The organism is Exiguobacterium alkaliphilum 12/1 (assembly GCF_000714435.1).
GTDB lineage: Bacteria > Bacillota > Bacilli > Exiguobacteriales > Exiguobacteriaceae > Exiguobacterium > Exiguobacterium alkaliphilum.
In genome coordinates this window covers 1-57,671 of record NZ_JJMW01000063.1, presented here as the reverse complement: position 1 = coordinate 57,671, position 57,671 = coordinate 1, and the positions used below count along the sequence as shown (strand labels likewise).

Annotated in this window: 43 protein-coding genes and 2 pseudogenes (1 of these 45 running past the window's edge); 13 read left to right on the top strand and 32 right to left on the bottom strand. The window is 50.0% G+C overall.

Going from position 1 to position 57,671, the window contains the following annotated elements:
- The 3 genes from RT52_RS12960 to RT52_RS12950 form a co-directional block, all read left to right on the top strand.
- A protein-coding gene (locus RT52_RS12960; RefSeq protein WP_245175552.1) for an exo-beta-N-acetylmuramidase NamZ family protein crosses the window boundary here: on the top strand, window positions 1-795 show its 3' portion. The gene continues 384 nt to the left of window position 1, outside the view; 795 of the gene's 1,179 nt are visible here — the last part of the coding sequence; its start codon lies beyond the left edge, outside the window; its stop codon occupies window positions 793-795.
- Window positions 796-1,130: 335 nt separating this feature from the next.
- Complete coding sequence (locus RT52_RS12955) at window positions 1,131-1,925, top strand: hypothetical protein (RefSeq protein ID WP_209325642.1); 795 nt, start codon at window positions 1,131-1,133, stop codon at window positions 1,923-1,925.
- 135 nt (window positions 1,926-2,060) lie between these two features.
- On the top strand, window positions 2,061-2,987 hold the full coding sequence (locus RT52_RS12950) for a CAP domain-containing protein (RefSeq protein ID WP_034817864.1): 927 nt from the start codon (window positions 2,061-2,063) through the stop codon (window positions 2,985-2,987).
- A gap of 28 nt (window positions 2,988-3,015) precedes the next feature.
- Here RT52_RS12950 and RT52_RS12945 read toward each other — a convergent pair whose 3' ends face one another.
- Together RT52_RS12945 and RT52_RS12940 are read right to left on the bottom strand one after the other, a co-directional pair.
- Window positions 3,016-3,216: a CsbD family protein gene (locus RT52_RS12945; protein ID WP_034804601.1), complete on the bottom strand. Its 201-nt coding sequence runs from the start codon at window positions 3,214-3,216 to the stop codon at window positions 3,016-3,018.
- A 56-nt stretch (window positions 3,217-3,272) separates the two neighbouring features.
- Window positions 3,273-3,671 (bottom strand): hypothetical protein, encoded by a 399-nt coding sequence (locus RT52_RS12940; protein ID WP_034817863.1) that lies wholly within the window; start codon window positions 3,669-3,671, stop codon window positions 3,273-3,275.
- A 136-nt stretch (window positions 3,672-3,807) separates the two neighbouring features.
- Here RT52_RS12940 and RT52_RS12935 point away from each other — a divergent pair, with 136 nt between their 5' ends.
- From RT52_RS12935 to RT52_RS12925, 3 genes are read left to right on the top strand one after another with little or no spacing between them, the layout of a single operon-like run.
- A complete protein-coding gene (locus RT52_RS12935) occupies window positions 3,808-4,740 on the top strand; it encodes an ABC transporter ATP-binding protein (protein ID WP_034804606.1) in 933 nt (310 codons plus the stop codon).
- A gap of 5 nt (window positions 4,741-4,745) precedes the next feature.
- Complete coding sequence (locus RT52_RS12930; protein WP_245175549.1) at window positions 4,746-5,885, top strand: ABC transporter permease; 1,140 nt, start codon at window positions 4,746-4,748, stop codon at window positions 5,883-5,885.
- The gene (locus RT52_RS12925) at window positions 5,872-6,975 is read left to right on the top strand and encodes an ABC transporter permease (RefSeq protein WP_034817861.1); all 1,104 of its coding nucleotides are present in this window, start codon (window positions 5,872-5,874) and stop codon (window positions 6,973-6,975) included. The genes RT52_RS12930 and RT52_RS12925 overlap by 14 nt, the downstream gene beginning before the upstream one ends.
- A gap of 35 nt (window positions 6,976-7,010) precedes the next feature.
- Here the strand turns inward: RT52_RS12925 and RT52_RS16055 are convergent, their stop codons facing one another.
- Complete coding sequence (locus RT52_RS16055) at window positions 7,011-9,695, bottom strand: HD domain-containing phosphohydrolase (RefSeq protein ID WP_156028824.1); 2,685 nt, start codon at window positions 9,693-9,695, stop codon at window positions 7,011-7,013.
- A gap of 205 nt (window positions 9,696-9,900) precedes the next feature.
- On the opposite strand from RT52_RS16055, the gene RT52_RS12915 reads away from it, so the two are divergent.
- The 3 genes from RT52_RS12915 to RT52_RS12905 all read left to right on the top strand — a co-directional run bounded on the left by RT52_RS12915 (window position 9,901) and on the right by RT52_RS12905 (window position 13,325).
- The gene (locus RT52_RS12915; protein WP_034817860.1) at window positions 9,901-10,209 is read left to right on the top strand and encodes a PadR family transcriptional regulator; all 309 of its coding nucleotides are present in this window, start codon (window positions 9,901-9,903) and stop codon (window positions 10,207-10,209) included.
- A 6-nt stretch (window positions 10,210-10,215) separates the two neighbouring features.
- Window positions 10,216-11,400: a chromate efflux transporter gene (gene chrA / locus RT52_RS12910; RefSeq protein WP_034817859.1), complete on the top strand. Its 1,185-nt coding sequence runs from the start codon at window positions 10,216-10,218 to the stop codon at window positions 11,398-11,400.
- A gap of 158 nt (window positions 11,401-11,558) precedes the next feature.
- Window positions 11,559-13,325 carry an acyltransferase family protein gene (locus RT52_RS12905; protein WP_034817858.1) on the top strand — a complete coding sequence of 589 codons (1,767 nt, stop codon included), beginning with the start codon at window positions 11,559-11,561 and terminating at the stop codon, window positions 13,323-13,325.
- Between the two features lie 24 nt (window positions 13,326-13,349).
- Here the strand turns inward: RT52_RS12905 and RT52_RS12900 are convergent, their stop codons facing one another.
- The 14 genes and pseudogenes from RT52_RS12900 to RT52_RS12835 form a co-directional block, all read right to left on the bottom strand.
- Window positions 13,350-13,850, bottom strand: coding sequence for a YdcF family protein (locus tag RT52_RS12900; RefSeq protein WP_034817857.1), 501 nt, complete (start codon window positions 13,848-13,850; stop codon window positions 13,350-13,352).
- Between the two features lie 627 nt (window positions 13,851-14,477).
- Window positions 14,478-15,869: a glycosyltransferase gene (locus RT52_RS12895; RefSeq protein WP_034817856.1), complete on the bottom strand. Its 1,392-nt coding sequence runs from the start codon at window positions 15,867-15,869 to the stop codon at window positions 14,478-14,480.
- Window positions 15,870-15,892: 23 nt separating this feature from the next.
- Complete coding sequence (locus tag RT52_RS12890) at window positions 15,893-17,110, bottom strand: DHHW family protein (RefSeq protein WP_245175547.1); 1,218 nt, start codon at window positions 17,108-17,110, stop codon at window positions 15,893-15,895.
- Window positions 17,111-17,123: 13 nt separating this feature from the next.
- Complete coding sequence (locus RT52_RS12885) at window positions 17,124-18,554, bottom strand: MBOAT family O-acyltransferase (protein WP_034817854.1); 1,431 nt, start codon at window positions 18,552-18,554, stop codon at window positions 17,124-17,126.
- 36 nt (window positions 18,555-18,590) lie between these two features.
- Window positions 18,591-19,067: a hypothetical protein gene (locus tag RT52_RS12880; protein ID WP_034817853.1), complete on the bottom strand. Its 477-nt coding sequence runs from the start codon at window positions 19,065-19,067 to the stop codon at window positions 18,591-18,593.
- A gap of 80 nt (window positions 19,068-19,147) precedes the next feature.
- On the bottom strand, window positions 19,148-20,248 hold the full coding sequence (gene wecB, locus RT52_RS12875; RefSeq protein ID WP_034817852.1) for a non-hydrolyzing UDP-N-acetylglucosamine 2-epimerase: 1,101 nt from the start codon (window positions 20,246-20,248) through the stop codon (window positions 19,148-19,150).
- A 158-nt stretch (window positions 20,249-20,406) separates the two neighbouring features.
- A pseudogene (tagH, locus tag RT52_RS12870) lies at window positions 20,407-21,180 on the bottom strand (teichoic acids export ABC transporter ATP-binding subunit TagH); the annotation flags it as partial.
- Window positions 21,181-21,190: 10 nt separating this feature from the next.
- Window positions 21,191-21,988, bottom strand: coding sequence for an ABC transporter permease (locus tag RT52_RS12865; protein ID WP_034817850.1), 798 nt, complete (start codon window positions 21,986-21,988; stop codon window positions 21,191-21,193).
- 15 nt (window positions 21,989-22,003) lie between these two features.
- The gene (locus tag RT52_RS12860) at window positions 22,004-23,293 is read right to left on the bottom strand and encodes a nucleotide sugar dehydrogenase (RefSeq protein ID WP_034817849.1); all 1,290 of its coding nucleotides are present in this window, start codon (window positions 23,291-23,293) and stop codon (window positions 22,004-22,006) included.
- Window positions 23,294-23,421: 128 nt separating this feature from the next.
- Entirely contained in the window at window positions 23,422-25,605 is a 2,184-nt protein-coding gene (locus RT52_RS12855) for a glycosyltransferase (RefSeq protein WP_034817848.1), read from the bottom strand.
- On the bottom strand, window positions 25,602-28,670 hold the full coding sequence (locus RT52_RS12850; protein ID WP_034817847.1) for a CgeB family protein: 3,069 nt from the start codon (window positions 28,668-28,670) through the stop codon (window positions 25,602-25,604). The genes RT52_RS12855 and RT52_RS12850 overlap by 4 nt, the downstream gene beginning before the upstream one ends.
- Window positions 28,671-28,738: 68 nt before the next feature.
- On the bottom strand, window positions 28,739-29,050 hold the full coding sequence (locus RT52_RS12845; RefSeq protein ID WP_034817846.1) for a hypothetical protein: 312 nt from the start codon (window positions 29,048-29,050) through the stop codon (window positions 28,739-28,741).
- A gap of 9 nt (window positions 29,051-29,059) precedes the next feature.
- Window positions 29,060-31,708, bottom strand: coding sequence for a glycosyltransferase family A protein (locus tag RT52_RS12840; protein ID WP_034817845.1), 2,649 nt, complete (start codon window positions 31,706-31,708; stop codon window positions 29,060-29,062).
- Window positions 31,709-31,898: 190 nt separating this feature from the next.
- Window positions 31,899-33,971 carry a bifunctional metallophosphatase/5'-nucleotidase gene (locus RT52_RS12835; protein ID WP_034817844.1) on the bottom strand — a complete coding sequence of 691 codons (2,073 nt, stop codon included), beginning with the start codon at window positions 33,969-33,971 and terminating at the stop codon, window positions 31,899-31,901.
- Window positions 33,972-34,260: 289 nt separating this feature from the next.
- Between RT52_RS12835 and RT52_RS12830 the strand changes: the two genes are divergently transcribed.
- Window positions 34,261-36,069 (top strand): hypothetical protein, encoded by a 1,809-nt coding sequence (locus RT52_RS12830; protein ID WP_034817843.1) that lies wholly within the window; start codon window positions 34,261-34,263, stop codon window positions 36,067-36,069.
- A gap of 34 nt (window positions 36,070-36,103) precedes the next feature.
- On the opposite strand, the gene RT52_RS12825 is transcribed toward RT52_RS12830, so the two are convergent.
- The 5 genes from RT52_RS12825 to RT52_RS12805 form a co-directional block, all read right to left on the bottom strand.
- Entirely contained in the window at window positions 36,104-36,607 is a 504-nt protein-coding gene (locus RT52_RS12825; RefSeq protein WP_245175545.1) for a hypothetical protein, read from the bottom strand.
- 22 nt (window positions 36,608-36,629) lie between these two features.
- Complete coding sequence (locus RT52_RS12820; RefSeq protein WP_034817842.1) at window positions 36,630-38,966, bottom strand: hypothetical protein; 2,337 nt, start codon at window positions 38,964-38,966, stop codon at window positions 36,630-36,632.
- Between the two features lie 149 nt (window positions 38,967-39,115).
- On the bottom strand, window positions 39,116-41,185 hold the full coding sequence (locus RT52_RS12815; protein ID WP_034817841.1) for a heparinase II/III family protein: 2,070 nt from the start codon (window positions 41,183-41,185) through the stop codon (window positions 39,116-39,118).
- A 114-nt stretch (window positions 41,186-41,299) separates the two neighbouring features.
- On the bottom strand, window positions 41,300-43,387 hold the full coding sequence (locus RT52_RS12810) for a heparinase II/III family protein (protein ID WP_034817840.1): 2,088 nt from the start codon (window positions 43,385-43,387) through the stop codon (window positions 41,300-41,302).
- A 528-nt stretch (window positions 43,388-43,915) separates the two neighbouring features.
- A complete protein-coding gene (locus RT52_RS12805; protein WP_034817839.1) occupies window positions 43,916-44,854 on the bottom strand; it encodes a hypothetical protein in 939 nt (312 codons plus the stop codon).
- Window positions 44,855-45,178: 324 nt separating this feature from the next.
- On the opposite strand from RT52_RS12805, the gene RT52_RS12800 reads away from it, so the two are divergent.
- Together RT52_RS12800 and RT52_RS12795 are read left to right on the top strand one after the other, a co-directional pair.
- Window positions 45,179-45,619, top strand: a complete 441-nt coding sequence (locus RT52_RS12800) for a sigma factor (RefSeq protein WP_034817838.1) — start codon at window positions 45,179-45,181, stop codon at window positions 45,617-45,619.
- 12 nt (window positions 45,620-45,631) lie between these two features.
- Window positions 45,632-46,495: a tyrosine-type recombinase/integrase gene (locus RT52_RS12795; protein WP_034817837.1), complete on the top strand. Its 864-nt coding sequence runs from the start codon at window positions 45,632-45,634 to the stop codon at window positions 46,493-46,495.
- 184 nt (window positions 46,496-46,679) lie between these two features.
- Here the strand turns inward: RT52_RS12795 and RT52_RS12790 are convergent, their stop codons facing one another.
- The 3 genes and pseudogenes from RT52_RS12790 to RT52_RS12785 all read right to left on the bottom strand — a co-directional run.
- Entirely contained in the window at window positions 46,680-48,491 is a 1,812-nt protein-coding gene (locus RT52_RS12790) for an SH3 domain-containing protein (protein ID WP_162174547.1), read from the bottom strand.
- Window positions 48,492-48,645: 154 nt separating this feature from the next.
- Window positions 48,646-48,786 carry an IS3 family transposase gene (locus RT52_RS17675; protein WP_081852719.1) on the bottom strand — a complete coding sequence of 47 codons (141 nt, stop codon included), beginning with the start codon at window positions 48,784-48,786 and terminating at the stop codon, window positions 48,646-48,648.
- A gap of 22 nt (window positions 48,787-48,808) precedes the next feature.
- Window positions 48,809-49,168, bottom strand: a pseudogene (locus RT52_RS12785) (helix-turn-helix domain-containing protein); the annotation flags it as partial.
- Between the two features lie 255 nt (window positions 49,169-49,423).
- On the opposite strand from RT52_RS12785, the gene RT52_RS12780 reads away from it, so the two are divergent.
- Window positions 49,424-51,508, top strand: a complete 2,085-nt coding sequence (locus tag RT52_RS12780; protein WP_034817835.1) for an alginate lyase family protein — start codon at window positions 49,424-49,426, stop codon at window positions 51,506-51,508.
- A gap of 95 nt (window positions 51,509-51,603) precedes the next feature.
- Here the strand turns inward: RT52_RS12780 and RT52_RS12775 are convergent, their stop codons facing one another.
- The 7 genes from RT52_RS12775 to RT52_RS12750 form a co-directional block, all read right to left on the bottom strand.
- Entirely contained in the window at window positions 51,604-52,473 is an 870-nt protein-coding gene (locus RT52_RS12775) for a hypothetical protein (RefSeq protein ID WP_034817834.1), read from the bottom strand.
- 23 nt (window positions 52,474-52,496) lie between these two features.
- Complete coding sequence (locus tag RT52_RS12770) at window positions 52,497-54,131, bottom strand: hypothetical protein (RefSeq protein ID WP_034817833.1); 1,635 nt, start codon at window positions 54,129-54,131, stop codon at window positions 52,497-52,499.
- A 21-nt stretch (window positions 54,132-54,152) separates the two neighbouring features.
- Window positions 54,153-54,329: a hypothetical protein gene (locus tag RT52_RS16405; protein WP_156028822.1), complete on the bottom strand. Its 177-nt coding sequence runs from the start codon at window positions 54,327-54,329 to the stop codon at window positions 54,153-54,155.
- Window positions 54,326-54,547: a hypothetical protein gene (locus tag RT52_RS12765; RefSeq protein WP_034817832.1), complete on the bottom strand. Its 222-nt coding sequence runs from the start codon at window positions 54,545-54,547 to the stop codon at window positions 54,326-54,328. The genes RT52_RS16405 and RT52_RS12765 overlap by 4 nt, the downstream gene beginning before the upstream one ends.
- Window positions 54,548-54,793: 246 nt before the next feature.
- Window positions 54,794-55,213, bottom strand: a complete 420-nt coding sequence (locus RT52_RS12760; protein WP_034817831.1) for a hypothetical protein — start codon at window positions 55,211-55,213, stop codon at window positions 54,794-54,796.
- A gap of 515 nt (window positions 55,214-55,728) precedes the next feature.
- Entirely contained in the window at window positions 55,729-56,619 is an 891-nt protein-coding gene (locus RT52_RS12755) for a hypothetical protein (RefSeq protein WP_034817830.1), read from the bottom strand.
- A gap of 213 nt (window positions 56,620-56,832) precedes the next feature.
- Window positions 56,833-57,630 (bottom strand): hypothetical protein, encoded by a 798-nt coding sequence (locus RT52_RS12750; RefSeq protein WP_034817829.1) that lies wholly within the window; start codon window positions 57,628-57,630, stop codon window positions 56,833-56,835.
- Window positions 57,631-57,671 lie beyond the last annotated feature (41 nt).

Sequence of the window (57,671 nt, the reverse complement as noted above, 5' to 3'; positions counted from 1 at the left end):
TACATCTACACGATGGCGTATGCGATGGAAGCAGCGGCCGAGAACGACATCCCGTTCGTCGTCCTCGACCGGCCGAACCCGCAAGGCGGCCTCCGCGTCGACGGACCTGTGCTCGACCCGGCCTACTCGAGCTTCATCGGCCTCTACCCGATTCCGCTCAAACACGGCATGACCGTCGGCGAGCTCGCCGGCTTGTTCAACACAGAGTATCAGATTCAAGCGGACCTCGAAGTCGTCAAGATGAAAGGCTGGAAGCGTTCGATGCTGTATGAGGACACGGGGCTCCCGTTCGTCATGCCGTCACCGAACATGCCGACGACGGACACGGTCAACGTCTATCCCGCGACCGGGTTATTCGAAGGGACGAACCTATCGGAAGGCCGCGGCACGACGAAGCCGTTCGAGTTGATTGGCGCACCGTACATCAAAGCGCATGAATATGCCCAAACGTTGAATGACCTCGCACTCCCTGGCGTCACGTTCCGCGCCGCCTCGTTCACACCGACGTTCTCGAAGAACGCGGGCAAACTGTCGCACGGCGTCGAGGTGTACGTCACCGAGCCGACGAAGTTCGAGGCGGTCAAGACCGGCATCGCCATGGTGAAGACGGCGCACGACTTGTATCCGGATGAGTTCGAGTTCCTCGCGAACGACTTCATCACCCGCCTGACCGGGAACGCCTACGTCAAGGACATGATCCTCGCCGGCGAGTCGCTCGAGGCGATCATGACGAAAGTCGATGCCGAGCGTGACGCGTTCTTGCCGATTCGGAAAGAGTATTTGTTGTATAAATAAAAAAACATAACTCGAAAGTATCCTCTCTGAAAGACAAACAGACGAACTTACAATTCTGTCTGTCTAGTAAGAGAGGTTTTTGCACGCAAAAATCATCACTTTTCATACGATGCTTAAAATCAATATTTAACATTCGTTTTGTGAATGTTCTGGCCCAAAGCATGAACAAATTATTTAGAGCGATTTATAATTATCTATCGATAGAAATAGGTTCATATATATTCACTTCTTTTTTTGGGATTTTTAAGGAATAAATTCGTGAATAAAAGTATTATGAGAACTGAACATGATATAATTAAGGTATATTTCACAAAATAAATAAAAGGAGGATTATTATGACTTTCTTTCACATGACTTATAAAAGAAACCTTATAACAGGACTCTTTCTATCTTCGGTCATACTTTTGGGAGCTTGCGGAGATGGAACGAACAACTCTCTTGAAAGTAGCGAGAATGAAACACAGGAAGTTGAAAACTCTACAGAAGAAGTGACACAAGATGAAACGAATCAAGATGAAGCTTCTACCCTTGATATTTTAAATCAACTCGCAACGCTCTCGACTCAAACAGATGAACTCTATGTTACGGATAAGATAACTATTGGTGAACAAGAAGAAGTTACACCTGGGATTTATGATCTCGAAATCATTGGTGGTTCAGGAAATATCTTAGGAGAGCGAGCTGATGTTTCTGCATTGTTCATCAATTGGGTAGGCGGAGCAGAAAATAATTCTGGAGACTACCCTTCTAAAATACGGATTATTCTTTTTGAAGGAGATGTGCTCGAATTTATGAACATTTCCAAAGTTAAGTTCAATGCGGTCCCTGAAAAGGTTGAGCCTTCTAATGAGTTGGGAATAGGTGAATTCATTGTCGGAAGAGATATATTACCTGGTGAGTATAAGCTTTCTACTAAAGTTAAGATGAACCCCGACTATGATAATTTAGGATGGGGTATCTCAATTTACAATGACGAAAATGGACAAAGCAGAGACCAAACGTTCACTGCTACAAATAATGATGTAGTTGTTAATCTGAAAGAAGGTGAGATAGTTTCTATATCTTATACTAATACTGATTATGGTTCTTCCTCAGATGAAGCAAGACTATTGTTTTCAGAATTAAATTAAAGTTTTTATTAGTCCGCATATGATCAAACAGGCAGGCTCATCTGAGTCTGCCTGTTTTGTAACGAAATGGTAATACCCATCATTCCCCTTCTCAATATATTATGGAGGTAGATTACTCGAAAAGGAGCCATCCCCTTGAAAAAACCAATCGCACTCCTCACCTCCGCCGCCCTCGCGGCGACGCTCACGTTCACCCCGTCGACGTCCCCGTTGCCGCTCGAACCGACAACGGTCGAGGCCGCTTATACGGAAACCGCCGTCAACACGAAAGGGAGCGTCACCGGCATCAGCCAACTGCCGGTCCGCAAGACCCCGTCACTCTCGGCCGCTCGGCTCGGTCTGATCCCCCGGAACGGCACGATGACGGTGCGGACGTCGTTCAACGTCAACGGCACGCCGTGGTACAAGATTCAATGGGGTGCCGGGTTCGCCTACGTCCCGGCCGCCTACGTGAAGCTGTCGACAGCTGAGGTCGCTTATAAACAGACGGCCTACGTCGCGCCATCGAGCGTCTACTTGAAGTCGGGCGCCTCGACCGTCTCGTCGAACCTCGCCTTCCTCCGCCAAGGCACGAAGTTCGAGACGATCAGCTACCGCTACACCGGTCCGACCCGTTGGTACAAAGTGAAAGTCGGGACGCAAACGGGCTACTTGATGGCGAAACACGTCACGTTCACCGCACCTGCGACCGTGTCCGTCTTGAGCGAGACGAACAAAGAGCGTCAGGCGGCTGGCCTGTCGGTTCTCGGTGCCTCGGCGGAAGCGAACCGCGTCGCCCAAGTCCGGGCCGATGAGATGGCGCGCACCGGTCAGTTCTCGCACCAGCTTCGTGAGAACGGAAGCCCGGGTGACACGCTCGACGCCTATAACGTCAGCTATCGCGGTTGGGGCGAGAACATCTATATGGGGTCAAGCGATCCGGCGACAGCCGTCCGAGCATGGATGAACTCGAGCGGCCACCGCGCCAACATCTTGAACACCCGTTTCACCCATCTCGGGACAGGTGCGGCCAAAAATGCGCAAGGGCAGACGATTCACGTCCAAGTGTTTTTGACCAAATGAAAAACGGGCTCGTCGTGAGCCCGTCCATTTAACGACGATCGTTTTTCAGACTGTCCAGGTCTTGTTGCGCCTGGCCGGTCTTTTCTTTTGCCGTGCCCTTCACCTGGTCTTTCTTCCCTTCACGCTCGAGCGAACGGTTGTCCGTCGCCTTGCCGGCCGCTTCTTTCGCTTTGCCTGCCGCCTTATCGATCAATCCATCAACTTTTTTGTTCAATCCGTCTTTACTCATGTGTGGTGTCCTCCTTGTGGTATCGTGTCTAATTCATGTACCACTGTGAGAAAAACTCAAACATAGTGCTCTTTGACGAGGACGCGAAAACGCGGGCGGACCGTCAGCTCAATCGTTGTCACCGTCCGGTCCCGGTCCTCGCTCATGACGATCAAGAGCTCGCCATGGTCGCGCCGGTCCTCGAGCACTTCGACCTTGCCGACGGTACGGAGCAGCTGGTAATAAAGGAGCTCTCCACGCTCGTCTTTGACGTTCACCTCGAACTCGTGATAACTCGGCGACACTTTGAAATAAAACGACTCGCTCCCGTTCGAGAAACGGAACACCGACTCATCATAATAAAACGGGAGCGTCGCATCCATCCGTTTCGGCTCGACCATGCAAAACAGCGCCCATGCCATCTCGTCAGGGAACTTCTCTCCCGATTCTCCTTTGTTGAATTGCCATCCTTTCATATGAATCCCTCACTTCATCTCCCGGTAGTTGTCTGAATACTCCGACTATTGTTTTTCATTCGACGAGGCGTTGAAAATCCCTGCAAACGGGAACAAATCTTTGTATAGGTTTTCACGAGAAAGGAGCTGCGTTCCCGTGTCCATCATCGCGCTCGACCATGTGACGAAACGCTTCGGGGAGACCGTCGCCTTGAACGACTTCTCCCTCCACGTCGAAGCTGGCACGTTGTTCGGTCTGCTCGGACCGAACGGTGCCGGTAAGACGACCGCCATCTCTGTCATGCTCAACTTGTATCCGGCCGACAGCGGGACAATCCGCATTTTCGGTCAATCGATGCCAAAAGACGAGCTCGCCATCAAACGACGCGTCGGCATCGTCCCGCAACACGTGTCCGTCTATGACCAGCTCACCGTGTTCGAGAACATCCAGTTCTTCGCCGAGCTGTATGGGTTCAAGCCCGACGAGGCGAAGCAGAAGACGCTCGCCGCCCTCGACTTCGTCGAACTGACCGCGCATCAAAAGAAACGTCCGCCGGAACTGTCCGGGGGACTGCTTCGCCGTCTCAACATCGCCTGTGGCATCGTGCACGAGCCCGAGCTCATCTTCATGGACGAGCCGACCGTCGCCATCGACCCGCAATCGCGGAACACGATTCTCGAGAATATCCGTGAGCTCAACCGCCGCGGGGCGACGATTATCTACACGTCTCACTATATGGAGGAAGTCGAGCTATTATGTGACCGGGTCGCCATCGTCGACGAAGGCAGGATCATCGCCGAAGGGACGCAAGACGAGTTGAAAGACCAAGTCATGACGCTCGAGACGGCACGGATCAAAGTCGAGGCGCTCACCCCTGGCCTACTTGACCGGCTCGGGGCGCTCGAACGGGTGCGCCGCGTCGAGTACGAGGAGCCGTACCTTGACGTCTCGCTCGAGAAAGACACCCCGCTCGCGCCGCTCCTTGACGTGCTCCACGACGAACGGGTTCGCTTCACCGCCATCACCGTCGACCGACCGTCGTTGAACACCGTCTTCCTCGCCTTGACCGGCAAGACGCTCCGGGAGTGATCATCATGAAGACATGGACGTTCATCAAATATGACATCAAACAGCAACTGCGTGACCGGTCCACCTTGTTTTGGATGCTCATCTTCCCAATCGTCCTCATCTTCGGCCTCGGGACGATGTTGTCGGCCATCTTCAGCACCGAGTTCTCACTCCCGGTGACGGACGTCGCCTACGTCGAGGAATCGACCGACGCGTATCGGGAACCGCTCGAGACGTTCCTCACGTCGGACGACATGCGTGAATTTCTGACGCTCACGGCTTACGATACAGTCGACCGTGCCGAGGCGGCCGTGAACGATGGGGACGCCGATGTCATCCTTCATCTCGTCGGGCCGGACGTGACGCTGTTATATGAAGAGCCGACGACGGTCGAGGTCGACGTTTTAGAGGCGGTGCTCACGCAATACACGGATATCGCCAATCAACAGATTTTGCTCGCCGAAGCGGGCGCATCCGCACCGTACGAACCGTTCACCTTCACGGACAGCGAGAGCGTCGACTTGTCGGGCCGCACCCCGACGTCGCTCGAATATTTCACCGTCACCATCTCCATCATGACGGCCTTGTTCGGCGCATTCTATATCACGTCGATGCTAAACGATGAGCGGCCGATGCGCGGCAGCTACCTCCGGATTCAGGCCGCGCCCGTCCGGCTAATCGACTATCGGCTCGCCCGGACTGTGAGCCGCTATGGGCTCATCTTCCTCCAGCTCGTGCTCGTGTTCTGGTTCAGCCATTTCGTCTATCGGAGCTTCTCGCTCGATCACGTGCGCCTCGAGCTGCTCCTCATCGGTTGGGTCGCCCTCGCCACGTATGGCACGGCGTTCGGCTTCTTCATCTCGAGCCTGCCGCGCCTCGCCTACTCGACGAAAGACGCGATCGTCAACGGCTTCGTCGCCATCATCATGATTCTTTCGGGCGGTTACGTCCCGGGCTTCGATCAAGTGACGCTCGCATACGCACCGTGGGCCCGTTACGTCTTCATGCCGATCTTCATGCGCGACGGCCTGCTCGCCGTGTTGTTGCGGGGCGCGGACACGTCGCTCTTTTGGCAAAGTCTCGGCTGGCTGTCGCTTCACGTGCTCGTCTTCGCCGCACTCAGCTTGTTGCTCTGGAAAGGGGTGAAGCGCCATGGTGCTGTTTAGACACGTCGCCAAACGGATGCTGCGGAAGAAGGGGTTATGGGTGTTCACGTTCGTCTCGATGTTCGGTTTCGCCCTCGTCCTGTCGTTTTTCAACTCGACGTCGACGCTCAACGCCTCGATTGGCATCCTCGATCGCGACGGCGGGCTCCTCTCCGAGCGCCTGATTGAAGAGGCCGAACGGTTCGGCGACGTGACGTTGTTGCGTTCGACCGCGGAGGAAGACACGTTCCTCGAAGGCCAGGATATCGTCCTCGTCATCCCGGAACGGTTCACGGAAGCGATGTTTCAAACCGAGACGCCTCGCCTCGCCTTCAGCGCGACTGAAGGGAGTGACGCCGCCCTCGTCGAACAGGCACTGAACGCCCACTTGTCCCGGGAACGACAACTGCTCGAGGCGAGCAACTATGACTTGACGGTGTTCCGGACGCTCATGGATGAAGAACCATCGGGGGGCTATACGCTCACGAGCGAGCCGTTCAGCGAGAGCGTCCAGACGACGGCACGGACGCAGGCGTTTCTCGGACTCCTGTCGTTCGTCATGATGTCGGCGTTCCTCCAGTTCATCCCGCTATTCGTCGCCGACGACCGGGACGAATCGATTTATGCCCGTCTATTCGCCGCCCCGATTTCACCGCGCCGCTATATCGCGTCGCTCACCGGCTCGTTTTTCGCGGTCGGCACGTTGTACGTCCTCATGTTGCTCGCCTTCAGCTCCGTGCTCTATCGGGATGACATCCTCCCCCATCTGCCGGTGCTCACACTGCTCTTTCTCACGTATTTAGGCAGCTGTCTCGCCATCGGGTCGCTCATCGCCGTGTCGGCGTCGAACCGGGAGAAGGCGAACATTTGGCAAATCTCCGTGACGATGGCGGCCGCCATCACCGGGGGCGCCTTCATCGCTTTGACGTGGCTGCCCGATTCGTTGACGGTCGTCGGGCGATTGCTTCCGACGTATTGGTTCAACGCGGGGGTGATTGACATGTACGCCGGCCGTTTCCCGGCACAGTCCTTGTCCGTCCTCGTCGTGATGACGCTCATCTTCTTTCTCGCGACGGCGCTCTACTTGAAGAGACGGCCGCTGACGACATAACAAAGCGGGACGCCCCGACTCGGGCGCCCCGCTCTTTACCGTTGTAACGTCGGCACGACTTTCTCGAAGAACACCTCGACGAGCATCGGGTCGAACTGTTTGCCAGCCTCGTCTCGAATGACCGCGAGCGCCTCCTCGACCGTCTTCGCCTTACGATACGGTCGTCCCGTCACCATGACGTCGAACGTGTCGGCAATCGAGATGATGCGTGAGGCGAGCGGAATGTCATACTCGCTTATCCCTTTCGGATAGCCTTTCCCGTCCCAGCGCTCGTGGTGGGCGAGCACGATCTCGGACAACGTGCCGTACTCCGGCACCGTGCTCAAGATGTTGTAGCTCACTTCCGGATGGCGTTTAATCTCGCGCCATTCAGTGTCGGTGAGCGGCCCCGTCTTGTCGAGGATATCGTTGCTGATCGCGACTTTCCCGATATCGTGCAAGACGGCGGCCGTCTTCAGCTCGCTCACTTCGGCGGTCGTGAAGCCCATCGCCGTCCCGAGCTTCCCGGACAGTTCAGCGACCCGTTGCGAATGCGCCTCTTCCCGGGGGATTTTCTCGTAGAGCGTCCGCATGATGAGTTGAATCGAGTGATGGCGTCGGCTCTGCTTCTCGGATACTTTATGATGGTACATCCGGTCCTCCGCTAAATTGAACACCTCGATAATCGGCATCGACGCATCAAGCTTCACCGCTTCGCCGAACGACGCCGAGATTGGCAGCCCTTCGATCGACTTGGCATGGAACATCCGGCTCAATCGGTCGGCGAGCTGCCGCGCCTCGTTCGGTGACGTGTTCGGCAAGATGAGGACGAACTCGTCCCCGCCGATTCGGGCGACGGTGTCCTTGCCCCGTACTTCCCGCTTCAAGATGTTCGTCGCCTCGATCAAGAGCCGGTCCCCGACGAGATGCCCGAACGCATCGTTCGTCAACTTCAACCCGTTCACGTCGACGACGATGAGCGTGAGCGGATAATACGCTTCCTCGTCATACGTGAGGAGCGCCTCATCGAAGTAACGGCGGTTCTTCACGCCCGTCAGTTGGTCGTGATAACTCAAGTACTCGATCTCCATCTCATACTTCTTCTTCTCCGTGACGTCCCCGATATAGCCGTGCCAGAGCACGTGCCCGTCGGCGAGCTTCTCAGGGCGGGACGAGCCGAGAATCCACGTCGTATGCCCGTCCGGCATGAAGACGCGGAACTCGGCGTCCCAAATCGTCAAGTCGCGATACGACGTCTCGATGCTCGCCATGACGTGCGGGTGATCGTCGGGATGGATCTTCGAGAAGACGATACTCGCGTCTTTCCGAACGTCCTCGGCGAGCACACCGGTCAACTCTTCGAACCCGCGGCTAAAGAACGGGAACGAGAACGAGCCGTCCGGCCGGCGCTCGAACTGATAGATCGCCCCTGGGACTTGGTCGGACAGCTTCGTCAGCAGACGGTCACGCTCGGCGAGCTCCTCCTCGAGCTGGACGCGTTCGGTCACGTCTTTGGCGACGGCGTAAATGTAACTACCTTGGACTTTACAATGCCACTCGATGGAGCGATAGTCCCCGTCAATCGTCCGGTAACGGTTGACGAAACGGAACAGTTCCCTTGCCGTCTCGAGCTCGGCGAAGGCACGGTCCGTCTTCGCGACGTCATCCGGGTGGACGAGGCCGATGAAGTCCATGTTCTCGAGTTCTTCGAGTGGAAAACCGAGCACCCGCTCCCACGGTTTGTTCAAATGTAAAATGTCCCGTTTCTGGAGCGACATGATGCACTCGAGGTCGACGGTGGCGAACCCTTCGAACATCGAGTCTTTCGCTTTACCCGTCTGTTGGTCCGACTTCATCATCTGTTCGAGGATGTGATGGATGTATAATTCGACGAGACCAAGCCGGTCCGGCTCGTCTGTCCCTTGCATGACGATCGTCAAGTCGCCGTAGAGCACGCCATCCTTCTCAATTTTAAACAAGACGATTTGCCCGAGGTCAAAGATGCGGGTCAAGTTTTTGATTAATCGCTTCGAGAGTCGATTCTCGATCAGCTCTTCGACGTGCTTGAATATGATGGGGTTGTCCTGCTTCATCAGGCGGACCCGTTCCGGATAGACCCCCCACTTCTTGCCAACGGGATGGAACCCTAAAATGTCCAAACTTCGCTCGATCGTCTCGTTCAGACCGCTCAGTGCGACGGTCGAGTACGTCTCGCCGTCCTCTTCAATCAAGTTGAGCGCCACCGCTTTCGCCCCGGTGAACGACCGGATTTGATCGAGGAAATGTTGATTGATCAACAGTTCGCGTCCGGTCGACACGAACCGATGCGACACGTTGACGAGTTGCTTCAAGGCGTTGTTCTCCTGGACGTGCGGCGTCACGTCATGAAAGATCGTCGTCACGTAGCCTGGTCGCTCGCTGAAGACGGATAGCTCATACCACGCCTTGTTGCGACGCGAGAAGTGTTCGAACGTGATGGCCTCCCCGCTGCTGACCGCCTTGGCCACTTGCGCGATCCATTCCCGTTCGCTGTATTCAAAGTCTTTCAACACGTCCGTGATGTGCCCGCCGATGAACTGGTCTCGCTTTGCTTTCATGATGTTCTCGAACGCTTTGTTCACTTCGAAGAACTCATAGTCGACGGGCTCACCGTTCGCGTCGTAGACGACTTTGAACTCGACGTAGCCCTGGGGCATATGGCGCAACAAGGATTGGTATTGAGTATGGTCGCGTGCTGTCACGTCATTCCCTCCTACTGGGTCAGTTTCTACTTTTCAGTTTACCTCATTTTCGATGAATTCCCTATATTTTCCGAATGCATTCAACCGAATATGTACATGTAAAGTTTGTGTAAAGTTACGTCTCAACGGTTGAACGTCTGCATCATTCTTGTTAGACTGATGTCGGTAATCGATATCGAATTTCGATTTTAAGGAGTTGATCACAATGGAAGACCGCATCCTCAGGAAGCTCTTCCTCGGTTTCATCCATATCCACATTTTGCACCATGCCGCAGAACATCCGGTGTATGGTGCCTGGATGGTCGAAGAGCTCCGTGAACACGGTTATGCGATCAGTGCCGGTACGCTCTACCCGATTTTGCACGGGATGGAGAAGGACGGCTTGCTCATCCGGACGAACGAGAACGTCGACGGCCACATCCGGAAGAACTACACGACGACCGACAAAGGACGTGTCGTCTTGGCGGAAGCCCGCCAAAAAGCGTATGAACTGTTTAAAGAGATAAAGGAGTGACACCACATGGAGAAACAACGCGTAACGCTCAAAACGTTACTTGAGATTTTATTCGTCTCGACCCGGCTCGGCTTGACGTCGTTCGGGGGACCGATCGCCCACCTCGGTTACTTCCACGAGGAATACGTCAGACGCCGCAAATGGATTGATGAGAAGGCGTACGCCGACCTCGTCGCCCTCTGTCAGTTCTTACCCGGACCGGCAAGCTCTCAGGTCGGGATCGGGATCGGCATCGTCCGAGGTGGGATTCTCGGCGGGATCACGTCGTTCATCGGCTTCACCGCCCCGTCGGTCATCGCACTCATCGTATTCGCCCTGTTCGTCTCCGGGCTCGACGTGTCGGACGCCGGCTGGCTCTACGGCTTAAAAGTCGTCGCCGTCGCCATCGTCGCCCACGCCATCCTCGGCATGGCCGGGAAGCTCACACCGGACGCGAAGACGCGGACGATCGCCTTCTTCGCCCTCGCCGGCGCCTTGCTCGTCCAGACGGCGTATAGCCAAGTGCTCGTCATCGTCCTCGCCGCCTTGGCCGGGTTCTTGCTATTCAAGCCGCAAAACTTGGACGTCAAATCGGCGACGTTCCCGCTCTCGAAACGACTCGGGGCCGTGCTCCTCGGGTTGTTTGGGGCACTTCTCGTCATCTTGCCGATTTTACGTGAGACGATCGAGAACCAATCGATTGCGATGTTCGACAGCTTTTACCGGGCCGGGGCGCTCGTCTTCGGCGGCGGTCACGTCGTCTTGCCGCTCCTCGAGCGTGAGCTCGTCCCTGCCGGCTTCTTGAGTGAAGAGGCGTTCCTCGCCGGATACGGGGCGGCCCAGGCCGTACCGGGACCGCTGTTCACGTTCGCGTCGTACCTCGGGACCGTCATCGACGGGGTGCCAGGTGGCTTGCTCGCGACGTTCGCCATCTTCTTGCCGGCGTTCCTGTTGATCCTCGGGGCGCTCCCGTTTTGGAACGCGCTCCGTCGAAATCCGAAAGTCGGCGGTGCCCTCATCGGGGTGAACGCGGCCGTCGTCGGGATTTTGATTGCGGCGTTCTATCAGCCGATCTTCACGAGCACGGTGAACGGCGTCGTCGATTTCGTCTTTGCTGCCTTCTTGTTCGTCATGATTGCCTATTGGAAACTGCCGCCGTGGGCGCTCGTCATCGCGGGTGTTATCGGCGGGACGATTATCGAGATGCTGTAACGACTAGGACCTTTCGAGGTCCTTTTTTCATTCCCTGTTTTTCTCCACTTTCGTTTTGAAAATGTTAATCGTTTGAAACTTTTTCTAGGTGACGTCTCGCTATACTAAAAGATATCTTTTTTTAAACAATAGGGAAACGTACGAAAGGAAGTGGGAGCATGCAACTGTTGCGCCACTCAAACTATATGCCCGGCCTCGACGGACTGCGCACGTTCGCCGTCTTAGCCGTCATCTTATTTCATGTGAACACACCATACATAACCGGGGGCTTCCTCGGGGTCGACGTCTTTTTCGTCCTGTCCGGCTATTTGATCACCGGCATCTTGATTCGCGAATGGGCGAACGCCGGCCGACTCGATTTAAAACGGTTCTATATCGCCCGGTTCCGGCGGCTATTGCCGGCGCTCGTCTTCATGCTTTCCGTCGTCATGACGGTCGTTTGGCTGTTCGAACCGGACTTGTTGAACACGGTGCGGCAAGACACGCTCGCCGCGCTCGTCTACGTGAACAACTGGTGGTACGTCTTCCATGACGTGTCGTACTTTGAGAGCTTCGGCAAACCGTCCCCGCTTCAAAATCTATGGTCGCTCTCGATTGAGGAGCAGTTCTATCTCGTCTGGCCGCTCCTGCTCCTCTTCGGTTTGAAGTCGAAGCGGCGCCTGCTCCAAGTCGTCTCGGTCATGCTCGTCGCCTCCGCCGTATGGATGGCCGTGAACTTCACGCCGGGCACCGATCCGAGCCGCGTCTATTACGGGACGGACACACGCCTGTTCGCCCTCTTAATCGGTGCCGTCCTCGCCTTCGGTTGGCAACCGGACACGTTCAAACGGGACATGCCGGACATCGGGCGCCGTATTTTGAACATCGGCGGCGGCGTGGCGCTTTTCGCCCTCCTCGTCATCATGACGCGGGCGAGCGCGTACGGTGCGTTCCTCTATTACGGCGGGTTCTTGCTCGTCGCGTTGGCATCGGCCGTCTTAATCGCCGCGACGGCGCACCCGTCGACCGTCTGGGCCCGGTTGTTCGGTAGCGAGTGGCTTCGCACAATCGGGACTCGGACGTACGGCATCTATTTGTGGCACTATCCGGTCATCATCTTGACGACCCCGATTGAACAAATCGGCACGTTCGAACCGATCCGCGCGTTCGGACAAGTCGCCTTGACGCTCGCGATTGCCGAGTTGTCGTACCGGTTCATCGAGACGCCGGTGCGCCATCATGGCTTCAAAGGGGCAATCCAATCCCTTCGTCCCGTCCTGTCGCCAGGCCGCATCGCTACCGTGAGCGTGGCGACCGCCCTCTCGCTCGTCCTCGTCGGCAACTTGTCGATTCTCGCCTTCAGTGGGGCGAACGAGCGGACCGAAGCGATTCCGATCGTCAAACCGAATCCGGCACCTGAAAAGCCTGAAGAAGCGACGGAACAAGAAACGGAGCGTCCGATTGACACGTGTCCACCGGCGCTCGCCATCGGGGACTCGGTCCTCCTCGGCTTGAACGAGTATCTCGGGAGCACCTTCCCGAACATGGAGATCGATGCCGAGCTCGGCCGCCAAGTCCGTGACGCCCAAGACGTCGCCGCGACGTATCAAACGTATGACGCACCGGGCCACGTCGTCTTCCTCCACCTCGGGACGAACGGCGCCTTCAAGATGGAGCAGCTCGATACGTTAATCGGGCAGTTCGAACACGCGGACCGCGTCTACTTGATTAACACACGTGTGCCGCGACCGTGGGAGCAAGATGTGAACAGAACACTCCAACGTGCGAGCGAGTTGCACGACAACGTCACGCTCATCGATTGGCACGAGGCGTCCGCCGGCAAAGGCGACTATTTCGAAAGCGACGGCGTCCATTTGACGATCGATGGCGCCGAGGCGTTCGGTCGGATGCTCGAAGACGAGATCGGCTGTATGAACGACAAATGACCTAGCGGCTGCTAGGTCATTTTTTCATGGGCGCCACTTCCAGCGCATATAGTTGAGGAACAGCTTGATGTAGGCGAGCTGTTCGCGGATGACATATTTCGGCTTGACCGAAGCCGGTGTCAACGCATAAAGCGCGTCCGTCTTCAGCCCGAAGTAGAGACGTGCGACGAGCCGGGCTCGGCGGACGTGGAAATCGTTCGTCACGACGGTGAGCCCCGGTTCCCCGTCCCAAATCACGCGGCTGAGGAGAAAGTTCTCATACGTCGACGTCGACGCGGCCTCGACGTGGATCCGCTCCTCGCTGACCCCGCGGGCGATGAGTTCCCGCTTGATGACGAGCGCCTCGGCCATCCCTTCGTCCGGCCCTTGTCCGCCTGTCGCAATCAGTTCCACGTGTGGGAAGCGTGCCGCGTAAGCAGCCGCCACCTCGATCCGATGCCGGAGTGCTTTCGATGGCTTGATCCCGTTCACTTTCGCCCCGAGGATGAGGACGTATCGATACGTGCCGTCTGGTTGCTTCAACATTGGCCCCCTTTTTTAATAATCTCATCATAACAATGTTTTTCACTTATGGTCATTATTATATATAAGATTGGCTGTTTGCTGAATCATATCTTTAAAATATTTGTTAACCGCTAAAGAAGGATTTTTATAATACTTCTTTCATAAGATTATATACACAAAAACCTAAATAATTGTCATATATGCTTTTAAACATTTCCATAATATGAAAAAATAAATTCTTTTTTACTTTTAATTGTCTTATAATGATTTTTATAAGGGTTTTTAAGGGAGGAAATGGTATCTGAGATGGAGGATTTTTCTTTTGTGTCAACACGATTTTCTTATCGACGTGATACAAAACTTTTTGCAGAAATCGAAGTGGTCCGTATGGAGAATTCTTATTACAAATTTATTATTCATCCGACTGAGCAATGGCAAAATCAAGAAGAGTCATTAACTCATCTCCGTATTCAACCGGACAAATCTTACAACGAGCAGCTTGCCTGCCTTCGGGCCGCAATCCGATACTTATCGACGTTAGGGCCGTGCAGACTAACGTAAAGAACGATAGAATGAGTCCATTAAAAAATCAAGGTGTCCTCCCATACGAGGGACACCTTGATTTTCAATTTATGAGTAGACGAACTGTTATTCATTCGGACGCTGTTTTGCTTCGGCTTGCTCTTTATTGAACTGTTGAAGAAGGCGTCGATATGCCTCTTGTCGTTCTTTGAGTTGAGCACGCAATTTTTCGAGCTCTTGATCTTTCTTACGGTTCGAGTGATTGATGGCTATCAAATTCTGTTCGCCTCGTTTCACTTCTTTTCTCGCTTCGTCTCGCTCTTCTATTGCTCTTTCCCGTTTCGTATTTTGCTTCTCAAGCTTGCCTCTTAGCAATTGAGCCGACCGATGAAAATGTAATTGTTCATAGCGGACATGCGGATAACTCGCGTTCATATTTATCGGTGTAGTTCCTTCTCTAATCACAGATTGAAGCAGATGCTCTAATTGACGTTGCGGTTTGTCGTCACGAAACTCTCGATTCGCCAACTCTGAAGAAAATTCTCCTAATTCTTTGCGCACCTTTGGGTCTGTCAATCGAATAATGTCTCTACCGATTTCACCTTTTTGATACCCCTCATATCTCGAACCAATTCCACCAAAATTCGTTTTGGCAGCTTCTTTCCACGTATCCGGTGTAATTAGCCCATGGTATCCCTTACTACCTGCTGCGATGGTCGGCTTACCGACTGCTAACGCCTCAATCGCAGCTCGACTAGGCGCAATGATAAAATCTGCTTGTTGCATTTGAATAGGTAATGCTTCTTGAGATAGCCATCCTGTCCACGTAATAGTCTGAGAGGTTGCCTTCAATTCATCCGCATACCTTATTTCATACTTACCTCGTTGTGTCCCATCGCCTACCACAACCCAATCAATCGGAAGGCGTTTAACTGCGTCATCTTGAAGCGCATCCCAAAAAACATCTAAATTAAACAACATGTCCGCATCAATGCGCGATATAAACATGCCTGTCAATCGACCGGGGTCTTCACGCACAGCCCCCGGCCGGAATGAATCGGACACGCCATTGAAGATGACTTCAATCTTCGAAGCCACATCAGGGCAATGTTCAATCAAATAGTCACCAATCGTTTCCGAGACCGCAATCACTTTTGAAATCCGCTCATGGTATTGAGCAATCTCGTCATGATACATCCCATGAATAACGAGGACAAAAGGAATATTTTTCGCTTCTGCGATAGCAAGTCCTAACTGCCTCGAGTCGAACGGGTGCGCATAGACGACATCGAACGATTGCGGCAACACTTCATCGATGACACGGTGCACATCTTGATTGGTGTAGTCTGTCTCGATGACCTCACCGCCTAGACTTTGAATCTCTTCAGAGAATGGCCCAGGTTTACACACGACGGTCACCTCATATCCCTGTTTACGTAAATATCGTACCGACGCAATAATATGCAAATGCAAACCACCCATCGCCGAATGAAAATATACAGGTAAGAGTATCTTCATAAGATTCCCCCTCTCTATACGAGTTAGAATGCGTCCTCGTAATCGCTGGCCATCCCTGAAATACGGTCGTTGTGCATAAACAACACGAGATCAACCTGCTCTTCTTCGATATAATCCGTGATGTCGACGTTTCCTTCCGCATAACGTACATCAATTGCAGATACGGTACCGAACGATTCACCTAAATAACCGAGCAACGGATTCGCATAGGAATCTTTCAACACGAGGATATGCCGATCATTGATTGGCTCTTTCTGTTCGATTTTCAATTGCGCATAGTTGTCGCCCAAAAAAAGATTATAGTAGTTGGTGAAGTCCGTTGTGTCTTCAAGAACAGCCCGGTCAAGCACTTCATGGCCGCAATCATCAAAGTTTCGACAGACTGTTGTCGTAAAGCCATCTTTTGGTTCCAAATAGGTGAATGTATCAGCCTCCTGCACGTATGAAATGGAGATTTCCCGTGCACTTGAACCATAGAAAGGCCCTTCCACCGTTTTCGTTTCCATTTTCTCGATTGATAACATTTGGAGTTCTGGATATTCGTCAGTCAACACGTTCATAATTTCCTCATACCCGATAAACGCGCCTTCCGCTCTCCAGTGATGGTCTGTCTTGAAATAGATGTCCTCACCGTCCATCTCCCTAAGTCGCTCCTCCAAGTCGATTAACGGTATATCCGCTTCGTTTATACGCTGGTGAAGCCTTTCTCGATTTTCCACGTCCACTGTTTCAATGTAACGCGGAAAAATCCCATTTCGCGCCGCATACACTGGCTTACTAGGCGCCGAAGCAAAATAGACCGGCACCTGTTGCGCCTTCATCTCCTCTTGGAACGTCTTAAAGAACTCACCAAGCGCCGAATATTCACTTGCGTTCGTCTCAGGTGAATAGAGTACACCGTCTAAACTGATGACACCATTATTCATTTGCTGTCTTAAAATGTTTCGTTGAAACCAAGCTTGGCCTTCAATCCATAAATCACGTTGAAATACTTGATCGTTGGCAGAGGATTCAAACGTCTCTGTGTACGTTCCGTCTAAAAATGACGAAACGCTGAAGGCCGGACGCTTTTCGAGCATCCGCCCTTCCACATCCGAAGACTCTTCCTCTTCACCGAGTGCAAAAACGGTTAAACCGTAAAATAGAATGCCTAGAAAACTGAACAGGATGATTGTATTTGTAATCCATGACAGTTTACGACGTGTTCGTTGATTCAGTTCATCAGATGAGATTCGTTTCATCATGCAGCCTCCCTTAGAACCGGAAATAAATAAACGGATTGAATGTGCTCGAAACGACATACGATATAGAAATCGCAAAAATAAACAATACGTAGGTCGCCCTTGCTACCCCAGCGCTTACGGCAAGTGCTGGTCGTTCTGTATTTAACTCGTGTTTCAAGAAGCGTGCCACTACATACTTCGGTATCGGTGTCGCCGCAATCATCGCTAGAAGTAGGACGACTCCGTATTGGACGAGATAGAAGTAAGCCGTCTGATTAAACAAGTCGCCTCCATGCAAGCCAAACATGACTTGTAAATAGCCGAGTGCATATTCAAAATTATCCGCACGGAAGAATACCCATCCGACGACGACGACAAACAAAGTGAACGCATGAGCGAGCCATGCCGGCCATGTCGCGAGCCATTTCCCGAGAAATGCCCGCTCCAACATGATGAAGATTCCATAGTAAAGTCCCCAGGCGATGAATGTCCAGCTCGCTCCATGCCAAACACCTGTCAACAACCAGACGATAGTTAAGTTTCGGTACGTCCTGTAGCTACCCGAGCGGTTCCCCCCGAGCGGAATATATACATAGTCTCGGAACCAACTCCCCAGTGAAATGTGCCAACGACGCCAAAACTCAGACACCGACTTCGAGATATAGGGATAGTTAAAGTTTTCGAGGAAATGGAATCCGAACATCCGTCCGAGACCAATCGCCATGTCCGAATAGCCAGAGAAGTCAAAATAGATTTGAAGCGAATAGGCGATGATTCCAATCCACGCTAACGTCGTCGATAAGTCTCCTGGTGATTGCGAGAACACCTGATCCGCCACATAGCCACAACTGTTCGCTAAAATCATTTTCTTTCCTAGACCGATGACGAATCGTTGTACACCATTCACAAAGTCATCTACGGTCTCGCGCCGGTCCACAATCTCGTCCGCGACCGTCTGATAGCGCACGATTGGACCTGCGATGAGCTGCGGGAAGAACGAGACATACAGTGCCAAATCAAAGATATTGCGTTGCAGGCGTCCATCTTGACGATAAACATCAATTACATAGCTCATCGCTTGGAACGTAAAGAATGAGATACCAAGCGGCAACGGAATCTCAGGATCATTCAACGAGAAGCCCATGACCGAGTTTACATTTTCAACGAAGAAGCTTGCATACTTGAAGACACCAAGCATTCCTAAGTTTCCGATAATCATTGCTACCATCGTCCACTTTAACGGTTTGGCTTCGTATCGGTATCGATCAACGAGTAACCCAAAGACATAGTTCATCACAATCGAAGCGAGCATGATGAGGACGAACCTCGGTTCCCCCCATGCATAAAAGAACAGACTTGCAACGAGTAGAATCGAGTTCTTGAGCACACGCGGTGATAAGAAGTAGATGAGTAAAACGACTGGTAAGAAGTAGAATAAAAAAACTGTGGAACTAAATAGCATTTTCCCTGTTCCTTTCTCCCTAAAAATTGACGATGTTTACGCGAAGGTCACGTAAAGGTCGTCAAAACGAACGGTGACGGGTTCAAGCGTCTGTACCACGTATTTATAAGACAGCTTAAAGTATTTCGCGTCCTCGATTCGTTTGATTGTTTCGTTCACGTCATTCATCCCCGGGTTGAGCGTTAAACGAAAACGTTTATTCGAGACTCGTTCTTCATCCGTGTACTGCATGAAATAAAGTTCAAAATCAATCTTCTGGTCCCCTTCGACAAACAATTGAGTCTCAATTTTAATCTCTTTGCACGGCTCAATTTTAGCATCGCCCAAAAAGATCTTTGATGGTGGAATCTCAAACTTCAAATCGAACAGCTGCACGTAAATCGAGTCCGTTTCTGCTTTTGGGAGAAAAGTCACTTCCGTCTTGTATTCTTCTTCCCGCATCGACATATGATCTTTTTGTGGACCTCGCGGGTAATAATGATAGATGGCTGGTCGAATTCGTTTTGTTGACATAAATAACGCCTCCAATTTCAAAATGCCGATACAGAAAAGAGTTGCTGTGCATCGCACAAAACAACTCATTCTGCATCCATTCAGTTGGCAAGAATCGCATCGACGATTCGTCGTGATGCTTCTCCATCACCGTATGGGTTTGATGCTTTCGACATTTTTTCATATGCCGTCTCATCCGAAAGTAACTCGTCAGCGAGTGAGTAAATCACTTCCTCGTCAACTCCCGCCAACTTGAGCGTGCCTGCGGCTACACCTTCAGGTCGTTCCGTCGTGTCACGGAGAACCAGGACAGGGACACCAAGTGATGGTGCTTCTTCTTGTACGCCACCTGAGTCTGTCAAAATCAAATGGGAAGCCGAAGCATAGTTGTGGAAATCAAATACATCGAGCGGCTCAATCAAATGCACACGATCGACATCATGTAGAATCTCGTTTGCGAGTTCACGCACGACCGGGTTCATATGGACCGGGTAAACCACTTCAATATCATCATATTTCTCAATGAGACGACGGACGGCACGGAACATATTTCGCATCGGCTCGCCAAGGTTCTCACGACGGTGTGCCGTCAACAGAACAAGTCGGCGTCCTTCGTTTCGAATCATATTGAGCAACTCACTCGAATAATCTTCACGTACCGTTGTTTTTAAAGCATCAATCGCCGTGTTTCCTGTCACGAAAATCGTATCTTCATTCTTGCCTTCGCGTAGTAAATTGTCTTTCGACGTTTCGGTCGGAGCAAAATGGAGATCAGCCATGACACCCGTCAACTGACGGTTCATCTCTTCTGGGAATGGAGAATATTTATTGTACGTCCGAAGACCTGCTTCAACGTGTCCGACGGCTACTTGATTATAAAATGCCGCTAGTGAAGCCGCGAACGTCGTTGTCGTGTCCCCATGGACGAGTACGATGTCAGGCTTCGTATCTGCAATGACCTCTCCCATGCCTTTTAGGACGCGTGATGTCACGTCATAGAGGGTCTGCTTATCTTTCATGATGTCGAGGTCATAGTCCGGCTTGATTTCAAACAATTCAAGCACTTGGTCGAGCATTTGGCGGTGCTGGGCTGTGACGACAACGATCGGTTCGACACCCTCACGTTTCTTTAACTCTAAGACGAGCGGTGCCATTTTGATGGCTTCTGGTCTCGTCCCGAATACAGTCATAACTTTTTTCATAGGTCGTTTTGCACGTCTACTCGATAGACGTACTTCCTCCTCCCGTTGCGTCACGTCGATACAGAAGACATCGCGTGACGCGTTTTTAACTTCTCTTCCGAATGGGCAGGCAAGATATACGTCTCACCGAGTTCTGTCGCATCGACGACAGTCGTCCGACGCTTCAACTTATCGGCTTTGAATGCATCTTGTTGCTCTTTCGAAAGACTGCGGAACCATTTTAAAAACTTGTTGTACTCACTGACCACTTCATTGACCGGCCCATATTCCCGGACCTCTCCGAACTCGAGCCATAGCCCGAGCGTACAGAATTGTCGGACTTGTGAGACCGAATGACTGATGAAGAAAATCGTTTTCCCTTGTTCTTTAAATTCGTTCATCTTCGCAAGGCAGCGATCCGTGAACGTCTGGTCTCCGACCGAGAGCGCCTCATCGATGACCAAAATGTCTGGATCGACATTAATCGAAATCGCAAAGCCGAGCCGAGACTTCATTCCACTCGAATACGTTTTGACCGGTTGATGAATAAAATCGCCGATATCTGCGAACTCGATGATAGCCGGAGTCAAGTCGATAATCTCTTGCTTCGTCATCCCGAGCATCAACCCTTTTAGCTCGATATTTTCAAGCCCCGTCAAATTTCCGTTTAATCCGGACGAAATGGCAATCAATGCCGTTTTCCCATGAAGCTCGATTTTCCCGTGCGTCGGAGGCATGACGTCAGCAAGCAAGTTCGACATCGTCGACTTACCTGATCCGTTAATCCCGATAATCCCGACAACTTCACCAGGTGGAACTTCAAATGTCACATTTCGGAGCGCATAAAACTGCTTTCCCGAAGCCTTGCTGAAGAAGATTTCCTTCAGCTTGTCAATCGGTTTGTTATAGAGCGTATATCGCTTCGATACATTTTCAAACTTAACCTGATACATGGTGTCCTCCTCAAATATAATCGATGAAATGTCGACGGAAACGTACATGAATCATCGATCCGACGAAGAAGAGAACGAGAACGATGGTCCAATAATAGAGGCCGTAAGCCCAGTTCGTCGCCAACCAGTCGCTTCCGAGGAACATCGATCGATACCCTTCGACTAAGTAGTAGAGCGGATTGATTTGAAGGATGCTCGCCAAGTTAGCAGGCGGCACCCAAAAAATCGGCGTCAAATACATTAACATCCGCATCATCGATTGAAGCAAGTTTTGAAGATCTCGTACAATCGTCGTAAGGGCAGAGGTAATCAGCGCGAGCGAATAGAGAAGCGCGAGCGCGCTGATTGCCAAATAAATAAACCAGAGCGAGTGCAGTCCCATCGGATAACCGAATGCCCACATCAAAATAAAGGCTGCGCCTACTAACGCTAAATGTCTATAAAATAGCGACAACAGGACATACGCGGGAATCGTCGAGATTGGAAAGCTCATTTTGGAGACCATGCCGATCTTTGAATAGACCGAACGGGCTGTGGATGTGATGGCCGAGGCGATAAAGAACCAAACGACAATCCCTGCCACGAGCCATGGCAGAAACGGCACGCCATCAATCGGCCTGCCGCTTCGAATACCAAATCCAAACACGAACCAGTAAACTCCAATCTGCAATAACGGTGTAACGAACTCCCATAAAAATCCGAGGTACTGCATCGAGTTGTTGCTTTTCGTCTCATAAGTTGCAAGACGGAAAATCAGATACAGACTCGATTTCAGTTCTGTAAAGATAGCTTTCGCGGATTTAAACATGTTCATTCACCTGAATCAAAGAACGAGATTCGTTTCCTTTGTATATTTATATAGATTTCCGTAGTTCACGACCATCACATCATCACCTGCTGGTTTCACAATGTTACGTGTATCGAAAATCATTGGACGACGCATTGTCGCTTGAAGCTCAGCAAAATCGAGTGTCTTAAACTCATTGTGGTCAACGAGTACAAGCACGAGGTCAGCGTCTTGAAGTGCCTCTTCTTTTGATACGAGATCAAAACGGCTAGACGTCGATTTTTCAACATGTCCGTCATGAACAGAGATGTTAACGCCACGATCAAGCAACAACTCAGCAATTTCTACAGCTGGGCTTTCGCGCATGTCATCGACATTTCCTTTGTATGTCACACCAAAGACTGCTACTTTCGGTGCTTCAATTCCGTCTGTTAGCTTTTGGACGTTATCGGCAACGTAAGCTGGCATCGAGACGTTCGTTTCACGTGACAAGTTGATAATTTTCGCAAGGTCAGGCGACTTCGCGACGATGAAGTACGGGTCAACAGCAAGGCAGTGTCCACCGACACCTGGTCCCGGACTGTGCAAGTTGACACGAGGATGCTTGTTCGCCATCTCGATGACATCAAGCACGTTAATATCGAGGTCGTTACAAACTTTTGCAAGCTCATTCGCGAGGGCGATGTTCACATCACGGAATGTGTTTTCCATCAATTTAGACATCTCTGCCGTCTTCGCATCCGTCTTGACGATTTCCCCTTCAACAAACGTGCCGTAAACGCGTGCGCCAGCTTCAGCACATGCTGATGTGATGCCGCCTACGATTCGGTTGTTGTGAACGAGCTCATGCAAGATTTGTCCTGGTAAAACACGCTCTGGGCAGTGAACGAGGAAAATGTCTTCGCCTACGACGAATCCAGCTTCTTCAACGAGTGGTTTGACAAAATCGTCCATCGTACGTGGCGCGATCGTCGACTCCACGATAATGACATTCCCTTTTTCTACGAACGGCAACACTTTACGCGTCGCGTCTAACACATACGTGAGGTCACAAGATTTGTGTTCGTCATCATTGTTCGGTGTCGGTACCGCGATGATGAACGCATCTGCTTTCTCTGGTGAAAGTGACGCACGGAACTTCCCTTTTGCAACGACGTCCGCTACCATTTCGCCAAGACCTGGCTCTTCGATATGGATTTCGCCGCGGTTCAATTTATCGACAACGTGTTGTGAAATATCGACTCCAACGACGTCCACGCCGTAATTTGCAAAAACTGCCGAAGTCGGTAACCCGATATATCCAAGACCTACTGTACATACTTTCATTTTGTAGTAACCTCCAAATGTTCTGATGCTCGATTTCATTCGAGCGCATGTCCATCATTTTATTTCAGTTTCGACAATAAAACAATACTCATTATACTCTTGAACAAATCCGCCACGCAATTACATTTTTATGACAATGCCGTTCCACCGTTGTCATGCTTTTCTCCTAAAATAATGCGTTCCATCTTCGGGAATAGGGCGTTAACCCCAAAGTGCTTACGGGCGTACTGCTGGAACGGTGCCGTCGCCGCCAATAATTCGACCGGTCGATCGCGATATGACAAGATTGTGTCGACGACGTCGAGCGGGTTATTAACGAGCAATTCATCAGGGTAAATCGTCTCGCTGCCTGTCCAGCGCCGAATTAACGGATAAGAGCCGGCGGCCATTCCTTCTGCCGGAGAAAGGTGAAAACTTTCCAAATCGCTCATTGACAACACGAAGCCAATCTTTTGCAACCAGGTATCCACGTCATCCCCGTGACCATCGAAATGGACATGTCCTTTCAAAGGTGGCTGTTCAATCCGTTGTAAGAACGACTCATAATATGTCCGTTCCTCTTCCCGCTTCGCAATCCAATATACTTCACTCGGATGATGCCCTTTAAAGAACAAGTGATAGCGGTTATCTTGCGCGAGTAAACGTTCCAATACGTCAAGTGCTAAGTCTGGACGTTTCAGTTTCGGGTTGATGCCAATCATCCCGAGATGGAACGGCAAGGCTTTGTCATATTTTGGTTTATCCAACTTGTCTCCATCGACAGCATTATACAGCATCGTCATCTTATGACGCGGGATGTGGAACAGGCGACTCATCTCCTCAAGCATATAAGGCGAGACGAGAATGATTCGGTCGATATTATCGAGCTCATACTCATTCGGGAATGGCGTCTCTTTTTCCTGCCGATGAATCCGGACGATGAGGCGTTGATGGGGTAACTTGTGATGTGAATACCAAACCGCATTCCCAAGCCCCCACTCACAAAAGATGATGTCAGCCGCTTCAAGGCATGCTTTACTATGGTTTACATCGTGAATTTTATGGCCTTCCCACTCATCGACGAGAACACGATAGCGTGGATTTCCCTGGAAACGTTCCATGAACATCCGGATGAATTTCAAATCGTGGCCCGCGAACAAAATCGTCGTCGGCCGCATTTCCCAAATCGCCTCACGTAAGCGCGCATACGTGCTCGAAAACGTATAAAACTTCGTCATATTATATAGTCGTTCTGCGGCATCTCGATAAATGGCAGGGTGTGTAAATGCGAGTTCAACTTTTTCGATAAATTCCGCTTCTGAGTTGACGAAAAGCGGATAGCTCGAGCCGAGCAACATTTCATGCATCCTGTTACGGTTTAACAAAACCGGTTTACCGAGCGCGCCGTATTCCAGCAGCTTCGTCGACAACTCGAGGCTATCATCTAAATCAGGATGGCGCCAAGACAATCCGATGTCGCTCGAGGCGATTAACGTTTCAACCTCGGCACGCGGAATCCCTTTCAACCAGTCGACTCCTTCGTCTGTTTGAAGACGGCTCGTCACTTCTTTACGGAAGTTCGGGTTATTCGGATCTTGGTTGAACTTATCTCCTGCCACTTTTAACGTGACGTCCGGCATTCTGTTTCGCGTTTGTTGAAACGCATCCAAGATTTCGCTCGAATACCAAAGTGGCGCGAATTTCCCAGTGTAGACGAGCTGTTTGCCCTCCCGTTTAAACGTCGGTACTTCCTCACGCATATTCGGAATCATTGGATTCAGAATTAAAAACGGACGCGGTGTTTCCAGGAATGTCTCGAAGTACTCTTTCATTTCTGCTGTCTGGCAGAGCATACGAGCAGAAAGACTTGCGATGGTTTTCAAGCGAGCGAGCTCTTCTTGTGACGCTTCGGAATGGTCGTGTGTAAAGTCGGTGATGTACGTCCATGTCTTTTTCATCGTGTCGGGGTAGGACGTCAATTCATAAGCGAGTTGGAAACCACGGATGAACGCCATATCGTACCCGTTCGTTTGAACGAGCTCGTGAATGAGTTGGGCCGCTTCATCTGCCTGAAGCACTTTCTTCTCATAGTACGGCTCATCTCGCTTCGTTGACTGTTCGCTGAACACGTCAATAAAATTGACACGTTCGAGCTGTTTGATTGAGGCCGTCACTTCCGGTTTGACAATCGAACGTTTTAATAAGACATCCACTTCTAGGTTCGGGTCTTGGTTTAACATATGGACGACTGATGTAAGCCAGATGGCCGAGCCGTCAATCAAGTTTAAGTTGACGTCGCCATACACTAACACTCGTAATTGCTTGGCTTTCATCGTGTCACCTCCTGTCTTGACGCCTCATCCATCGAGGCACCATCTTTCACGTATTGATAAGGGTCTACACTAAACATCCGTTTGCCCGAGCGTGCAAGTTCTCGCAAACTCTCATCGGCAAGGAAACGATGTAGTGCCGCATCAACCGTGTCGAAACGTAGCGCCGACGGCTTGATTAACGAGCGAGAAGGTATCGCATCGAACACGTAACGGAACGATTCATCATGGTCATGCTTTTGAAGTACGCCCTCATAAGAGTAATAGTCTGCTTTCGTCAGGATGTCCGCCTCCGCGTAGCGGGAAGCGAGCAAGTAGTCTGATAGATAATCCGGTCCGTAATAGTCATTCGGGTTCAAATAGGTGACCCACTCGAACGGCTCCAAAATTTCTGTCAATGACGTGTAGTGCTCCAAGTAGCTTCGCATGTATGTCGAGACCGATTCTGTGTTGTACGTGTTGTATACATCGATGTGGTCTTCAAACTTATCAAGGAAGAGAATCAGTTTTTTATGCGGATAACGCTGTGCTTCGAATTGAGCGACGGCCGTTTCGGCTTCTTGTTTCGAAGCGACGAACGCGAGCACGGCGACCTCTTCATGATCGACCCGATATGGAATGCCGACGTCTTGTACGATTTTAGCGAGACGCTGCGTATACGTATGGTACGTCAACACATGACGCATGCCGCCAATCGCGACGTCTTCATAAAACGACTCATCTGTCATGAGACGACGGAACGTCTCATCCAAATCTGACTCGCCATCATCTAAGAAGACGTAGTCCCCAAGCATCGCCTCGACCCCAATCGAGCGCGTACTGACGACTGGCGTCGCACAGGCGAGACCTTCGAACACGCGTCTAGAAAACATCGTCGGTGAATCGTTCACCGAGTTGACGTTTAACATGACTTTAAACCCTTTATACGCTTTGGCGATTTGATTGTATTTCAGACTTCCGCGAATCGAGTGACGGAACTGTTCAGGAAATTGGAGCTGGTCGCTCTCTCCTCGTTGATTGATGGCATAGTTTCGGTCATAAATCGCGAGGCCATATTGATCCGCCGCCGCAAACAACCGATCCATGTCGGCTTTCCGCGACTCGTGTCGATTCGCATAATACGATCCGGCAAAACAGGCGTATGGCTCACGCGTGCCCGGTAGGCGAATCGGGTTATGCTCTTTCGGTTGGGCTGCAAACGGTAGAGCATCCACGCGTTCGTGACCGCAATCACGTTTATAGTCCGGGACACGATTCAAGTCGGTCGTATACACATAGTCAAAGCGCTGGGCCGTTTCGATAAAACGATCATAGTGAATCGGGTCTTCTTTGTTCCAAAATACGGTCGGAATATTTTGATGGCGACACCAAGACAGAAGGTCGTCGAGCTCTTCCCATGTGTTCGTGCCATATTTGACGATTTTCTTTTCCCATGCCCCACGATTCCCTTTCCAAGCAGACTCGACGATTAAGACGTCCGGCTGCTCATCGAGTAGCGTTGCCCGCCAATTGTCTGGTGTGAAGGTAATGAGTTGGCATTCCGGCTCGTAAGAAGCCATTGTGAATTCGTCAAAGATGGCAGCAACTTTCAATTCGTGCAGCTCTCTTGGTCGCTGAGCAAAGAGACGGGCCTCACGGACATCAAGAAAGTCCGGATGTTCACGACCGTCACTGACAAGTTCTTCTGCGACACGGATGCGGTCAATGACAGCTTCCCCGCTCCCATCCACACGAAGCGCAAAGCGAAGGAAACGAATACCGCGATCGAAGTAAAACACTTTCTCACTACCAAGTTGAACTTGTTGCATAAGTTGACGCTCAGTCTCTGAATAGGCGACCAAGTAGAGGACGACGTTCGCATTTTCTCCAGCAGAGCCATCGACCGTCACGCGATAACGACAGTTCGCTTTCACCTCAAACGGGTATTCGACGGGTAATTTTTTAAAACTGTTGTTCATCTCAGCATAAGAGATATACCGTCGCTTATCATCTTCTCCTTTCAAGTCGATGACGAGCTGGTCCGCCTTGGACTTCAACTTGATCACATCTGGAGCAGGAATCGTCCACATCGATGGCTTCAATGAAAACAGTTCTTCTTGGCGGACGCTCTTCTCTCGAATCATCCCAAGCGCTAAGTCGCGCAACTCCCCCTGACCATTTACGCGCACGAAATAACGGAGCGAACGATGTGACGGTGCAATCCGGATAATCCCACTCAAGCCAAGCGGGATTTCAACCAACTTATCTCGTCCTGCTTTCGTATAAGTCGCGACAAACAGCGAGGCATCGGCCCCGCCGTTCGTTTCTCCTTTGAAATAGAAACGATATAAGTCATCGTCCATATCCCCGGTCGAGAAGTCAATCCCTCTTCCCGTGTCCACATGAGGAAGCTCAGCTTCTCCGACACCATAATGCGCATATTGATTCCCTTCTGCGCTCAAGACGAGCCGGTCACTTTCCCATCTGGCGACCGTGCGTTCCGGTGTCATCGAACGGAGGTTTGACTCATCGAGTGGTAACATAAATGCGAAATCTTCATCTTTTACGTTTGATGTCGAACCTTCTCCATGCCAAATCGACGCTTCCCCGATTCGGATGTCGATCATACTGAACGTACCGGATCCATGAATATCGAGGTGAGCACGAAGAATCTTTTCTCCCATTCCGAGGGCGACTTCTTCTTTCTGTCCGTTCTGCAAGGTGATCTGTCGGGTACGCCCACCTTTACGGTACACTTCAAGACGAAGCGTCGGTTCCACGCTGTCGCGTGACTTGATTCGAAGCGTCGATGTAAATGACTTCATATTCTCACCGAGCAAAGAATCGATGGCGACGACGTCACTTTTCCCGTCTGGACGGTAGGTCAGCACGATCGGCTCATCGTTTGTGACTGTAAAATCTGTCCCTTCCATATAAATATGTGAAGAGCGGGTAAACCACCCCGGTGCGACTTCACGCCATGCTTGCCCTTTTTGTTGACTCGTCTTCTTGAGCACTTTTCGCCCAAGCCGTTTCGAACGTTGCACCCCTAAATAGGCAGCGCGACGTGCTTTTTTCTGCCATTCCATCTTATTTCCTCCGTGTAAACCGTAGTGATTGTGAAACGAAGTGACAACTTTGCCACTTCGCCACGTTTTTATTTATTTAACTTTCGCGCGACGGCCTGTGCCTTCAAAATCGCTTTCCCTGCTTTCGACTGTGTCAAACGGCGATAACGTTTGTCGAGAACGTCGTACTTCTGACGCCAGTCCGTGATAGCTTGTTCTTTTTGATCGAGCGATTTGACCGTCCATTCGAACGTGTACAACAGCTCTCCGTACTTTTGAACGAGGCGACGGTATTTTTGACGAAGTAAGCGTTCATCGTGTTTTAAGCGTCGAATCTCTTGTTGTTGCTGCTCAAGACGTTGTTTCAATAGACCGATTTCTTTTTCAAGTTCGTTACTCATTCCGTCACCTCACATGTATGCGTCAAAATATAGACGTTTTAGTTCTTGCAGTTGCCCAGTTTCATAAAGATCGACAAATTGCTTAACCCGTGGGCTCTTCAACTCAATCGGTCTATATTGCTCGATAATCGTATAAAGTTTCGCAACGTTGTCGTCAAAATCTTCTGAGCGGCTTAAACGTAAGAAGACCAAGTACCACATCTCAAAGAAGCGTTCGAAGCGAGTCGCACGATACTCATCCAGCACACCTTCACGCGCAAAAGCTTTCGCGCGTGCCGTCTCACGGATGACACATTTATCGAAATATTTCTTCGTAATCGTATTCACTGTCGAACCGGCTACAGCCGCGTAGTAATCATGTATCGTCAAATCGACTAGGGCCACGCGTCCGGCTCGTAAGAACATTTCTTGGAAGAAGAGGGAATCCTGTCCGACGGCGCCGATGACCTGTTCGAGTCCGTTCGCTGTCAAGAAAGATTTTTTAATGACCATCGTCTGAATGCTCTGCACTTTGAAATGATGCTTGAGCAAGTATGCTCTTGGGTCGTCTATCATTTTAACGCCACCTGGTTCAAGCTCGTTTAGCTCAATCATCGCTTCGCGCGTAGCCAGCTTCAACATGCTCCCAACGGCTAAATCAAGCGAGTCATCCTGCATGAGACGGAACAATTCAGCATACCCGTCATTGACCGCCTCGTTGTCCGGATCAAGGAAAGCAATGTAAGGGGTTGTTGCGAGTTCGACGCCTTTGTTCCGAGGGCGTGACGCGCTACCGCTACCGCCATCATTGAACGAGTACGTGTAGACGTTCGAGTATTCGCGCGTAAGACGCTCAATGTAACTCGTCGTCTCCTGTTCAGTCGACCCGTCATCAACGAGCCAAATTTCCATATCATCGAACATCGAGCTTCGACGTAAACTAGAAAAACATTTGTTGTATAGGTAGCGTCCATTATTGTAAATCGGAACGATGACCGACAGTTTGTACGTACCAGGCGGATTGACCACAAACCGGGCACTCGTCTCCAACTGTTCAAAGCGGTCGATCACATATCCGCTTCCTCTGATTTCTTCACTGCCGTCAATCACTCCGAGCGAAATGTGTGCCGCTTGGAACAATGTCTGGGCCACGTCGTCATATCGTTCGACATAGACGTGCTCAAGACCCTCAGGAGCAGGTTTCGTCACGAAATGCACGTCCGTATATTTGAATGCATTTACTAAATCTTCTATATAGTAATCGAGATACGTGAAACGGCTGTCAAACACCGTGACGTAATCGACATGGAGCAAGTCTTGCTCCGTCAGTTCTTCTTCGGCGACGAAACGTGTATGTGGATAAGATTGGATGTCAAAATCTGCTTTCGCTTTCGTCAAATCGCCTCGTCCGATGACAAGGACATCTCGTTGCACCGAGCGTGAAATCCCGAGCGCGAAGAGCATCTCATTGAAGCGGTCGTACATCGTGTGATTCGTGAACACGTTGCGAACCCCTGATAACTGATGCGCATACCGCTCCGCTTCCGTTTTGAACATCTCGAGAATCCCTTTCGCATCGAGCGCGCTCGTCGCGATGAAGACGTTTGGAAAATCGTTGTTGACGGCCACGTTATAGTTCGTCAAGACGAGGTTTCCTCGTGCCTGCGCCTCGTAAATCTCGCGCGCCGTCATCGTCGGGCTCGCTTTCACTTCGTTCACGTGTAAAATCCAATCGCTTGCGCGTTTCAAGCGTTCCCCCTCGTCCACTTCCGCCAATACGAGGGCATCATTCAGTTCTTTTGGCGCTTTCGACTTGACCGATTTATCCGCTTCACGGAGGACAAGTAACTCTTTCCCTGCTTGACGCACGCCGTCAGCGAGGACCAATAAATCTTTCGAGAACCGTTGCACGGGGAAACGATTTGTCACCAAGACGCGTTCAGACTTTTCTGTCGCCATCCCAATCGGATTAAAACGGAGCGGGTCAATCCCAGGACGAATCACGAAGACTCGATCATGACCAGCTTCTTCGACGTAGTCAGCTACGCGCTCTTCGTTCGCTGTAAAGATATAGTCACACTCTGCAGCAAGCGAAGAGAACCGGTCGAAATGATTCGTATCGAGTGTCGTCTCGAAGACGACAGGGACTTCTTTCCGCCTTGCTTGACGAATCAGTTTAATGAGCCATTCCCTTGAATGGGACATGGGCATCCCCATATAGTGGAACGCCGTCGTCTCGTCTTCGACGAGAGCGGCAGAAATTAAAAGGAAGTCAATCGGTTGCGCGTCTACGACTGCTAAGAAACCAGATACGTTATCGAAACGATACGTGTGGCAAAGACGATCAAGCTCTTCGGCTCGTTTTGTTGGTCCAACGAAGGCGACGTGTACGTTTGTCCGTTCATAAAACGCGCATCCGTTTGACGCAATCGGTGTCGGTAAGTCTTTTGGCATACGGGCCCGTGCATCAGTCACTTCTCTTTTGAGTTCTTGCGTCTGGACCGCGCGCAGGCGGTCATCTAGATGAGGTTGTTGTGCAGCTTTTGAAAGGGACGGGAGGTCGTCAATCAGTATGAGTTCATCACCGGTTAACTTCCCTTTTTCGTCCATTCGACTTTTCTCATCTTTCAACCACTTGACGTGCTGTTGCAAATCGCGCAGTGTCGTTTTCACATCCATACGTTCGCTCCACCTTTTCCGTTAGTCGTTCTTATTTTATCAATAACTCATTGTATTTTGTTGAGTCACATCCTTCTGTATAGTAACAGAGTTACATGTCACTCGCAATTCGCTCACGCAAGCGTTTCCGATACGACAAGATACGACAAAAAAGACGTACCGGAACGATGTCCGATACGTCTGAAGATTTTTATTCTTTCACGTCGACGATACGTCCTTCGGTCGTCGGTGTGATTTCCCCGAGTCCAAGCATATGGTCGCGCAAGTTCTGCCAGTCGCTGAGACCGAGGTCATTGACGCGTCCGTCTTTGAATGCCGCTTCGAACTCAACGTAGTTGTCGCCACCCGTTGCTGTGTAGTAGTTCGTTGCGATTTTGTACGTACCGTTCGGATCGATGGTCACATCGTTCGCTCCATCATTGTACGTTACCTTGACGATTCGCTCGTTCGCCGGCTTCGAGCTGTCAAACTCCACCTTGAGACCTGATACTTGAAGGAAGCCGCCGCTTTCACGTGGATACGCGCTAACGCTACGCTCAAACGCTGCCAACAACTCGCTACCTTTCAATTCCATGATCGAGAGGGTGTTCCCGAATGGAAGCACCGTGATGACTTCTCCTGTCGTCACAGGACCTTCATCGATGCCAGCGCGAATACCGCCGGCGTTTTGCACGGCCGCGATGACACTTGAGTCAAACTCTCTCGCTTTCGCAAGCATGCCGTCCGCAATCAAGTTACCAAGTGCCGTCTCGTTGGCACGGACGCTGGCGTCTGAAGGGTCAGAGAAACGTGGGTTGAGAAGTGGGGCTGTGAGCGTCACGCCAATCGGCTCGTTGCTGATGCGATCGACTTCTTCTTTAAACGGTGCAAGGAGTTGGACGGCACGCGCATCCGGCTCAAGTCCTTTCACATCAATCAAGCGGCCTTCGTGAGCAATGATTTTCCCATCTTTGTCGAACTCGACATCAAGTGTGCCGAGAAACTCGCTGTATTGATAAGCATGGACGATGAGGGTCGGTTCTGTTTTACCTTCCGTGACCACGACAGGCTTGTCTAAACGTGTATGCGTGTGTCCACCGATGATGATGTCGATTCCGTCGACATTTTCTGCCAAGAGCTGATCGTTATCCATATTTGGGTTATCATCGAATCCAAGGTGAGAGACAGCGACGATTTGATCAACACCCATCGCCTCAAACGCTTCGACTGCTTTTTTCGCCTCGTCGATATAGTTTTGGAATTTGACCGGTCCCGGGCTCGCGATGTTCGCTGTATCTTCTGTCGTCAAGCCGAAGAATCCGACCTTTTTCCCATCAACGACTTTAATGATGCCCTCATAAAGACGTCCGTTTACCGGTTTTGTCGTAATTTCGTCACGGAAGAGACGGTTCAAGTACTGATCGCCCGAGTAGTCGACGTTCGAGCTGACGAACGGGAAGTTCGCATAGCGGACGAAGTCAGCGAATTCTTTATGTCCCGCGTCTGTCCCGAGGTCAAACTCGTGGTTACCCGGTACCATCATGTCATACTTCATATAATTCATGAGCTTGAGGTCGGCTTGGCCTTTGAACTCGTTGAAATAGAGTGATCCGGAGAAGACGTCCCCTGCATCAATCAAGAGAGCATCAGGTTTTTCAGAACGAATTTGCTTGACTGCCGTCGCGCGGTTCGGCGCGTAACGCAACGCCGCGTGCGTGTCGTTCGTGTGCATGATCGAAAGTTGATAACCAACGACTTGGTAAGGGACTTCGAGCGTGATTGTCTTCCCTTTGTTCGTATATGTAGCCGTTGCCACGAACTCGCCAACCTTGCTCGTATCAATCCCGCTCCATCGTACTGGTTTTTCATATGTGCCACTGACGAATTGGACTTGTTGCTTCACGATGCCTGTCGCCGGCTTTCCTTGTTTGAAGACGAGCGGTTCTTTAGGTGCGACGATTGCCATCGGGTAATCGAGGACGCGGACGCGTTTCTCAACGACCAACCCTTTCCCTTTGACAATCCCACGTGCCGTTTGAAACTCCCCGAGCTTTTTCATGTTGACGCTCGACTTATACCAATGAATCGGCGCCCCTTTATATGTAGCATCTAACGCCTTGTCAAGGTCTCCGCCTGAAACGTAACCTGAACCGAGCGAGACAGCTTTCGCTTTCGTCGCAACGCCTGGTGCCGCCTCTGCCACCGCTGCTGGGGTGAGCGCTGCCGTTGAAACCGCAGCTACCGCAAGTGCCGTGTAGAGCCTCCGTGTCGTTTTCTGTGCCATAAACCATTTCCCCTTTCAGTTTTCGTGAACAGAATCCGATTTGGTAAACGCTTACATAGTGAAACCCCAGCGAGTCGCTTTCCTCGCCATGATCTTCTTGTTACGTCTTCTCGTCTCCATTCACTCTACTCCTAATGTACCGGATATTGTGGCAGGCAACAATCACGAATTGAAGATTTTAAAACTTTTTACAATTTTCACAAGAAAACATTTTCCATATTTAATAAACATTAGAAACACATAACTTCTTGTTTCTATATAATGGTTTTGATAAAGGAGGAGAATTCATATGTATAAAAAATGGTTCATGGTTTTCATCATCACGCTCGTCACGTTCACAATGGCAAACGTCGAAGCGTCGTCGTCACCATACAAGACGCTCGAATCGACCCAGTTGAAAGTGTCCGCGAGTTCTAAAGCAAAAACAATCCAAACGCTCAAAGTGAACACGAACGTTTCGCTCATCTCGACACAGAACGGGTGGGCCCATATCCAAGTCGGTAAGACGAGAGGATACGTCCCGTTCAAGAGTGTCTTGCCCCTTGAAATCCCAATCAAAGACCACGGCTTGAATCAGGTCATGACGTATAAAGGGACGGACATTGCCAGCGTCAGCGGGAAAAGTGCAAAAATTGCTCCGGCGCTACTCCCCTTCTTCAAACAGAACGCCGCCGCGCTGCGAAGTACGCTCGCAAAACCAATCATCGAAAATAACACAATTGTAGGATTTCATACATTGACAATCGGTTTCTTCGTTCCGGTCGACAAAACGTTTACGCTCGATAAACAAGCAGCCTCACGTATCGACAGTTTGTCACTGCAAGTTCGAAAAAACATCACCGTGACGACGGCCGGTCCGCTTCGTCAAGTCGTCTTGAACGCATCCCCATATTTCGCCCCATCAACAGAGGAGAGAATGAACGTGACGTTAAACGGTCCGATTCGACAATTCCATAGCGACGGGGTCTTCAACCTGAAAGGAAAAGGCAGGATTGACCGCTGGGACGTCGCGAAGGAAACGTTGTATTCGTTCTCGATTCAGGCACACTACAACGGAGAAATCGGATATTTAAATATGAAAAATGAAGACGGAATGGTTCGAGGGTCGAATACGTTTACCGTACACGCGGTTTCCGGACCATCAAAAGCTTCAGTGATTGACGGAACAAATGGCGTGTTGGGAACGACAAAAGTCACAAAGATTATCCAAGGCAAGCGAATGGGGAACGAAGAAAAAGTCATTAATCAAATGTGGCCCAAGGTGACAGCCGCTCAGCTCGAACGGCTACTCAACCAGTTGAACATTCCTCATTCCCCTGAACGAATGGACGCCTATGTCAAAGCGTTCACACAAAATCATAGCGCCGATGCGAACAAGCGACTTGTCGCCAGTAGAGAGGACGTAAGTTTTATCGTCCGAACAGTCGATACGGTCCTGTCCATGAGACAATCAAGCCCGCCTTACGTCTCCATTGACAATGGGCGTGTGACCGTCAAGACAAATCATCTCGTAAGAAAAAGAAGCGAGTCACCCGCTTCTTATAAACGAAGTGTGACGGCTGTCATAAAAGATGATGTTTTATATTCCATCACGTTTAAACGCGAAGAAGACCCGACCATTGATTTCAAAGCGTACGAACATGACAACGGTCGATACATCACAACAACCAGCCCGGGCAGTTATCGGGTCATCACCATTGACGATAACATGGTGAAAGGATTCACTTACGACATCCAACAGCAGGCGGAACTTGATCAGCAATATGGAAAAGGTTACTTTGAACTCGTTCGCCTGAACGAAAACGCCCCTAAGTCTTACAATCAACCGGCCCCTGTCTTCGAGGCCAAAATCGTCAAGCACGGATATGCTTCTTACTTGGTCGTCCGTTCAAACGATCGGAACTGGATTAAAAACGTCCATTCCTATACGTTACCGGTCAATAAAAATTACATCGCCGGTGGTCAAGTGATCTCAGACAAAATCGACATCGGTAACTGGCCTCCGAATGATTCTGTCGTCCTCTCTCACTATGACGGAAAGATGAACGATGGGCTCGTCGTCAAGGCTTACGGCTATCAAAACGCAAAACTAAAATAAGACAAGGTCATCTCGCGCGCGAGATGACCTTGTCTTATTTCGGTTGACTAATAATCGTGACCCAGGCGTTCGAGAACGGCCCAGCGATAATCGCATAGTCAGACGGTTTCGCCAAATTTAGCAGACGACCGTTTTGGTAGAAATAAAGGTTCGTGACGACGCCGCCACCTGATGCGCCGATTGTGATGCCACGCGCCGTGAGCGTTTCATCCGGGTCGACAATGATCGAGACGACCGAATCAACGCGATCGCGTCGAATCGTCAAATAGCCACGGCTGTCAATCACAGCCGACTTAAACCCAAGTGGATAGTGCGACGCGTTGGCATGAATGTAAGGGCCGTTCACCGGGTCAAATCGGAGCGCCATCCCACTGAACGTGAGTGAGTCCCCTGTCACCGACGGTAAAAGCCCGGAGTTTGCGTCCGCATCATCCTCAGCCCGAGTCCATAACACTCCGGTCAGTAACAACATACAAGCAATTGCGATTTGCATCCATGTTCGCATCGATTGTTTCATTCGTTTTTCTGTACGACTCATAGTTCCTCCCTATGCTGTTTACTTATTTTACATCGACTGTCCGAGACACTGTCTTCCCGCGCGGGGTGACGAGTCGCACTGTCAACTTTGTCCCTTTACTTTGCGGACTGATGGCCACAGTCGAGTTCGTCGCCGTGACCGTATGCGTCGCAAGCACCGTCGTGCCTCGAAGCACAGTGATTGTTCCATAGTTGACGTTCGCCTTCACAGCGACCGAGCGGCTCGCGTTTGTCAACGCACCGACTGTGATGCTCGGCGTCACGCCTTCTGTGACGGTCATTTTCTGTTGATGGCGGAACATACCTTCTTGGCTCAACAACGTAACCTCTTGTCCCGTCGTGAAGCGTGGGAAGCGAAGCGTCACCCGCCCTGTCGAACTGGCCGTCGCTTTCACGACACCGTTCGGGCTCGTGAGCGTGACAGCTGAGTTCGGTAAAAAGATACCCGTCCATGAACTAATCTCATTATTGATTCGCAACTGGCTGAGCACGGTTTCCGGCAAGACAATCGCCTTATCTTGTACGCGTGCCTGGTTTATACCGCGCACGGTCACCGTCGCGCCCGGTTTGACCGGAAGCTGATAGCGCGTCGGCGACAGCTGTTTCGCCGTCACGGACTGACCGTCTACGAGGAACCGGAGCGTCGTGCTCGCATCCTTCTTCACCGAGAAGACGGCGTTCGTCTTCATGAGCAAGACGTCGGTCACGTCGACCGTCGGTAACCCATAATCTTCTTTCACTGTCTCTAACTTGTACGCCTCTTCAACGTCACGTGCCAACTTGTAGTAGACGCGCCCGTTTTTCGGGAATTCGTTCGTGAAGCGCGCAATGCCTGAAGCATCGGCGACGGCGGTCGCCCCCGTCAACATGTACGGGTCGTTGTATGTGATTTCGACCGTTTCGCCGGGCGTCGTCTTGAAGACGGCCCCGTTGTAGCGACTGAGTGAGACGAGTGTCACACCATTGTCGAACGCTTCGCGCTCAGTCGTCGTGACTTCAATTTTCTCAGCGAGGCTCGTGTCGGTCGAATGGCTGACCGTGATCAAGCCACCCCCATAGAGCGTCGTTCCGAGCTTGAGGCGGTACACACCTTCTGCGTCCGCTTGGACGCTCGTGCCACGAAACTGTGTCTCGTTGAACTGGCGATATGCGACCCAGACCGCTACGTTCGGTGCCGTCTTCCCTTTAATCTCAGTCAACGTGCCAGCGGACTCGACCGTAATCGGGACATAATCATAAAACGTCTGCGTCCACGGGAACGTCAGCCCGGCTGTCGTGAACGAAAGCGTGACCTTGCCCGGGGCCGTGACGTTGAGACTATTGCTGGCCGTCACGTTCGCCGGGACGCTAAGGAGCGTCTCGCTCAAACGAGGACGCACAACATTCCCACCAATCGTCGTGACGACGAGTTGCGGGGTATAGTCGGTGTTCGTGTACCAGTTTTTCGTCGTCTTCGGTACACTGAGTGAAATCGCCTTCGGGAATTCGTAGACGTCTTCACCCCCGTAAAGCTTATCGCCTAAGAACAAGCCGCGACTCGTCGCCGCAATCGAAAACCAACCGCTTCTGCTGTACTCCAACGGTTCTGTCGTGAGGACGCGACTCGTTCGGTCGTACGTCGTCAACTTCATCCGATTGATCAAGTACATCTTTCCGTCGTACATGTAGACACCGTCGATATGATATTCGTGTGCGAACGGCTCATACGTCAGCGTCCGTTTCTTGTCGTCATAAAAGTAGAGCCCTTCTTCTGTCCGGACGAGCACGACATCCTCCTCTTTGAACGGGTAAATTGAAGCGACCCGATCTTTCATCGAGAACGTGTCTTTTTCAGTGAACGTCCATGCGTCAAGGATCGTCGTCTTCATCCCGCCTGAGACGAGCACATCACCATTGTCGAGGAACGTGGACGACTCGCCCGTGAATCGATGAAGGACGTTGCCGTCGAGGTCGATGACGACCCCTTCTTGCAAGTTCACCTTGAGGAGGATACGCCCCCGCGCGACGTCCGTGTCGACGATCGCTTGATAGAAATGCGGCGATGTGATTTGTGTCGACTCACCCGTCGTGAGGTTGACGCGCTCGACCGAACGTGACCGCTCAATCAACACGTCGTCGCCAAAGGCGACAACACTGATGTCATACGTGCTGTCAATCGGGGCGAGTACGCGCGCACCTGTCTCGTCATTCACGAAATGATAGACATTTTTTTGCGTGGCCTGATCATATGACCGCTCCAGGAAATAGTCGCTCCCTACAATCAATTCTCGGTTCTTCATATCGATTGGTGCGGCTTCTGCCGATAAGCCACTCGTCCATACCGCCAGCGCGAGCACCGCGCCTGTCATCCATTTATCCATCTTCGCCTCTACCTTTCCGTCCTCGTCAGATTTATTTGAAAATCTGTTAAGAATATCCAAAATTATAATTTCCTTAAATGATTTTAAATTACTTTCCAACTGTACGCAAGAGACAAACGGTTAAAAATCAAGAATTTTACCAAAAGAGGTCAATTGTTTTCTGAACTGAATCGAATGACGTGTTTCGTACCGCTCGATAACCAGTACGTGACGATATCGATCTCGTCACGTCGTTCGAGTTTGGTCTCGACAATCGGGTTGTCGGTCCGATCGAGACGGATGAGCGTCAAATACCGGATGTCCGTGCCATATTCAAACGAGACGACCTGCTTTCGTGGCTTCCACTCGAAGTCACGGCTCGCGACATGGCTCGCCTCGATATCCATATAAGCACCTTCCGCCCCCATCAACTGAACGAGTTGGATCGAACGGCCGTTCACGTCACGGAACAAGACGTCACGCGCCTCGGTCGAGCCCCCGACGAGATCGAGTCCGACGCCGAGATGGAAGCGTTGCACGAACAGGTCAGGATTGGGAGAAGTGATTCGATCATGGACAAGGAGCGTGCGCGCCTTATCGTAGACGACACTACGCTCATGCGTCACCCCTTTGCCGATGAGCCGACTGATCCCATGGGCGATCGCCATTCTCCCACTAGACTCGACGGAGAGGATTCCGCTCTGCCCGATTTGTTCGACCGAGAAGTCTAGTTCTTCACCGAGCCGATGGACCGTGTTGTGGGCTGCGACCCGTAACGCACGAGCCCGTTCTTCCCGGTCCGTGTAGCCGTAACGGCCCGTCTCGACGATGAAGTCGCGACCAAGACCATACAGCTCAATACTGAGGTCGTCGGCGTGTTTATGAGCATAGCCGTTATAACCGGCCGTCATCATGATATGGGTCGCATCGCTGAACGGACGCTTCGGATGCGCCCAATACTCGCGCATGACAGCGTACTGTGTCCCTAGTTTCTGTACAAGTTCGCTCGGCTGGTCCCCGACCGTCCCACCACTGAGCGCATAGGCAAGCTCTGGGTAGTGACCGATGCCCGGGATCGCATCGAACGGACGGATTTGTCCGCTCGTATCGCCGAATATCGGGAGTGTCCGATTCGGCTTGACCATGTAGGTTAGCCGATCAGGCATACGCCGAATCAAAGCGAAGCGCCGAGGCAGTCCGACACCGTTCGACTCGGCCCATTCCGTGAAGCGGGCCAACGTATGGTAGACATAGACGTGATACCCCGGCGAGTGCTCGAGGTGCGTCCCGTCATCTGCCAGACTCGCCTTGAGCTGTTCGTCGAGCCGGTCTCGGGCGACGCGCCCCCAGTCCGCGCTCGCCTCGAACTCAGGAAATGTCTCGGCGATGACAAGGAGTGCCATGTCTTGAAACAACCCGTGGTTATGACGCACCCGGTAAAAGCTTGGTGACGCTAGCAGCACGGCATGGTCATGCACCACGTTCAAGACGTGCTCAGTCATATGCGAGTCGTGATGTAGCGCCGATTGTCGAAACGCATCCCAAAATCCGATCAGATGGAACACTCGCACGGCGGTACCGTGCCCGTCATAGGCGACACGATTTCTTGAAACCTGAGACATCGGGTACTGTCGTGTCCAGCTACGGACGATACGCTCGGCATACGCGATATAGTCGATCCGACCCGTGGTGCGATAAGCCCGTGTCAACTGATTGACCGTCGTCCAATAGTGGAGTTGGAAACGGAACGACTTACTGTCGACGTCCGGCACGTCGCGCTCCCAATCGAACCGTTCGATTGCTTCGACACGCAGATGGTGCGGTGCCGTCGGGATGTACCAATCGCCGACGAGGGCACGATCAGCGAACATGATGGCCTGTTCGTCAGTCAGGCGTTCGTATGTAAAAGGGATCAACGCTCCCTTCTGCCGCATATAGTCGTGAAGGAGCACCCGATTCAACCCGTTCGCGGCTCTCGCTCTCGTGAGGGGACGGACAAGGACGAACTCGACCATCGATGTCAGTACGAGCAACTGTCGTGACCGTGACCGGACAATCGTGTAGCGCCCAAACGGACGGATGATACGATATTCGGTTGTCTCGCTCGTCCGTTCATACGGGACGACCGCCTTGCCTTTCAATTGGTACACCATCGTCCCAGGTGCGAGTCGTGCGTTCCAGTCACTGTGCGCCCGTGTCGTGAGCTGAGCGACGAGGTGTTTTGAGATTGAGCGTTCCATCATGTCCCCCACTTCATTTCCATTCATCACTTGAAAATTCTACCTGAACAGGGCATTGGATACAATCAAAATCCGACTTGACGCCAAAAAGCCCGGCTCGTGGCCGGGCTAAGATTATTTTGGAATCGTCATCTCACCCGTCTCTCCGTTCGAGACGGTATAGGAGAGGACGTAATCGGTCTCACGTTCTTCAATATCAGCTTGTTCGATGTACGTGTTCGAACGATCGATGCGAATCAACGTGATGTATCGCACGTCATCGCCATACTCGACCGAGACGACCTGCTCACGCGGCTTCCATTCGAAGTCACGGACCGACAAGTGACTCGGTCGAATCGCCATATACGAGTCCTCGTCCGTCTCAAGTTGCATGAGTTGAATCGTACGGCGCGTCGCATCGCGGAACGTGACGTCGTTCTGTTCAATCGAACCGCGCGAGAGCGTCAACCCGTCGCCGAGATGGAAGCGTTGAACGAACATGTCCGGCTCTGGCGAGGTGATTTTGTCATAGACGACGAGCGTCTTCGCCTTGTCGTAGACGAGCGTGCGTCGATGCACCCCACCCTTCCCGATCAGCTCGCTCTCGCCGATGGCGACGCTCGTCGCACCAAGGTCCTCGACCGAGACAATCCGACTCTTGCCGACCATGTCAGGACTCAAATCGAGCCCTTCGCCGAAGCGGTGGACCGTGTTATGCGCCTCGACCTTGAACACTTCTCTCCGCTCGGGACGGTTCGTGTAGCCGTAACGACCCGTCTCGACGATGAAGTCGCGGGCGAGGCCGTACAGGTCGATGCTCAAATCATCGGCGTGCTTGTGCGCGCTCGAATGATAGCCGGCCGTCATCATGACCTGGGTCGCCCCAGAGAAAGCTTGAGGCGGATTGGCCCAATATTCGCGCATGAAGCTGTACTGGCTCCCGAGCTGTTTCGTCAGAAGTGGCGGCTCGACCCCTTCCGTCCCACCGCTGACCGCATAGGCGAGATGCGGGTAATCGGCCGTCCCTGGGATGATGTTCATCGCCCGGAGGTGGCCCGCGGTGTCGCCGAAGATCGGGAGCGTCCGGTTCGGTTTCACCATATACGTGAGCTGTTCCGGTATCTCTTTGATGTCCTCGATGCGAGATGGCAAGGTGAAGCCGTTCGCCTCGGCCCACGTCAAGAAACGGGCGAACGTGTGATAGACGTATACTTGGTAGCCCGGCGAGTGCTCGAGGTGAATCCCGTCCGACGAGATGCTGTGCGCGATTTGTGTCTGGAGCCGATTGTTCGCGAGCGTCTGCCAGGCTGCGCTCTTGTCGAACTCGGGAAAACTTTGAGCGATGGCCGTGAGTGCCATGTCTTGGAAGATGCCATGATTGTGGCGGGCCTTGTAGAAGTCCGGTGCCGCGAGAATCTCGGCATGCTCATAAATCGTCTTTAACATGAGCTCCGTGAAGGCCGGGTCTTTATGGAGCGTTGTCTTCTTGTAGACGTCCCAGAAGTTCAACAGGTGGAAGACGCGGATGGCCGTCCCTTGATCGTTGTACCCCCATCGGAGCCGTTTATAGTTTGCTGCGGGGTGCGCCTTCGTCCAACTCTTGATGATTCGCTCCCCGTACTGAAGATACGCTCGGTTTCCGGTCTTGTTATACGCTTGCGTCAGTTGGTTGAGCACCGTGAAATAGTGGAGCTGGAACGCATACGACGTGCTGTCGACCGCCGGGACGTCCTTATGCCAATTGAACGTGTCGATGTTCGGGACGAGCAACTGGTTCGGCGCCGTCGGGATGTACCAGTCGCCGCGGAGCGCTCGGTCTGCGAACTGTCGCGCCTGATCCGTCGTCAACCGGTCATACTCGTAAGGGGCGTGGCCGGGCGTCTGTCTCATATAATCGTGAATTAAGAGCCGGTTCGCCGGCGACGAGATTCGTGCTTTCGTCAAAGAGCGAGCCGGGACGACTTGAGCTTGACTCTTCTTGATATAGATTGGCTTCCCGCCGGACATCGCTAAATAATACCAACCGGACGGACGGACGATTCGATATTCGCGTGTCGTGTTCACCGTCTGTAGCGGGACGACCTTCTTGTCTTTCATCTGATGGATCGTCGTCTTCGGCGCGACCCGGACGTTGAAGTCTGAGTTCGCTTCGGCCGCGAGTGGAGCTAAGATAAGTGTTCCACCGAGCAGTGCCGAGGCAATTGATTTATTTAATCGGTTCATGTTGTAATACCTCACCATTCTAAAAGGATTTCATTTGTAAATTGTATCCAACTTTGAGTTTATAAACAATAAAAAGTGGATATCATTTACCTTTTAAACCAATATAATTAAAAACGCCCACTCTTTTTTAAGAGCAGACGCTTAAAGTCCATTCATTTGCAGTCATTTTTCGTTCTCCTGTGGCATAGCCGACCCGAGAGACGCGAACGGGGAGTACAGTTCTTTTTTTTGTTTCGAGATGCTCACTGGGAAGTGGCTTTCGACGAAGCAATGGTTGTCTTGCCAAGTTGACGTGTCCCCGCAAAGACACGGACATAAGCACCGCTGTCTGCCCTTTCAGTCACGACCGTGCTTGTCGTACGGACGGATACAATCAACATCGTCTTGAATGCGTTCAAGATGTTCGTCGTCACGTGCTATGATTGACACGGCCTGTCTGGCTAGCAAGAGTGTAACAAGAGCGTCCATTACTCAAGGTCTTTGTCGACATAATCCGACAAAAAAGTCCAATCGAGGGCAGACTAGAGATTAATCGATTAAACTTTCAAGTGTGATATTATGGAAAATTGAATAATTTCTGTCCAAAGTGATTTGTAAGTATTGAACTCCGCTGAGATCGACGTCGACATTCACGAATGGGTCCCCACTCTTTATATTGTACCTTTGAATCAGTTGTTTATTGCCATAAGAATCTACACTGTGGAAGCTTAATGCAGATTCATTATCATCATTTAATCTGTTTTGCGGTATTGCATATTTCCCTTTGATTGATTGATAGTTCCCTTTAAGCGCATATTGAACCCAAGATCCCCAACTTCCTTGAACTACATTTGATGGATAGTAAGTATCTTCTAGAATTTTAAAACTAATATCGTTTCCATCTCTACTATCATCTACAGTTATACTCGAGTAATCGAAAATATTATTGTTAGTCAATGGTTGTACTTTCCCTTTTGGAGCAATCCCAAAGTACATTGCTTGTTTAGTTGCATTCCAAGTAGTAGGTTTTTGTCCACCTAGTAGGGCTTTGCCTACCGATTCAATCGGTGCATACAATTGATTATCAAATACGAACGTGCGTGGTGTCTTCCCTTTGCTCACCGTAGGTAGAAGACGCTGACCGTCTAAATAAAACTCAGCTTGATTTTCTGTCACCCGAATGCTTTTTACAACCCCACTCTTCGTTTTGACTCCTTTTTCATATTTCTTGTACTCATTAATTTTAGCCGTAAGAGATTTATTGCTTTTCTCGACATTCGTCACTTTCTTTTTTAAGTTCGAGATCTCCTTTTTTGAGGTTTCCAAGTTTTTCTTCAATGCACTGTTTTCTTTCTTTAAGGCATTGATTTGTTTTTGTAGGTTCGCAGTCGATTGTTTTTCCAGGCTTGATGCTTCGCTGGTATGACCCATACTAAGCACAAAAACAAGTGTCATCAATACGACAATCAGTTGTTTGCTCCATTTCATAAGTAATCCTCCTAATTTTTGTCTACTCCAAATAATATCAGGCTTCCTTCCCCATCAGGTTTCAAATTACTGAAACGAGATAAACGTTTCTTCACTTTCTCATTCCTTTTTGTTTCAATTCGCCTCCATCCTCCCATAATGGTTGTTATGCGGTTTTGACACCTCGCCATCCCCGTCGTTACGTCAGGCCAAGCGTTATGTATAACGTCCCGTATAGATGAAATAAGCGCTAGGCGTTGTTTCGCCTAACCGTCATTTCTTTATAACAACCATTATGCTGGATTCACCTAGGAAAACCGAACGCGCGCGAGAGAGTAGCGAACGATGTCAGACTTTAATGAACAACTAAACGATTGGGAGCCGATGATCCATTACGTCATCCGCACGCTCCACATTCACCCGAACGAGATTGACGACTGCGCCCAAGCCGGACGTATCGCCCTATGGCGCGCCCTACTCGGTGAGAAGACGTTGTCGAAGACGTATTGCTTCATCCGCATCCGCGGCGCAATCCTCAACCATCGAGCAAAGCAAAAAAAGACGCTCGTCCATGAGGTCACGTGCGAGCATCTCCCAGAAACGGGGCAATCCCCACTTCCGTTTCACCTATGGTTATCCGATCAAGAAAACAGTTTACCGCCCCGCCATTACGCGTTACTCTGCCATATGCTTTGCGGCACCGAGGACACGCTCGGCTACTCACCGAGCCGGCTCCGGGCATACCGGGCCGAGCTGTACCGGATGCTCCGCGAAGACACCAATTAAGGAGAGATGACGATGAATCTTCGCATCGACGAGGCGGTCAAACGACACCTCCACTACTTACATGTGACCGGGAAGGCACAGAACACGATTGACCACGCGGGATATAAGTTCGATCGGTTCTTATCCATTATGGGGCAGGACGCCCGGCTCGACGATTTCAAGACGAGGCAGGACGTCATGCCGTATATCGATGCGCTCCGCGCGAACAACTGCCAACCCGTGACCATCAATAACTACTTGAGCGCGCTCCGTGGCCTATACGATTGGGCGATGACCGAACAGTTGACGGCACATAATCCGTTCCTCCGCTTGCGGGTGAAAGTAAACGAACGTCTTCCTTCCGACGTCCCGACACCACGGACGATTCTCTCGATTATCGAGGCGATCGACGTCCCGCTCTATCGAACGTTTTTGACATTCCAGCTCCATACCGGGATGCGGATCAACGAGGTCCGACTGTTGACGACGGAGGCGCTCGATTTGGAGCGACGCCGTGTCCACGTCCATGAATCGAAGGCGGGCAAGTCAAGGACGGTGCCGTTGAACGACATCATTTACGACGTGATGCGGACGTATATGGAGGAAGAGCGGCGTCATGGCCCGTCCCCTTACGTCTTCCCGTCCCGCCGCGGGGGCGTTATCTGTAAGACGACGATCAATCGCCACCTGACCGAAGCGTCGTCCGATGTACTCGGCTATGAGATCACGTCGCACACGTTGCGTCACGCCTTCACGACACATCTGTACGACCAAGGCGTCATGGAGACGACACTGTCCGAGCTCCTCGGTCATGCCGAGCCGAAGACGACGCGACGATACATTCGTGTGAAGGAGAACCATTTGAGGAACGCCGTGAATCGAATCAATCTGGATTGAAACAAGGTCACCACGTATATGTTCGTGGTGACCTTGTCATTCGCTTCATCCTGATTCCTCCTTTGTATATTTGCACTACACTTAACCTATATTTATATCTCTAAACACAACGCTCTTATCCTTCGTTTTATGCTGTATCTAAAGAAGTCATAACAAAAAGAGGGTGTCACCCCTCTTTCGATGATTATTGAATTTTTGCACCTGACTGCGTGTATGAAAGATACACACTCAATGAATTAAGCGAATCAATGTCTTTCTTACTGTAAGGCGTTAAGCTACTCTCTGTCCAACCCTCTTTGACTTTAAAGACAATAACGGCATGGGTTACTCCATCTCCTACAATTGCATTATCCATACCCGCCATATCGTATACTATAGAACGCAATTGTGCACTGGCATCGCAATCCATCTTCTTATTTATTAGAACATCATAGGCGGATTTTACATTCTTATCCCCTACTACAGATTTAGAGTTATACTTTTTTTCCAAATAACTCGCAAAGGAGTCTGCTCTATGCACGCTTTGGTAAGTTTCAAATGAAACTCTACCCTCAAGAACAGGCGCTAAACCTAACTCCGCATTCAACAACCCACCATTATTAGGTGAACGAAAAGCAGGGTCATTCCTATCTCTAGTACCCCTCTCACCATTCATGACACGAAAAATATCGTTTGGTAACTCGAAATCTTTCGAGTTAAAGTTTTTAGCAAACTCATCTTTTACGATTTTCATAACGGCATCATATTCTGCTTGATTATTAACTCCGTAAATATGGCTACCATACTGTGTCTTGATCCTGTTGGCTAGGAGCACAGCCGACAAATCTCGGGATGCGATCCAACCCGTCTTCGTTCCGACCTTCACCTGCGACCAAGAGCCGTTTACCCCTGTCCGAGTTACTTTAGCACCGTTCGCAAGGTTAAATGCGACCTTACCTTTTGTCGAGCGAGTCGTATACGCCTTTGTCGCCTTGTTCGCATACATCGTGACCGTTTTCGGAGCGACATACGCCTTCAAATTGTTGACCGCAACCCAACCCGTACTGCCGTTATACGTTACTTTCATCCATGAAGCCCGCTTCTCAATAGAACGAACCTTTGCATTGGCAGGAACTTGTACGATCTGCTTCGATGACGTGCTGTTGGATGCGTACAATGGCTGAGCCTTAATCACCGTGTAATCTTTACTCTCCTTGATAACCTCAACTGGAGGTGGCGTCGGCTTCGTAGGCGTTACCCCGTTCGGGTCGGAAGTCATGGTCGTGAATGACCAAGTACGACCGCCTGACATCTTATCCTCAGGACTCGTCCACTTTACAGTAGCCGTGTACGTCTCTCCCCATTTCAACTGCTGTTTAGGGATAAGTCGAACCGCTTGATTCATCTTGAAATCTACAAATGCAGGAACAACTACCCCTTTCGAATCTTTTAATACAAATGAGAAGTTTTTGCTGTCAAAAACCATTACATCTAAAGGATACCAGTATGTTAAGATATGTCCCGACTGCGAAATCCCGTAGTTTTTCAACGGGTTCGGAATCTCGTTACCCCCGAATAACGGGTTGACGTTTTTCATACCGTTAACTGGATAGACATGGTCAGTAGCACGCTCGCCGTATTCATCAATACGGAGTTTGATGACGTGGAACCCTTTTTGGTTCCCCTTCTCAGCCTCAATACCTACTGACTGTAAATCAGGGTTCAATAACCCCTCACGGTGAAGCGGTGCTTCATGTACCAACTCCATAATACTGTTTGTATGAATACGAGTTGCAAATACAATGTTTTCACTCAAATACTCTCCCACAGAACCACCGACCGCCAATACTCGGTCTTGAGGTTTTACCCCTGTGAAACCTTTATGTCCCTTCACCTCTGAGTGTCCATACGACCCACCGTTTGTAATGAGATAGTTAAAATGGTTCGTCGCCGCTTTCGTGAGGAATGGGTCTAACTTGACCGGTTTCATACCTGCCTCAACCCGTAACTTGTTCAAGTTCGCAAGCGCCTGCAACTGGTCGGCAGAATAGTTGTAACTTGAAGCCTCAACCTGCGTCGTCGTCAAGACAGGCGTCAAGACCAACACACTAAGACTCATTCCGATTGAACTGCTCCCCGTCAAGTAGACAGGGCAAATAATGAAAACCAAACTAGGCGGCTTGAGTCCTGTATTCGACAGGGCTCAAGCCGTTTAGCCTTTTCTGGAAACGGTCATGGTTGTAGAACGATATGTAGGCCTCGATGGCCGATGTGAGTTCGTTATAGGCCTGGAACTCACGCAGGTAGTACATCTCGACTTTCAGGGTGCCCCAAAAGCCCTCGATCGGGGCGTTGTCGATGCTCTGTTAACTCGCTATGACCAGTATACTTCTTGATCCACCGATATAGAACCGACCAACTACTAATATGATATTTGGAGAGAACCTCCATTTTAGTGAACCCATCGAGATAGTCACGTACGGCCGCGATCTTCTGTTCCTTGGTGTAATGTTTCCATGTCTTCGACTCCTTCAACGCATCGATCCCACCGGTATCGAATTTCACTTTCCACACCCGGAGGGTATTCTCAGAGACGTGATGGGCCTCCTCGATTTCCTTCCAGGTGTATGTCCCTTCTTCCATCATACGTAGCGCACTCAGTTTTTGTTCAATCGAATGCCGACTTCTCGCCATAAAAAAACACTCCCCGATAAGAATAAACAGATTTGTTATTTCATCTGTCTACCTATTGGGGAGCATATCAGTTCACCAGTGCCAGTCCCTTTCCTTTGTTAAAAAGTTTCATCTGTTCCTCTCCGATCTATATTCATCTCGTTTCATTATACCGCCACTTGTTATACAATTTTTTCAATTTTTCAAGAATAAGGAAATCGGTTCTTGCTGTGATATATTTAAAAAGAAGTCAATCAAATTCCAATAGAGGTAACGATGAAAAAAACAATCACAAGTCTGATAATCGGCAGCTTCCTCATCACGATGGCACCGTCAACAGCCGACGCAAGCGTCGATCCATACTTCCATATCCGTTCAGTTCCGAACGCGACCGTTCACGAATTGCGACAACGTAAAATCACACCGACAACCCAACTATCCGGGACGAAACGCTACAACGTCATCCGACCTTCCGGATGGTATTTCGAGGCCGTCGAGAACAATAAGAAAATATATCTGAAAAAGAGCGAGGCGAAACTGCTTGTCGCGAGGCCTTTGACCGCATCGAGCTTCCAACAGCCGAACACGCGCGCCCTCGCCCACGATTACATGAAGACGACTCGCTCTCATGTTCCTTATGAATATGAGCAGCTCGGCAACACACGGGCGATTCAATATGCGGACCGGGCGTTGCGCGGTGACTGGTATGTGCCGACCGCGCCGTTTCGCCTCACGGTCAAAAACGTCGACACGTTCAACTGGCATACCGGTATACCGGCATCAGACAGCAACTCGTATCCATTCCAAATCCATTATTTGACGACGCTCAACCAGTTGACGCAGGCCTACAACGCGACGGGGGACCTTGCCTATTTGCGCTATGGGGAACGGCTCATCAAGAGTTGGACGAAGGCGCACCCCATCGCGAACTACAAACAGTACCGCTGGCCCTATAACGACCACGGCACCTCGATTCGTGCGTTTCATCTGTTGAACTTCTGGGACGTCTATAAAAAGACGTCGCTGAATAAAGACCCGGCGTTCACTGGGCTCATGTTGAAGACGTTGTATGACCATGGCACGCTCCTCGCCACACCGAGCTTTTATAAGGAGTACCATAACCACGGCATCTTCCAAGACATGGCGCTCACCGCCATCGCCCAGACGTTCCCTGAGTTTGATCGGAGCGCAGCATGGCAGACGTTCGCGAACACACGGCTTCAACGACAAATCACGCACAGCATCTCGCGTGACGCCGTCCATCTCGAGCACTCGCCGGGATACCAGGCATATATGTACCACACGTTCGCCCGCTTCCTCGACTGGGCCGAGGCGAACCGGTTCGTCCTCCCGCCAAGCATGGCGAACATGGAGGACATGCCGAAGCAATTGACGTACATGGTGAAACCGAACGGGACGCTCCCGATCTTCGGGGACACGTCCGGCGCGATCCGGACGATGAACATCATCCCGAACACGGCCGACTATCCAGAGCTCGCCTATGCGGTCAGTCGTGGGCAAGAGGGCGTCATGCCGAGACATCTCGTCAAACGCGTCGGGACACAGTATAGCTTCATGCGCGAGTATTGGGCCAATCCCCCACGCTCCTTCTCGAACGCGACCCAGGTCATGATGACGGCCGGCTATCATTCGAGTGCGCACAAACACGCGGACGATTTGACGATTGACGTGTATGGGCTCGGGCGTGACTTCATCATCGAGACCGGACGCTACGGCTATACGAACCGCCCAGAGCGACAGCGCGTCTTCGGGGTCGAGGCGCACAACACCGTCCACCGGGATGGGGAAAACCTTGATTTGAGCGCGGCGATGCGCGGCAAGAGCCGCATCGTGACGACACGGGATAATGGGGCGACCCATCTTGCGATTGGCGAGAGCAAATTGATTGGAAAAGGGGCGACCCACCGTCGGACGATTGTCTATGACAAAGCGCAGACGCTCGTCGTCTACGACAAGGTCACTTCTCCGATTGCGGCGAAATACGTGCAGCGGTTCCACCTCGCCGAAGGACTGACGCTCCTCCGGAGTTCGATAGGGACTCAAAACGTGTTGTATGGCGATTCGAACGGACGGACGGTACAGCTCATGCAGTTGAACTTGAACGGCACCTCGATGCGTACGAGCTCGAGCTTCGTCGCCGTCCGCGACTATGAATGGAAACCGCGCCCGCAAGTCATCTCGTACAATACCGGGAAGGACGTCCGCTACGTGACGCTCATCCGGCTCGACCAATCGAAGACTACGATCACGAGCGCGAGCGTCAAGGCTGTCGGGACCAACTACGTCGTCACTTACACGTTGTCGAATAAAGAAACGAAACAACTCGAAGTACCGATGTGAACAAGAAACAGGCTGACCCCACAATTAAGTTTGGTGTCAGCCTGTTTTCTTATGTCATGAAGCGAGCAACAAGCGTAAATGTGATGCGAGCGGACTTAACGAACAATCACTGTAATTTCTACAGCATCGCCATATGCCTCCGGTTCGAGCGACAACACGCTGGTCCCTCTCTTTTTCGCGACCAGAGCAGGACGATTTAAGTCATAGTCAAGTGTAGTCCCACCATCATAGCTCATTACCCTGTACGCATACCCACGGCTATCGTTCAATCCATGGCGCCCGATTCCAATTCGATCTCCGACTTTTACATATAGTGTAGTCTTGCCTACATAAACTGCGTTTTTACCTGAGTGTTTCAGCCCGAGCCAGATTTTCGGATTCCCGGCGATAAATCGATCATCACGTCCGGTCGCACGTCCAGCCGATACGACTTTCCCGTTTTGAACACGATACTTCTGTTGAACAATCGAACCATTCGTGTAAAAGAGAACCCCATCAATGATTAGCGCATTCCCTTTGTACAATTCGCTTTTTTGATGCATCAATTTAATGTCTCGACCATTCGGAGATCCAATCAGGAAAGCTTCTAGAAAACTGCCGCTCCCTTCATACGTCCCGACCACAATTTTATCGCTTGCACCCATTCTCCCTTTCGAGATGAACATAAGGTTTGAGCGATCTTCGAATGACCTTCGATATGACTGTTTCCATTTCCCGTTCTTCAGTTCGTGTACGAGGACCATGTAATCGTTCCAATACGCCTCCTCTTTTTTAAAAATCGATACGACTTCGAGCGGTTTTGAACTATTTAATTGAATCAACTGGTGATCATCATAAGTGTAACCGTTTAGATTTGATTTTTTTAGTTCTTTGACGAATTGATCCGTCGATTGCGCAGCCTCTGCCGGTACCGCGACAAAAATCAAAACAACACAAAGAATAAATACTTTCAGTCGGTTGTTCATATTCATTCCTCCATTTTTTGTAATCAACCAGATGGGAGTGATTCAGTGAAGTAGAAGTAGACTGCTTTCCCTTCCAAATCATACATGATGAAAAGCGCGTGTTTTTTATTGATTGCATGTAGCGTGAGTCTTGATAATTCCGACTGATCAATCGTTTTCGTCCCTCGGGTCAATCGACTCGCACTCCCTTCCACATCAATGTCCCACATCGGCTTACCGAAGACTTTTCGAGCCTCGTCTATCGTGATATCACGTTTTTCATAGTCAAGTAGCAACAGCATCTCATCGATTTTCTTCGTACCTCGATACGTGCCATACATCCAGTTGCCTTTGAATTTCCCGCGTGAAATCACATCCTGGTCAAGCGTAAATTTGCCTGCGACGCCCCCAACTTTGCTGTAGCTCGAATAAAGTGTGTACGGTGCATTCAAAAATGTACGACGTTGCTCAAGTGCTTGTTTCTGCTGTTTCAACCATTCCGTATCAGAAGGACGTGGGTCTTTTTTGACTGTCACCTCTAGTGTTGCTTCATGGTCTTCATACGTCGCCTTGATTGCAACCCGGCCAGGTGATTTCAGAATCAGCTTACCTTGTGAGAAATAAGCAACTTGCGAATTGTTTGTCCGCCATACGACCTTGTCTTTCACAATTGATGTCGATTGATCTTTACCGGTCACAAGGACCGAAGGAATAAGCTCTGTTCCTTCAATCAAATCAGCTTTCCCTAGTTGAATAGACAAGTGATGAATTCGTTTTTTTAAATTAAGCCCGTTGTATACTCTGATTGGCCCATCTCCAATCGTAATCAAGCGAGATGTGTCCTCGTTAAAGTCGACCGTATCAAACTTCATGTTCGTGTAGATTTTTTTCCCTGACTCGATATCATACAGTTGACCGTTCGTCGTCCCGATAAACATTCCTGTCTCGTCTAGGTTGATTTTCGTAGTGATCCCAAGTCGCTTCGACATACCAGTAAATGCAGGGTTGCTATATATATTCACAATCCCATCGTTCGTGTTGTAGGCCAGTTGTCCACTTCGCGTTAAATCGTAAGAGACAATTTGTTTATTTTCCATAATCTCGCGAACACTATGCCCGTTATGGTTGAGCAGAGCAATCGACTTGTCATACCCCATCGCAATATGAGCATTGGATACGCTTAACTTTCCTGATGTATCCATACCTCGAACAAACCGAACGAAAGATTGTTCAACGTCATAAAAAATCAACTGATTTTCATCTGTCGCGATAACGAGCGTCGAGGTTCCTGGAAGAAACTTTGCTTGCATATCTGAATAGATGTGATACGTTTCGTTTAAATACTCTAGATTTCTCAGTTCATGGGTGACTTCTCCAAACTGATTCAGGATGCGAATTCCCCCATAAGAATCGGACATGACAGTCCACGCTTGGTCATCACTGACATCCAATAGCCAATCCCCATAATCCGCCTCGTGCTTTCGTAACAATGTCCCTGTCTCCATATCGTATAGTTTCAAGTCGCCATTTGACAGATATAACGTATCCCCTTTGACAACATAGCCGTATGGATCTCTTTCATTGATTTGACTTAACGTGGACATCTTGACCTCGGCTGAAACACTCAGCGTAGATACCAGCACTAAAATCCCAACTAAACCGCCTATTAACCGCTTCACGATTATCCCCCTTTGTTTATTTCATATTTTTTCGTTTTGTCTTGATTGCGGATACGGCAGTCCGCGCACTTTCAAACGTTCCATTTCCTCGTGCAGTTGACGTTTCTGTTCGAGTGTCACGTCTTGCGAATGCAACGTCGCATAAAAGATATGTTTACAATAGCCCCAATACTCCGGATAGTTTGGACTCCACTTCACCTGTTGTATATCTCGTAGCAAGGATGAAACTCCACTTGTGTCGTGTGGCGTTTCTTTAAGTCGAGTCCCCACATTTTAATGACTTTGCCATACTCGATTTGCTTGAGAATCATTCGGATAAAGAAATAAGGCAGTGCTAAAACAGCACCAATCATAAGAATTGATAGTAAAATACCGAGAATGCCCATAATAATTATTAAAGTAATATTGTTCTCCATTACACTTCTCCCTTTCATCGGTCATCCTAATTTCTTCGAATCAGTGTTCCGTATATCATTCCCTCTTTTCTTTCGTATGTTTATGTATCCATTTCGTTTTATGAGTGTTTTTTAATCGAATCGTCCCCTTCATCTGTTCACATTCGACATACAACCATACGTTTTCGTAAAGTACGGCAGCAATGTTTCTGATGACACACCAGGACTGTAACCGCTACTGTTCTTTTTAGTCACACAACGCTCTTCTTAAAAATGATCATGGGCCTTGATTTCTTTTGATGCATTCGACTGCCCTTTCGGATACGGGATTCCTTTCACTTTTAAATGATCAAACACGTCAAATAGTTCACGCTTTTGCTCGAATGACAACACTCGCGAATGAAGCGCCGCGAAATAAATCGTCTTACAGCGGCCCCAATATGTTGGATGGTTCGACACCCACCAAATCGCCTTCATGTCTTCAAGCAAGTCATGAAATTCGATTTGACGTACATCTCGTCGCTTCAGTTCATTTTCCCATTTCTTGATTTTAAGCGCATAGAAGATTTGAAGCGGGATGCTGACGGCGAGGATGAGGAAGATGAGCGGAATAATCAACATCCGTTCGCTCGAGAAGAACAGGCCTATGATGAGTGCGATGACTCCGTACTTGATAAGATGACGCATCGTACAATTCCCTACTTTCCTGAATAGAATAATGGCTATATTGATAGTAGCAAGGCTGTTGTCATATAGGACGTCACATCACGGAAACAGGGAAATGAAATTCTGAAATTCTCAAAAAATATCTCGACAAATGTCGACAAACGAGATTTGCAGTATAACAAAGAAACAGGGTGCCATGGCTGACATCCTGTTCGGCTTATTGAAAGACATGAAGTTCCTGAATCTTTTCAGAACTGTTCGATATCACATTCGAACGTCAAGCGTTTTAGCGAACGCAACTTCATATGTTTTGCTTGATAGATGTTTGTCTGTTAATTGGTAAGATGCGATTCATTTTTGACACAATGTATTCGCATGTGCGCCAGCGTAAGTATAAGGAACAGACAATCCAACCATGAGAACCAAAGTATTTATTACGACAAATAGCCTCGCTTGTTTTTAAAAATATGCTATTGCCCTTCATTTATAAATTTCTTCTTCCTTCCAGCATCATAAAACGAGAAAAGAGATTACTCTTACTCCACAATTACTTGAACTTCTAATTGCCCCGCCGGATACACTTTTGGACCATCATAACGTACTGTCGCATTCAATTTAATCGAAGTAACTCCTTTTTGTTTGGCGATGAATCCAAGACGCCGGTCGTCCCACTCAATCACAGGATTTTTTTCAATGAACGCGTAAGGGGAATAAAGATAATCTCCGTCTACGCTGGCATCATATCGACCTACTCCGATTTTTTCACCGACTTTCATCGTGATGGTCGTTGGACCGATCAGTTGTCTCCCTTTGACGCCGATCCAGTGTTTCGGATTGCCTGCTACGTAACGATCATCTTTTCCAGTTCCCGTTCCGACACGTATTAACTTGCCGCCCTTCATTTTCAACTGATGCGTAACGATGGAACGACGCATGATGTACAACGTATCATTCTTTATAGTAGCGTTTCCAAAAAAAATACTAGGGGAATCTCCTAGAAGACGAATCTTCTGCCCGTCCGGTGAACCGATGATGATGGGAGACATCACATTTTCCGTATCGAGGCCGTGATATTGTCCAAATACGACTTTGTCATAGCCACCAAGTTTGCCTACCGTGAGAAACTTCAAGTTCATCACTTCTAAATATTCGCGCTTGTAAATGACGTTCCACTTCCCATTATTCCATTCATACACTTTGATGAGATAGTCATCTGCCATGTTGGTGAACGTGTCGCGATTAAAGAGAACAACAACTTCTCTCATTTTCGATTTGTTCATTTGAGCGAGCTCATAAGAGTGAACCTTATACCCATTTTCTGAAGTGGTTTGAAGTTGTTGAATCAATGTTTCCGTATGACTTGCGGCCTCCACAGGCGCGACTGTCATCACCAGAAACAAGATAAATGCTAACATCCATTTTTTCATGTATAACGCTCCAATCGTTCGAGTTTGAATTGAAATCGATTTTATTGTATCAAGTTAAGCTGTGAAAATTTGTTGATTTCCTAACGAATTGGAAATGAGTTTTCAAATTCTGAAAATGGGAATATACCAAAAAACTCACCATGGGGGTGAGCTTAATGATTACATAACGATGAAACCATTCATCCAATTACGCAAAAACGAAATTCGTCTTTCTTACTGTTTTAATTGCTTCACACCTTGTTCAATATGATATTTATAGTCAGACCAAGGAGCTTCATCAAAGTCGCCGTAAGAAGAGTGATTTTTTTTGTAGAGTTGAGTTTTATTGTACTGTTTGTATTGAGCCAAGCTCTTTTCAAATACACTTCGTGATACTTTCTTTTTATTCACACGATAAGTTTCTTTCAGTGAATATTCATTATCGTATTGGTAGTAAAAACGTTCTTTTGCATACAGGTTCGTTCCATTCAATTTAAGTTCTAGATAGCTGCCTTGATAGTTATTATAATTGAGTTGTGTACCATCGTTAGCAATCCAGTGCCCCTTTTTCGTTTTTGAATCCAAACGTCGCTCTAGATTCAATAGTCCAGGCACTCCCAAATGTAATTTATTCTTTCTACAACTGAACAAATACTGAGCACCGTTATAACAATAGTTCGATCCTCCCGTATCCCCTGTAAACACAATCTTCTTAACTTGATGATTTTCTATCGTAAGAGCCGTATACAATTCAGGAGACGTCATCGCGGCCATCCCCATAAATAATTCAGGATACCCGTCAAAATTTAAATCTGTAATAACATACGTGTTGATATTATCTAAAAAGTCTTTATCATTTACACGATCCAGGTATGAAATATACTGAGTTCCTGCGTAAACAATTTTTTCTTTTTTCAATTGATTGATGACCGTTTTGGGCGGATTCGAGAAAGTGACTTTCTTAGAGTGTTGGATGTATAGGCTAGGTGAGATTTGATAATACGTCACATTCTTCTGCCGAATGGTTTTCAAAACTGCAAACTCTAGACTGACCTAGCTATATGAGACACTAA

Bases quoted from the DNA above. Each gene is read 5' to 3' on its own strand.
- RT52_RS12955 (WP_209325642.1), top strand. From the start codon at position 1,131: ATGACTTTCTTTCACATGACTTATAAAAGAAACCTTATAACAGGACTC.
- RT52_RS12945 (WP_034804601.1), bottom strand. From the start codon at position 3,216: ATGAGTAAAGACGGATTGAACAAAAAAGTTGATGGATTGATCGATAAG.
- RT52_RS12940 (WP_034817863.1), bottom strand. From the start codon at position 3,671: ATGAAAGGATGGCAATTCAACAAAGGAGAATCGGGAGAGAAGTTCCCT.
- RT52_RS12930 (WP_245175549.1), top strand. From the start codon at position 4,746: ATGAAGACATGGACGTTCATCAAATATGACATCAAACAGCAACTGCGT.
- RT52_RS12925 (WP_034817861.1), top strand. From the start codon at position 5,872: ATGGTGCTGTTTAGACACGTCGCCAAACGGATGCTGCGGAAGAAGGGG.
- RT52_RS12915 (WP_034817860.1), top strand. From the start codon at position 9,901: ATGGAAGACCGCATCCTCAGGAAGCTCTTCCTCGGTTTCATCCATATC.
- chrA (WP_034817859.1), top strand. From the start codon at position 10,216: ATGGAGAAACAACGCGTAACGCTCAAAACGTTACTTGAGATTTTATTC.
- RT52_RS12905 (WP_034817858.1), top strand. From the start codon at position 11,559: ATGCAACTGTTGCGCCACTCAAACTATATGCCCGGCCTCGACGGACTG.
- RT52_RS12900 (WP_034817857.1), bottom strand. From the start codon at position 13,850: ATGTTGAAGCAACCAGACGGCACGTATCGATACGTCCTCATCCTCGGG.
- RT52_RS12895 (WP_034817856.1), bottom strand. From the start codon at position 15,869: ATGAAGATACTCTTACCTGTATATTTTCATTCGGCGATGGGTGGTTTG.
- RT52_RS12890 (WP_245175547.1), bottom strand. From the start codon at position 17,110: ATGAAACGAATCTCATCTGATGAACTGAATCAACGAACACGTCGTAAA.
- RT52_RS12885 (WP_034817854.1), bottom strand. From the start codon at position 18,554: ATGCTATTTAGTTCCACAGTTTTTTTATTCTACTTCTTACCAGTCGTT.
- RT52_RS12880 (WP_034817853.1), bottom strand. From the start codon at position 19,067: ATGTCAACAAAACGAATTCGACCAGCCATCTATCATTATTACCCGCGA.
- wecB (WP_034817852.1), bottom strand. From the start codon at position 20,248: ATGAAAAAAGTTATGACTGTATTCGGGACGAGACCAGAAGCCATCAAA.
- RT52_RS12865 (WP_034817850.1), bottom strand. From the start codon at position 21,988: ATGTTTAAATCCGCGAAAGCTATCTTTACAGAACTGAAATCGAGTCTG.
- RT52_RS12860 (WP_034817849.1), bottom strand. From the start codon at position 23,293: ATGAAAGTATGTACAGTAGGTCTTGGATATATCGGGTTACCGACTTCG.
- RT52_RS12855 (WP_034817848.1), bottom strand. From the start codon at position 25,605: ATGAAAGCCAAGCAATTACGAGTGTTAGTGTATGGCGACGTCAACTTA.
- RT52_RS12850 (WP_034817847.1), bottom strand. From the start codon at position 28,670: ATGGAATGGCAGAAAAAAGCACGTCGCGCTGCCTATTTAGGGGTGCAA.
- RT52_RS12845 (WP_034817846.1), bottom strand. From the start codon at position 29,050: ATGAGTAACGAACTTGAAAAAGAAATCGGTCTATTGAAACAACGTCTT.
- RT52_RS12840 (WP_034817845.1), bottom strand. From the start codon at position 31,708: ATGGATGTGAAAACGACACTGCGCGATTTGCAACAGCACGTCAAGTGG.
- RT52_RS12835 (WP_034817844.1), bottom strand. From the start codon at position 33,971: ATGGCACAGAAAACGACACGGAGGCTCTACACGGCACTTGCGGTAGCT.
- RT52_RS12830 (WP_034817843.1), top strand. From the start codon at position 34,261: ATGTATAAAAAATGGTTCATGGTTTTCATCATCACGCTCGTCACGTTC.
- RT52_RS12825 (WP_245175545.1), bottom strand. From the start codon at position 36,607: ATGAGTCGTACAGAAAAACGAATGAAACAATCGATGCGAACATGGATG.
- RT52_RS12820 (WP_034817842.1), bottom strand. From the start codon at position 38,966: ATGGATAAATGGATGACAGGCGCGGTGCTCGCGCTGGCGGTATGGACG.
- RT52_RS12815 (WP_034817841.1), bottom strand. From the start codon at position 41,185: ATGGAACGCTCAATCTCAAAACACCTCGTCGCTCAGCTCACGACACGG.
- RT52_RS12810 (WP_034817840.1), bottom strand. From the start codon at position 43,387: ATGAACCGATTAAATAAATCAATTGCCTCGGCACTGCTCGGTGGAACA.
- RT52_RS12805 (WP_034817839.1), bottom strand. From the start codon at position 44,854: ATGAAATGGAGCAAACAACTGATTGTCGTATTGATGACACTTGTTTTT.
- RT52_RS12800 (WP_034817838.1), top strand. From the start codon at position 45,179: ATGTCAGACTTTAATGAACAACTAAACGATTGGGAGCCGATGATCCAT.
- RT52_RS12795 (WP_034817837.1), top strand. From the start codon at position 45,632: ATGAATCTTCGCATCGACGAGGCGGTCAAACGACACCTCCACTACTTA.
- RT52_RS17675 (WP_081852719.1), bottom strand. From the start codon at position 48,786: ATGTACTACCTGCGTGAGTTCCAGGCCTATAACGAACTCACATCGGCC.
- RT52_RS12780 (WP_034817835.1), top strand. From the start codon at position 49,424: ATGAAAAAAACAATCACAAGTCTGATAATCGGCAGCTTCCTCATCACG.
- RT52_RS12775 (WP_034817834.1), bottom strand. From the start codon at position 52,473: ATGAACAACCGACTGAAAGTATTTATTCTTTGTGTTGTTTTGATTTTT.
- RT52_RS12765 (WP_034817832.1), bottom strand. From the start codon at position 54,547: ATGGAGAACAATATTACTTTAATAATTATTATGGGCATTCTCGGTATT.
- RT52_RS12760 (WP_034817831.1), bottom strand. From the start codon at position 55,213: ATGCGTCATCTTATCAAGTACGGAGTCATCGCACTCATCATAGGCCTG.
- RT52_RS12755 (WP_034817830.1), bottom strand. From the start codon at position 56,619: ATGAAAAAATGGATGTTAGCATTTATCTTGTTTCTGGTGATGACAGTC.